Origin of the sequence: Limosilactobacillus gastricus PS3, from assembly GCF_000247775.1 — a bacterium.
In the GTDB taxonomy this organism is placed as follows: domain Bacteria; phylum Bacillota; class Bacilli; order Lactobacillales; family Lactobacillaceae; genus Limosilactobacillus; species Limosilactobacillus gastricus_A.
Genome location: NZ_AICN01000021.1, coordinates 1 through 57671 on the forward strand (window position 1 = coordinate 1; position 57671 = coordinate 57671).

The window sequence follows — 57671 nt, forward strand, 5'->3', positions numbered from 1 at the left end:
GGAGCAATCCCCGTAATTAAATTCCCTAGCCCCATCATCATCCCAATCTTACTTTGTGGAACTTGTTCTAAAATAATGTTAAACATTAACGGCAAGGAAATCCCGGTCCCAATCCCTTGAATTGCCCGGCCGATTAATAACCAGACAAAATTACCAGCTAAGGCATCAATGATAATTCCTCCGATAAAAAGGCTAATCGCCGTCAAAAAGAGGGTCTTCGTCTTAATGGTGGCCTTAAAGTAAGCTGAAAGGGGCACAATAATCGCCACTAAAAGCAAGTAAATTGAAGTCATCCACTGGACCGTTCCGGTATCAACCTTAAAATCATTCATCAAGGTCGGGAAGGTGATGTTCATTGCTGTTTCGACGATCACCCCACAAAAGGATAAGAGTCCCGTTGCGACGACTGCTGCAATAACATGTCGATCAATTTTTTGTTGCATAACACACTCCTAAATTTCAGAATATACGAGTATAAAATGAAAAAAGAAGCCCTGTCAAGGACCTCTTCATTGAGAATTAAGACTGTTCTAAATAATGATATACTTGTTGCCCAGCAATCGCTCCGTCCCCAACGGCGGTGGCAATTTGGCGTAGGACTGTTTCACGAACATCCCCAATAGCAAAAATCCCCTCAACCGGAGTTGCCATCTTTTCATCAGTCTTGACCCAACCTTGTTCATCTAAGATTCCTAGATCTGCAAATGGTTGTGTCATCGGCGTATTACCAACATAGATAAAGACCCCATCCACGGCAAGTTCGCGATCAATATTGGTCAGGTTATCGTGGAGCTTAATGCCAGTCACTTTATTATCATCCCCGATAATTTCTGTGGGACTAGTATTAAAAACAAACTCCATCTTGTCATTTGCCTTCGCCCGGTCTTGCAACATTGGTTGTGCCCGTAATTGATCTCGCCGAACAATTACCGTTACTTGATCTGCGAATTGAGTCAGGTACATTCCCTCCTCTACCGCTGAATCACCACCACCAATCACGGCTAAATGCTTTCCCTTAAAGAAAGCTCCGTCACAAACCGCGCAATAAGAAACCCCTCGGCCCCCATATTCTTCTTCGCCAGGAATTCCTAAATGCTTTTGTTGCGTCCCTGTCGCAATTACTAAGGCACGGGCCGTAAAGGTTTCATCCATATCAGTCGTCACGTGTTTTAAGCCATCCTTATCCACCGTGACTTTGGTTACTGAACCATAGGCATAATTAGCCCCAAATTGGGTGGCCCCTTGATACATTTGTTCAGCTAATTCCGGTCCTTGAACAGTTTTGAAACCAGTATAATTCTCAATCGTCCCCGTATTGTTAAGGTTTCCCCCGTAAATCCCCCGATCCAACATTAAGACATCTAAATCTGCTCGGGAGGCATACATTGCCGTCGTCATTCCACCAGGACCGGCCCCGATCACGATGACATCATAATTGGTTTTTGTTGCTTCTACCATCTTTTTGCTCCTCGTTTTTTAATAATGATATCTTAATGGTTTTTGCTGAACTTGTCGAGCAAACCGACTTATCAATCCTAAAACAAATCCCGAAGGCTGGTTTTAACCTTCGGGATAGTTTTTAGGTTTATTTTTTGCTGGCTTTGCTGTCTTCTTTAACAAACTTAGCCCCTAATTCTTTAATGTATTCGCGTAATTCAGTTTTCGTTTCTGGATGATTCAAACCGTATTCAATGTTTGTTTCAATCCAGCCAAACTTATTACCCACGTCATAACGCTTTCCCTTGTATTCATGGGCAAAGACACGTTGGGTCTTATTTAAAGTATTAATGGCATCCGTTAATTGAATTTCGTCCCCTTTGCCCGGCTTTGTGTTTGCTAACACGTCAAAAATTTCGGGGGTAAAGACATAGCGTCCAATGATTGCTAGATCACTAGGAGCATCTTTAGGAGCCGGTTTTTCAACAAAGCTCGTAACATTGAACAAGCCTGGTTTAACTTCAGCACTTGGATTGATAACCCCATATTTGGCTGTGTCTTCATGAGGAACCCGCATTACAGCTAAGGTAGAAGCACCCGTTTCTTCGTAGGAATCAATTAATTCTTGCGTCAATGGCTTGCCATCATTATTAATGTTGTTTAAATCATCTCCCAACATTACAACAAATGGTTCGTCGCCAATAAATGCCCGCGCCGTCAAAACTGCATCGCCTAAGCCCCGCGGATGCGATTGACGAATAAAGTAGATGTTGATATCGGTAGTTTCTTCTACCAACTTAAGCATTTCATCCTTATGCTTTTCGCGTAGATTATCTTCCAATTCAGGGTTGGAATCAAAGTGATCTTCAATGGAGCGCTTGTTCTTTCCATCAACTACGACAATGTCTTCAATTCCTGACTTCCGCGCTTCTTCAACAATAAATTGAATGGTTGGCTTGTCGACAATTGGTAACATTTCCTTGGCTAAGGCTTTCGTCGCAGGTAAGAATCGCGTTCCCAACCCTGCAGCTGGAATAATCGCTTTGCGTACTTTTTTCATATTAGTCCTCCGTACAGTACGTACTTTGTTATTGCATTTTGAATGCGTTATCATTTTAACACATTTTATTCAACTTCTGAAGTTCCTTCTCGCGTCATTAAATCAGCTAAGACTTTTTGAATATCTTGACCATTATAAACGACCTCATAAATCGCTTCGGTAATTGGCATCTTCACCTGCCGTTTTTGGGCCAGCTCATGGGCCACCTTAACTGTCGAGAGTCCTTCAATCACCATTCCCATCTCGGCAACAACTCGGTCTAAGGGTTTGCCTTGACCTAATTGATACCCAGCTCGCCAATTTCGCGAATTTTTACTGGTAGCCGTAACTACTAAATCACCAACTCCGGATAAACCAATAAAGGTCATTGGATTAGCACCAAATGATACCCCTAACCGACGAATTTCCGCTAGTCCGCGAGTAATCAAAGCCGCCCGGGCATTATCATGATAACCAAGCCCGGTCAAGGCGCCCGAACCAATCGCGATCACATTTTTAAGCGCCGCACCAAATTCGGCACCGATCACGTCATCATTAGTATAAACTCGGAAATAATGATTCATAAACAGGCCTTGCACAAATTTTGCCGCTTGTTCATCGCTTGAAGCTGCCGTCACAGCGGTCATATCGTGGATGGAAACATCTTCGGCATGACTCGGCCCTGAAAGAACCACGATCCCTTGACGATTTGTGGCAGCAATTTCTTCTTGAATCATTTCCGATGGCCGCTTATATGAGCCCTGTTCCAATCCCTTGGTCGCATGAGCAATCACTGGACTAGCACCACTGGCGCTTAGCACCTGGGCTAAATGATGGGTCACTTCCCGTAACCCTTTCGTTGGGATCACAATCAAAACTAAACTAGCATCTTTAACTGCTGCGGTCATATCAGTAGTTGCTTCCAGCCCTACTTGGTAAGTCAAATTGGGTAAATAGCGATGATTTGTATGATCTTGATTCATCTCTTGAACCTGATCAGCATTCCGCGACCATAGTTTAACCTGGTGGCCATTCTCGACTAAGACATTAGCTAAAACGCTCCCCCACGAACCAGCACCTAAAACTGCTACTTTTTCTGTCATAATTTTTTCTCCTTGATTAGTAAATCTGAATACCATGGCAGGTCAAAATGACGTCGCCGATAGATAACAATTATCACTACCGCAATCAATATCACGACTGACAGCCACTGAGAAACCCTTAACTGCCCCAACATCAAGCTGTCCGTCCGCATCCCTTCAACTATCATCCGTACCAGTGCATACCAACCTAAATAACCACAAAGAACCTCTCCTTGTTTAAGCCAATGATGGCGATGCCGAATAATAAGAAGAATAACAAAGCCAAGTAGATCACCAACCGATTCGTATAGATAAGTCGGCACCCGGTAGGCCCCGCCGATGTACATTTGATTGATGATCCAGGTTGGCAAATGTAGAGCCATCAGATGGGCTTTCGTCGTCACCAGACCATAAGCTTCCTGATTCATAAAATTCCCCCAGCGACCAATGGCCTGGGCCAAAATAACACTCGGAGCTAACACATCTAAAAAGAGCCAGGCATTCAAATGACGATAGTGGCAAAAACAAAGAATGGTGATTAAGCCACCAATCAAGGCCCCATAAATTGCAATTCCGCCATCCCAAATAGCGATAATCTCGCTAAGATTATGCGAATAATATGACCATTGAAAAACCACATAATAAGTGCGAGCACAAATTACCGCAATCGGTAATGACCACAATAAGGCATCATAGAAATCATCTTCGGGGATTCCTAAACGGCGCCCCTCCCGAATCGATAACCACAAGGCTAGGATAACCGCACTCGCAATAATAATCCCATACCAATGGACCCTAAAAGGCCCCCATTGCAGAGCTATCGGATTAATAGCTCCATTAATTAATTCAATTTTCATGCGATCTAGTTACCTTTTGAGTTTTGCTTAATTAATTGGTGAAGGTTATTATCAAAGGTCGTCGTCGCATCATAGCCCATATTTTGAGCTCGGAAATTCATCGCTGCCGATTCAATAATGATCGCCAGGTTTCGTCCGCTTTTTACGGGGAGGGAAATTTGTGGCACCGCGATGTCTTGAATCGTCCGGGTATCTCCACGATGCCCTAAGCGATCAAACTTTTTATCAGGCGACCACGATTCTAGATGAATGATTAAATCAACTTCATCTTCATCCAATACTGCACCAGTCCCGAAAAGGGTCATCACATCAATGATCCCAATTCCTCGAATTTCCATCATGTGTTTTAGGATGGCTGGGGCTGATCCAACTAAATCCCGTTCATCACGTGCGTACACTTCTACTCGATCATCGGCTACCAACCGGTGACCCCGGCGGATTAATTCCAAGGCAGTTTCGCTCTTCCCAACTCCCGAATCACCCGTCAACATGACCCCAGTGCCGTTAATGTCAACCAATACCCCATGCACTGATTCCCGTGGCGTTAATTGACTCCAAAGATAAGCTGACATATTCCCAATGGCCCGCGATGAGGTCAAATGCGTCCCTAAAATTGGAATATTAGCCTTGGCCGCGGCGGCCTTCAGTTCTGGTAAGATCGGCAAATCGGAAGTAATCACAAAACAAGGAGTCTCCTCACAGCACATCCGCTCGCAATACTCAGCCAATTTTTCATGGTCGACCTCATCAGCAAAGGCATTTTCGGTAATCCCTAATAATTGAATCCGTTCGGCCGGATAATGGGTGAAATAACCAGCAAATGGTAATGCCGGCCGACAAATATTTCCAGTTACAATAGGACGATCAATATATTCAGCCCCTTGTAAAATTTTCAACCGAGCATTATTGATGAGCTCTTCGACGGTCACAGAAGTCTTACTATCAGTCATGATTTACTCCTTTTTATCTTCATCATCGGCATCTTTGACGTCTTGTTCTTCCACGTCATGCAATTCTTTCCGCTTAAAATTTAAGCTATTGAAATCAAATTCACGGATTTTTGGGATTTGATCGCGTAAATAGGACCACATATCTTGTTGCTGGGGATCAGCTGGCATGGTGACATACAAGACAATATAGATCACAATTCCCGGTAGGAAAGAAGTCAGCGCCGTCACGATTAAATATAAAACCCGTAAAACGTTGGCGTTCCAACCTAGATAATTAGCAAAACCTCCTAGGACGCCACCCAAGACTCGATTATCAGCCGAACGTGTTAATTGTTTTTGATTTCGTCGCTTTTTCATAGTGTCCTCCTTTAACCAAGTTTACTGGGGATTCTTCTGACTTAATTGCCATTTCAAAAAAGCATTAATAAAGGGATCCAAATCACCATCTAAAACCCCTTGGGTATCATGTGTTTCATAACCGGTCCGGGTATCTTTAACTAAAGAATATGGGTGCAAAACGTAAGAGCGAATCTGGGACCCCCAACCATTCTCCAGTTGTTCTCCCGCAATTTTAGCCCGCTCTGCAGCCTGCTTTTCTTGCTCTAATTCATATAACTTAGACTTTAACATCCGCATTGCCGTTTCCCGGTTCTGGAGTTGCGACCGCTCCGCTTGTGATGAAGTCACAATCCCTGTTGGTAAGTGGGTGATCCGGATTGCAGAATCCGTCTTGTTGATATGCTGTCCCCCTGCCCCGCTGGACCGGAAAGTATCCACCCGTAAATCAGCCGAGTTAATATCAATCTCGATGCTATCATCCATCTCGGGCATGACATCAATCGAAGCAAAAGAGGTATGCCGTCGATTGGCTGAATCAAACGGAGAAATCCGCACTAGCCGATGAACCCCTTTTTCTGGATGTAAGAATCCATATGCATTATGGCCCTTAATAATTAAAGTGACACTCTTGATACCCGCTTCTTCACCGGCTTCATAATTCGCGATTTCAACTTGATATTGATGTTGTTCCGCCCACCGAGTGTACATTCGCAACAGCATTTCACCCCAGTCTTGGGCTTCCGTCCCCCCAGCGCCTGGATGAATTTCTAAGATCGCATTATTCGCATCATAAGGACCATCTAAAAGTTGATTTAATTGGTACTTTTCCACCTCAGACGTGGTTCGCCTCAAATTGTTTTCCAACTCTTTTTCTAAGTCCGCATCCGCTTCTAGACTTAATAAATCTCTCAAATCAATCAGGTCATTCACCGCTGTTTGCAAGGATAAAAAGGTATCCCGACGACCTTTCAATTGATTTGTCTCATCAATCAATTTCTGGGCCTGCTGATTGTCATCCCAAAAACCTGGTACCGTCATCTGATTTTCATGTTCTGCAATCGTTTCGTTTAAGGCATCTAAGTCAAAGAGACCTCCCGAAGCTAGCTACCTCGTTTTGGAGCGCTTCTATTTGTTTATTAATATCACTGATTTCCATAAAAACCTCATTTAAAGAATAAAAGGGGAGCTGAAACCCTCCAGCCCCCACAAATTGTGTTTATCTTGTTACATTTTGCCGAATTTCCGACTTCATGAATAAGCGTGTTGCTTCATATTCAATATCCGTGATCATTTGTTCAAACATTTGGTAACCCGCCATTTGATATTCAACCAGAGGATTACGTTGACCATATCCCCGTAATCCAACGGATTGACGGAATTGATCCATCATATCAATATGATCAGTCCAATGGGAGTCGACTACCCGTAAGATGACGACTTTCTCGAATTCAAGCATTTGAGCAGCATCATAAAGTTGTTCCTTCTTTTCGTCGTATACTTCATTAGCTAAGGTCATAAGTTTTTCCACAATCTCCGTCGTGGATAGTCCTTCGAGATCAGCTACCTGAAGTTTCTCTGGCTTGGTGATCACTTCGCTAGCAAAATCAACAATCCGATTCAGATCCCAATCCTTTTGATCACCCAAGGTATGTTGGTCCACTGCTCGTTGGACCGTCCGTTCAACCATTGGCATTAAGACATTATCAAGGGATTCGCTTTCGGTAATCACTTGTTGACGTTCTTTGTAGATAATTTCCCGTTGTTCCCGCATGACGTCATCGTATTGTAAGACGTTCTTCCGAGAATCATAGTTATTACCTTCAACCCGTTTTTGGGCCGATTCAACCTGCCGCGTCAAGAACCGACTCTTAATTACAACATCTTCATCATCATCATCAACTTGAAGCCGTTGTAAAAAGGCTTTGATCCGGTCGCCACCGAACCGCTTCATAAGGTCATCTTCCAATGATAAGTAAAATTGTGATAAGCCCGGATCTCCTTGCCGACCCGACCGGCCTCGTAATTGATTATCAATTCGCCGTGATTCATGTCGTTCGGTCCCAATCACCGCTAAACCACCAAGTTCACGGACGCCGGGTCCTAATTTAATATCAGTCCCCCGACCAGCCATATTGGTAGCGATGGTCACGGCCCCAACTTGACCTGCGTTCTTAACGATTTCCGCTTCCTTAGCGTGGTTTTTGGCGTTCAAGACCACGTGCGGAATCTTCTTTTCATCCAACAGATGTGAAAGATATTCAGATGTTTCCACCGCAACCGTCCCAACCAGAATTGGTTGACCCTTGGTATGTAACTCATCAATTTTACGGACGACCGCATGGAATTTACTGGTTAAGGTTGGATAAAGTAAGTCCGGTTCATCAACCCGAGCAACGGGCATGTTCGTCGGAATCGAGATCGTATCCATATTATAAATTTCACGGAACTCTTCCATTTCTGTCCGTGCCGTCCCCGTCATTCCGGAAAGTTTACTGTACATCCGGAATAGGTTCTGGTAAGTGATGTTAGCCATCGTCTTGTTTTCTTCTTGAATTTCGACATGTTCCTTGGCTTCGATCGCTTGGTGCAACCCATCGGAGAACCGGCGACCTTCCATCACCCGTCCGGTAAAGGAATCAACGATCAAGACTTCACCGTCACGGACCACATAATCCTTATCTAACATCATGATGTAATTGGCCCGTAAAGCTTGGTCCAAGTGATGCGTTAAGGCTGTATTATCGGTGTCGTATAGGTTGTCCAGATTAAAATATTGTTCTGCCTTTTTAATTCCATCATCAGTTAAAGAAACGGTTTTGGACTCCAGATCAATTTTGTAGTCATCTTCTTCCGTCAACTTTTTCACAAATCGATCGGCTTGTTGATACAGCTTGGAAGTCCCCGTTCCTGGTCCAGAAATAATTAATGGGGTCCGTGCCTCATCAATAAGGATCGAATCCACCTCATCGACAATCGCAAAATTCAGCCCGCGTTGCACTTGATCTTCTTGGTAAACAGCCATGTTGTCCCGCAAATAATCAAATCCAATTTCGCTATTAGTTGAATAGAGAATATCAGCCGCATAGGCAGCCCGCTTTTCATCTGCCGTTCCTTCAGCCCCATTGACCCCAACAGATAGGCCTAGCCAATGATAGAGTTGCCCCATTTCTTCAGCATCCCGTTCCGAAAGATACTCATTAACGGTGATAACGTGCACACCCTTGCCGGCAAGAGCATTTAAATAAACTGGCATGGTGGCGGTTAGAGTCTTCCCTTCCCCCGTCTTCATTTCGGCGATATTCCCACCATGCAAGACAATTCCTCCCATGATTTGAACGTGGAATGGATATAAACCTAAAACCCGTTTTGCTCCTTCCCGAGCAACCGCAAAAGCTTCCGGTAAAATATCATCTAAAGTTTCCCCATTGGCCAAGCGTTCTTTAAATTCTGGAGTTTTGGCTTGTAATTCTTCGTCTTTTAGTGATGCCATTTGATCAGCATACTCTTCAACCTTCCGAGCTTGCCGAGCAATTCGCCGGAGTTCCCGTCGATCACTTTCGACCCATTTTCTTAAAATGTTAGCCATCTAAATCTTTTCCTCCAATTTAAATTGACCACCTATTGGGATTTTTACTAATAGCTGGTCTAATTGTTAAACATAATCTTTGTTATTCTACCATGATAGCGCCGTTAATGCGAATTATGACAACCTTTCACCCAAAATTTATTGACTTGCCGATAATTAGAAAAACCCCGGAGCAGATCACTACTCACGAGGTTCAATTCTGAATTTACTTTTGCGTACTTTCAATAAAGTAAATCAAAGTTTGCAATTCATTAGTTAAATCAATATTTTGGACTTGTACTTCCTTAGGGACTGACAGCCGAACTGGCGTAAAGTTCAAAATCCCTCTTACTCCGGTTTCTACTAGTTCATCCGTCACCTTTTGAGCTTGATCACCTGGCACCGTCAAAATCACGGCGTCAATTTGTTGCTCGCGCAATTGCTTTTGCATCTCAGTGACTGGGTACACCGGAATCCCGCTTTGAATGGTATTAGCTAATTCTGGTTTGGGATCAAAAGCACACGAGATCCGCAGATTAGTATTTTGATGGAAATTATAGTTCATCAAAGCCCGTCCAATATTACCAACCCCCACTAAGGCGATACTGGTCAATTGGTCTTGATTTAGGACTCGCTTAAAAAAATTAAGTAATTTTTCTACATCATATCCGTAACCACGTTTCCCAAGTTCCCCAAAATAAGAAAAATCACGCCGGATCGTAGCTGAATCGACTTGCACCGCTTCAGATAATTCGGTCGATGATACCCGTTTTTTGTTGGCATTTAATAAGATGTTTAAGTAGCGGTAGTATACTGGCAAGCGCTTGGCCGTAGCCCGAGGTATCTTACGATTTGGCATCTTTCTGTATTACTCCTAATTAATCATTTTTCTTTACCTGCTAATCATAACAAGTTTTCCAATGTTTGTGAAATGTTTTTCATTATTTTGCCAATATTTTACTAAATTTTGCGAGATATGCTACAATCAAATAGCTTATAAACCTTTCTATATCACAAAGGAACAATTATGTTATTATTACAAACCAATAATGTTGAGCGGCGCTTTGGAGCCGATACATTATTTCACAAGATCAACCTACAAATCAATGACCATGCCCGAATTGCCTTGGTTGGGCGAAATGGTGCCGGCAAAACTACCCTGCTCCGAATCATCGCCGGAATCACGACGCCCGATGAAGGTGAAGTTACCACTATACGGGATTTGACCATTGGTTATCTAGCCCAAGATCAAGGCTTAGATAGCCAAAATAGCATCTGGGCTGAAATGGATAGTGTTTTTGCCCCTCTTCATCAAATGGAAGCAGCCATTCATGATTTGGAAAGCCAATTAGCCACGATTGATCCTACCAGTGACGATTTTGCTAACATTACGGGCCAATATGATCAATTACAAACTAAATTTCAGAGTCAAGGTGGTTATGAAATTAATTCTAAAATCCGGGGCGTCTTGACCGGTTTTGGTTTTACTGAACAAATGTATGATCAACCGGTGACTGATCTTTCAGGTGGGCAAAAAACCAAATTGGCTTTAGCAAAAATCCTGTTAGAACGCCCTCAATTATTAATCTTGGATGAACCGACCAATCATCTTGATATGAATGTGCTAACCTGGTTAGAGAGTTATTTAAAGACTTATCGTGGGGCCCTCCTCATTGTGTCTCATGACCGCTATTTCTTAGACCGGGTAGTTAATGAGGTTTACGATCTCGATCAAAAAACGCTTCGCCACTACACCGGAAACTATAGTCAATTTGTTGATCATAAAGCCGACTGGTTGCAAAGTGAAATGAAACATTATGACCAGCAACAAAAAGAAATTGCCAAATTAGAGGACTTTGTTAATCGTAATCTGGTACGGGCATCAACCACCAAGCGAGCACAATCACGACGGAAACAATTGGAAAAAATGGAGCGCATGGAGCGGCCCACGACCGATGATCGATCCATTCATTTTCAATTTCATAGCGAACATGAGAGCGGAAATGAGGTCCTTGAAGTTGACCAACTATCTATCGGTTACCATGATCAAAAAATCGCCGGCCCCCTCTCTTTTACCGAACGAAAAGGACAACGGTTGGGGATTATTGGACCCAACGGAATCGGTAAATCGACCCTCTTAAAAACGATTTTAAATCTGCTCCCCCCCATTAGCGGGACGGTCAAACTTGGTGCCAACCTTGAAATTGGTTATTACGACCAAGAGCAACAACAGCTCCATCCCGAAAAAACTGTTTTAGATGAAGTTTGGGACGAGCATCCCGAAGTCGATGAAACCGAAATCCGAACCCTGCTGGGAAGCTTTTTATTTATCGGTGATGATGTCTATAAGCAGGTAAAGGACCTCAGCGGGGGACAAAAAGCCCGGTTAGAATTAACCAAACTTTCTTTCCAACCAATGAACTTCCTAGTGCTAGACGAACCGACGAACCACTTAGACATCGACAGTCGCGAAGTCTTAGAAACCGCCATTAACGAATTTACCGGCACGGTGTTATTTGTTTCACATGATCGATACTTTATTAATCAAGTTGCGACCCAGCTAGTAGCCATCCACCCTGATCATGCCACTAGTTATGAAGGAGACTATGATGATTATTTAGCTGCCCTTGACCAAAGTCATGATCAAGTAAGCGAAGAGACAACTAATGAGGTGGCCAAACCAAAGCAAGAATCTTATCAAGCTACTAAAGAAATTCAACGGGAGCGGCGGAAACTTCAACGAAAAGTGGATGAATATGAAGAGACGATGGAAAAACTTGATCAGCAAATTGCCAAGATTCAAGAAACCATGAATCAACCGGAAGTCGCTTCAGATATCGCAAAATTAACCGATCTCCAAAAGGAATTGGACCACTATCAAGCCCAAGCTGATGAAGCTGAATTAGCCTGGACTGAAACCGCGGAAGCTTTAGAATCTTTTGATCAGGATAACTAAAAATAAGCTGAGGAATCATTCCTTCAGCTTATTTTTAGTTACCATTTAACTTTAGTTACTTCTCCACTATCAAAACTTCGTAATTTTTGATCAGCAACCTTCAATACTAGGGCTCCTTGATCATCAATCCCGTCAACCAACCCGGTCACTTGTTCACTTCCACACACTAAAGTAACTTGGCGACCAATCAATAATTGACGCTGCCGATAAGCAGGTAAATAACATCCACTGCTATAAGTTGCATTTAAGTTACTAAAGCGATTCAAGAAATTCGCTAAAAACTGATTTCGATCAAAATCGACTACCTGCAAAGATGCCACTTGGTCGTGGAGTTCTGCGGGAAATTTGGTAGTTGATAAATTAATTCCAATCCCCACAATAATAGATCCCCACTGGGGATTATCAACATCCAAAACTGCTTCCGTTAAAATTCCCGCAATCTTTTGTTGCCCCAAGTAAAGATCATTAACCCACTTCACTTGAAGCCTTAATCCAGGAATTAACCTTTCTAATTCCTCACTTATTACCACCGCAACACTCGTTGTCAGTAAACCAGCTTTGGTAATCTGTTCAATTGGCTGATGGGGAATAACCACACTAAAATATAGGCCCGTTTGAGCTGGCGAATAGAATTTCCGTCCTAACCGTCCATGACCCGCTGTTTGATGATTTGCGACTACCGCGATGAATCGATCGTCAGATTCATTTGCAATGATTTCCTTTGCCCGATCTTGGGTCGAAGTAACTTCATCCCACACTTCCAACTTCCACATGTCTGACGATCCCATTTGGCGTTGAATCAATTGTTGGCTTAAATGCCTGGTCCCCACAAACCGGTATCCCTTGGCATGATCAACCGCGATCTGATAACCACTGGCTTTTAATTGTTGAATGGCCTTAGATACGCCTGCTCGGGTTACTCCCAACTGACTTGCTAACTCGTTACCATTTAGCCAACTTTGATGATCAATTAAAGCTGCTAAAATTTCATCCTTTAACATCGCAATCTCCTAATCAATTACCTTGGATTTTCGCAAACGCCGAGCAATTATGACCGACAGACAAACCTTAATCGTATCACCTGGTAAATAAATCATCATCGCCCCTAAAGTAAAGGATAAGGAAAAGTGCATCCACCATGACAATAAAAGGCCACCAACCAAATCAACTAGTACAGCTCCCGTTAACCAAACAATGATTAATTCAGACCACCAATACTGACGCAAAAAATTAATTCTCAGTAGCCATCCCATGATAAATGGGGCGATCATCCACATAATCAAATAACATCCTGAGGGTGATAATAAGACCTGCAAGCCACCATGACCACCCGAAAGGATAGGTAACCCAAGAGCTACCATCCCCAGAAAAGTGATCATAGTCCCAGTTCCCCACCAAGGTCCTAAAATTTCCCCTGCCAACATCATCCCTAAGTTCTGAAGGACAATTGTGACGGGAATAATCGCTAAAGGAATCCCCGGAAAAAAACCAAAAATGATCGTTAAAGCTAAAATAACTGATGCCTGGGTCAAATGACGTAAATTCTGATGATTTAAATTCATAAACACTCCTCGTCAACTAGTTTTATATTTTAGTTGACCATACTTGAAAATAAAGTCTTCCCTCAGTAACTTTCAGGAAGATTAGTAGTTATTAAATTAAATGGACACCCTTATCAACGTATATCACGTCACCAACTACCCCAGTTGATAAATCACTCATTAAGAAAGCACAGGTTCCCCCTACTTCTTCTTGAGTGGCATCCTTCCCATCAACTGTTCGTTCTTGCGACATCCGCAATAAGTCTTTGTGTCCTTGAACCCCGGTAACCGCTAAAGTCTTGATTGCTCCTGCCGAGATCGCATTCACGCGTACGCCATACTTACCCATATCGCGAGCTAAGTACCGTACATTCGCTTCTAGAGCGGCCTTAGCAACTCCCATTACATTATAATTAGGAATTGCTCGTTCTGCGCCAAAGTAACTCATTGCTACAATACTGGCCGGATCATTTAAAATCTTACGACCATTTCGCGCAACCGCAATTAAAGAATATGCGGATACATCTTGAGCTAAATTATATCCTTCTTCCGTTACATCCATGATTTCGCCACCCAAATCTTCTTGGTTAGCAAAAGCAATCGAATGGACGATCCCATCAACCTTACCAAACCGGTCTAAAATTGTATTAAAAGCCGTTTGAATGCTAGCTTCATCGGATGCATCACATTGAATCAAACGGTTATCATCATCAACTAACTTTTTAATACTCTTTAAGGTCCGATCACGATTATAGGTATAGATAAGCTCCGCACCTTGTTCTGCCATCACTTTGGCACACCCCCAAGCGATTGAACGCTTGTTGGCGACTCCCATAATGACAATCTTTTTATTTTCTAAAATGCCTGACATAGCTTCTTCCTTTTAAAATTTTCGATAACGTTGGTGACGTTGACTAAGTAATTCTTCGGGGGTTAACTCTTGTAACTTCGGTAATTCCCGTTTGAGAACAGCTTCAATCTGTGCCGTCGTGACTTGATGATCAGTTGATTCTGGAATGACACCTTCAATAACCTGTTTTTTCAAAAGGGCTTCTGGAGTCATTTGCATCACTTCAGCTGCTTCATCCGCGCGACTGCTATCTTTCCATAAGATTGAAGCAAAACCTTCAGGAGATAAAATTGAGTAAGTACTATTGGCAAGCATCCAAACCTGGTCACCACAGGCCAATGCGAGCGCCCCACCACTCCCCCCTTCACCATAAATGATGGTGATGATGGGCGTTGGGATTTGGCTAATTGCTAAGAGATTTTCTGCAATGGCTTGGCCTTGACCATTTTCCTCAGCGGAACGTCCCGGATAGGCCCCGGCAGTGTTAACCAGCATCACTACGGGACGATGAAACTTACCCGCTTGTTCGGTTAATCGTAAGGCTTTGCGATATCCACCAGGTTCAGGACTACCAAAATGTTTAGCCACTCGCTCAGCAATACTCCTCCCACGATCCGTCGTAATGACCGTAATTGGTTGACCATTAAAGGTCGCTAAACCACCAACAATCGCCGGATCATCACTTCCTCGCCGATCACCATGAAGTTCCATGAAATCCGGAAATAGTTGTTGAATAATTTCCACACCAGTGATTTTTGATTCACTGCGGGAGGCTTTGACAATTTCAGCTGCTGTTAACTGACTCATGCTAATGACCTCCATTCTGCAACAACCATTCTATGGTCGCTTTTTCATCCTGACGTTTGACAATTTGGTCAATAAAACCGTGATCCAAAACATTTTCAGCCTCTTGTAAATTGGCTGGAATCTTTTCATGCATGGTCTGCTCAATCACCCGGCGGCCGGCAAAGCCAACCATCGCGTGTGGTTCAGCTAAAATAATATCCCCTAGCATGGCAAAACTAGCGGTAACCCCACCAGTCGTCGGATCAGTCAAAACCACAATATATAATAAACCAGCTTCGCTGTGTCGAGCAATCGCACTGGAAACTTTCGCCATTTGCATTAAGGAGGTGATCCCTTCTTGCATTCGTGCTCCTCCCGATGCCGTGAACAGTACCACTGGCAATCGGTCTTGCGTTGCATCTTCAAACAAGCGGGTAATCTTTTCACCAGTTACCGAACCCAAAGATCCCATAATGAAGGTTGGATCCATAATACCAAGATTAAAACTGGTTTGATTGATTACCGCTCGTCCAGTCGCAACCGAGTCATTCAACCCGGTTTGCTGCTGGGCTCGTTGGATTTTGTCTAAATATCCCGGAAAATCCAAGGGGTCAGCCGTTTGCAAATCCGTATCCATGGGTTGAAAATCGTCCACCAGCCACTTTAAACGATCCTGAGCCGAGATCCGAAAGCCATAATCACATTTCGGGCAGGTCACGTATTGGTCTAATTGTTTCATAAAAAGGGCAGTCTGACATTTCGGACATTTCTGCCACAAACCATCAGGAACTTTTTGATTAGCAGCTGGGTCAGCTTTGATGTGGTGTTCGCTTAAAGTGTTACTTTTACGATACAGTTTCACTACGAACCTCTCCCTTCCAACGTGGTAAAAATTCTTGTTCAAGATAATTAGTTGTAAAGGTGCCGGCAATAAATTCCGGATCGTTTAGAATTGCAAGGTGAAATTTTTGATTAGTGGTAATTCCCATTATTACCATTTCATTAATTAACCGCTTTAACTTTTCAATGGCTTCCGTTCGATCGTTGCCTAAAGCAATGACCTTGGCAATCATTGAATCATAAAAAGGGGTTACAACGGAACCTGGATACAAGGCCGTATCAATCCGCATTCCCAGATTACCAACTGGTAAGTAAAGATAGGAAACCTCACCTGTCGATGGCATAAAATTCTTTTGCGGATCTTCAGCATTGATCCGACATTCGATCGCATGCCCATTCAATTGAATATCGGCTTGGCTAAATGGCAATGGTTCCCCTGCGGCAACCGTAACCTGAGCCTTCACAATATCAATTCCCGTTACCATTTCGGTAACTGTATGTTCCACCTGAATCCGAGTATTCATTTCCATAAAGTAAAAATGATGATCTTGGTCCATCAAGAACTCTAAGGTTCCCGTATTCCGATAGTCAATCGTTTCAATCGCGCGCAGGGCAATTTCACCTAATTCTTGACGCTGTTCTTCAGTAATCAGCGGGCAAGGACTTTCTTCAATTACCTTCTGCTTATTCCGTTGTAGTGAACAATCTCGTTCTGGAAAGTAAACGGCATTATTGAAATCATCACGAAAAACTTGAACCTCAATATGCTTCACGTTTTCCATAATTTTTTCTAGATACATCCGGTCATCATTAAAGGACACCCGTGCTTCACTTTGGGCTTCATTAAAGGAGCGCGCTAATTCTTGGGCCGATTCAATCCGTCGAATCCCTTTTCCACCACCACCGGAAGCGGCTTTCAATAAAACGGGATAACCGATTTGATCCGCAACTTGTTTAGCCTCTTCCGCGGTCTGGACATAACCATCACTCCCGGGAATTACTGGGACATGACCCTTGATCATTTGTTCCCGTGCATGTTCCTTATTACCCATTTGATCAATGGTTTCTGGACGTGGCCCAATGAACTTGATTCCGAGGTCTTCACACATTTCCGCAAATTCAGCGTTTTCTGAAAGAAAGCCGAATCCGGGATGAATTGCTTCGGCACCTGTACCAATCGCAGCTGCCAAAATATTATTCATATTTAAGTATGAATCCTGTGGACGTTGGGTGCCGACACAAACAGCTTGATCGGCTAATTGAACGTGTAAACTATCCCGATCAGCAGTTGAGTAAATCGCTACCGACTTAATCCCCAATTCCCGTAAAGACCGAATAATTCGAACCGCAATCTCCCCACGATTAGCTACTAGTACCTTTGAAAACATCTTTGTCTCCTATCCAATGAAAAAGGTTAGTTCAGCTGTACATGCTTTTTTGCCATCAACCCAGGCAATTCCTTTCCCTGAACCAATGTTGCGTTTAACTTTATCTAAAGTTACTTCTAACTTCATCACATCACCAGGTCGGACAACCTTGCGGAATTGGGCAGACTTGATCCCACCAAAGTAAGCTGTTTTCCCCTTAAATTCCGGTTGTGAGAGTAAAGCAACCGCCCCAGTTTGAGCTAGTGATTCGACAATTAGAGCTCCTGGTAAGACTGGATTTTGCGGAAAATGTCCATTAAAGACATTTTCATTAATCGTGACATTCCGCGTTGCTACCGCGCGTTGACCAGGTTCTAATTCTTCCACCCGATCAATTAATAGCATTGGGTAACGGTGTGGCAAAATCTTTTGAATAGCTGTTGAATCTAATAATGGTTCTGACATTTTAGCCCTCCGTAACTGTGAAGAGTGGTTGCTCAACTTCCACTAAGTCACCATTTTGAACATTAATTTCGCTAATGGTTCCCGCAACTTCACTCTTAATTTCAGTCATCATTTTCATGGCTTCCACAATACATACAACATCGCCAACTTTAACTTGACTACCAACTTCAACATAAGCTGGAGTATCCGGCTTTGGTTGTAGATAAACTGTTCCAACTAAAGGCGATTTAATTAATTGACCAGCTGATTTCACAGGTTCAGCTGGGGTTTCTTCAGCACCTTTTGTTGACGGAGCTGAAACAGCTGGACTAGTTGTTGACGGTTCTACAGACCGAATTGACTGTTCATTTTTGCTTAAATAAAGATGAAAATCACCATCTGCTAAATCCATTTCGCGCGTGGTCGATTTTTCAAAAGCCGTCATTAATTTTTGAATATCTTTAAATTCCATCTTAATCACTCCACTTCCGGAAGGCTAAAACGGCATTGTGACCACCAAACCCTAAAGAATTGCTCAAGGCATATTCCGCCTTTGGTTGGTCTTGATTATCTTTTGTTACCAAATTAACTTGGCATTCCGGATCTTGTTCAAAGCAGCCAACATTGGCTGGTAACTTCCCTTGTAATAAGCCAGCTACCGTTGCGACGGCTTCAACTGCTCCGGCCCCACCAAGTAAATGACCGGTCATTCCCTTGGTACTACTTACCAGCACGTGATTATCTTCACCAAATACCCGGTTGATGGACTTGGATTCACCACTATCATTGGCATGGGTCGCCGTACCGTGTGCATTAATATAATCAACTTGATCCGGCGTAATCCCCGCTTCTTTAATGGCTTGTTGCATGGCCCGAGCGGCACCTTTTCCAGACGGATCTGGTGAAGTGATATGGTAAGCATCACCGGTTGATCCATAACCAACCACTTCGCCAAGAATCTTGGCTCCTCGTGCTTGGGCATGTTCAAGACTTTCTAATACCAGAGCGGCCCCACCTTCACCTAAAACGAAACCATTCCGGTCTTTATCAAATGGTAATGAAGCGTGTTTTGGATCTTCATTTGTTGAAAGGGCGGTTAAAGCAGCAAATCCAGCAATTCCAATTTCATTAACTGCTGCTTCAGAACCACCAGCAATCATTACTTCCGCCCGGCCTTCTTTAACTTGCCGATAAGCATCACCAATGGCATTCGTGGCCGTCGCACAAGCTGTCACAACCGAACTAACCATATTTTGTGCATTAAAGCGAATCGAAATGTTACCAGCAGCCATATTAGAAATCGCCATTGGTACGAAAAATGGTGAAACCCGCCGTGGGCCCTTTTCATGCATCTTAATAATTTGTTCTTCGATGGTTGTTAAACCACCGATCCCCGAGCCAAAGATGACTCCCATGTCTTCTGGATTAGTGTTTTCTTCATTAATCCCGGCCATATCAATCGCTTCTTGAGAAACTTGGACTGCATATTGAGAATATAAATCCATTCGCCGGGCTTCTTTTTTGCCAACCACTTGTGCTGGATCAAAATCATCGATCTGACCAGCAACCGTAATGCCAGTTTCACTTGCATCAAACTTGGTAATCTTCTTAATTCCAACTTTACCAGCTAAAGTATTATCGACAAAAGCTTGGTAGCCATTCCCGTTTGCGGCAATCGCTCCCATCCCTGTAATCACTACTCGAGTCATTTGGACCTCCTAAATAGTCATTCCACCATCAACCACGATCACTTGTCCTGTGACATAGTCATTTTGTGCCAAGAACAGTGCTGCTTGGGCCACTTCTTCAGGGTTACCCAACCGTTTTAATGGAATCTGGTTTAATAGTTGTTCTTTAACCTTATCTGACAAAACTGCCGTCATATCACTTTCAATCATTCCCGGTGCAATCGCGTTACAACGGATCCCACGCATTGCCCCTTCTTGAGCCACGGTCTTCGTCAGGCCAATAATGCCACCTTTACTAGCAGCATAGTTAGCTTGACCGGCATTCCCATGTAGGCCAACAACACTAGCTAAATTAACGATACTCCCTGAACGTTGTTTGTTCATTTTCTTCAAAATAGCTTGCGTTAACATAAATGGCCCTCGCAAGTTGACGTTAATAACTTGATCAAAGTCATCTAACTTCATCCCAATCATTAACTTATCGCGAGTGATCCCGGCGTTGTTAACTAATACGTCCACATGACCATAGGCATCCCAAGCAGTTTGGGCAAAATCCTTAATGGTATCTGGATCAGCAACATCCGCTTGTAAGAAAGTATATTCAGTATTTAAAGCCGTTAGTTCATCCGTCAATTCACTCGGTAGCTCATGACGGGCGTTCAGGATTACTTTACTGCCAGCTTTAGCAAAAGCTAAGGCCGTAGCAGCACCAATTCCTCGCGAACTTCCGGTGATTAAGACTACTTTATCCTTGAGTTCCATTTTGGATCTCCTTTACAAATTCTTGATAATCAGCCAAAGTTTCAATATGATAACGAGTTAATCCTCGATCAACTTGCTTGGCAAATTGTGACAAGGTCTTACCTGGTCCGATTTCCAAAGTGGCATCGACCCCTTGGTGATCAATCATATATTGCAGATCTTCACCAAAATGAGTTGGAACTGCCAATTGGCACTCCATGACTGCTTTAATTTCATCAGCATGGAGAGGTTGAACCGTCGTATTACTAATCATCGGGACAACCGGTTCCTTAAAATCAACACTTTGTAACCGGTCATGCATTTTAGCTCGCGCCCCATTAAAGAGCGGCGTATGAAAGGCCCCGTTGACCTTCAAAATTACTGCTTTTTTGGCGTAACCATTGGCCGTAATTTGATCCACCGCCACTTGTAAATTTGGTAGAGTCCCACCTAAAACCACTTGAGATGGTGAATTATAGTTAGCGACGTATACCGGTTGACCGTTCTTTTGGCTTGCTTCACAAATCGCTAACACCTCTGGTAAATTAGGCTTTACAATCGCTGCCATTGTACTGGTGACTGCATCAGCATCAGCTTGCATGTATTTCGCCCGATCAGCTAATAAACTAATGCCAGACGACAGGTCAATTGCCTGACTCGCGATCAAGGCGGCATATTCACCTAAAGATAGACCGGCCATGGCTGCAATTGGCAATTCGGGTACATCCCGCTGCAACATTCGATAAATTCCGTAGCTAAAGGTAACAAGCGCTGGTTGAACATTGATTGTTTGGTCCAGCTCACCATTTTCACCACGAAGAATCGTTTCAATATCAAGGCCACTAGCTTCACTAGCCGTTTTTACAGTTTTTAGAAAAGGAGGATCGGCCAAAAGGTCAATCCCCATTCCCGGCTTCTGTGAGCCCTGGCCACTAAACAGAATCCCTAAACGCATTTAATTAAGCCTGTTCGTCCATTTGCTTCTTAACGAAGTCAACTACATCACCAATCGTTTGTACGTTTTCATCAACATCAAGTTGAATATCAAACTTGTCTTCCAATTCGTTCATGATTTCAAAAACATCTAGACTATCTGCATCTAAGTCTTCTTTGATCTTTGCGTCTAAAGTAACTTGATCTTCATCAAGATCTAATTCTTCAACAACAACTTCCTTAACACTGGCAAAAATTTCTTCTTTAGTCATTATAATATCCTCACTTTTTATATCTTTAATACTTAATAATCATGGTTCCAACGGTTAAGCCACCCCCGAAACCACTCAGGGCAATAATATCCCCGCGTTTTACAATCCCCTGATCAACACATTCAGATAAAAGGATTGGTTCACTGGCCGCTGAGGTATTTCCATATTCATTAATATTGATAGGAAATTTCTCTTGTGACACGTGGAGACGTTTAGCAACCGACCTTATAATTCTAGCATTAGCTTGATGTAAGATAAAGTGGTCAATTGCATCAACATCAATTGACGCTTGATCAGCGGCCGCAATTATTGATTTGGGTACTTGATGTGTCGCAAAGCGATAGACGCCGTGCCCATCCATATAAAAGGGCTTTAGATCAGTGACTGGTCCTGGAAATTGATTGGCAACCTTGGTATAACCAGCCGATAAAGCATCATGCTGATCACCAAAGGTTTGCCAATTCTGGCCTAATACTATAGAAGTAGCGGTCGCGTCTTTTTCTAAAAGCACGCCACCTGCGCCATCACCAAACAAAACAGCCGTCGTCCGATCTTGCCAATCAATAATCTTAGACAAGACTTCAGCACCAATGACCATCGCCCGATTAACGGTCGGCATTTGTAAAAGTTGCTTAGCTACCATCATGGCATACATAAAACCAGAGCAAGCCGCTGATATATCAAAGGCAACGGCATGGCTGGCACCCAATTCACCTTGTACGATGGCCGCCGTAGCAGGCGTATAAGCATCTGGAGACATGGTGGCAACAATAATCAAATCAACTTGATCAGGCTGGTATCCACTCTTGGCGAGCAGCCTTTCTCCAACTTTTATCGCTAGATCTGAAGTGTTTTCACCCTCACTAATGTGGCGCTGGCGAATTCCTGTCCGCTCCGTAATCCATTCATCAGAAGTGTCCATAATCTGTGATAAGTCGTCATTGGTAACTATTTTGGACGGAGCATATCGTGCCGTCTCAATAATTTTGATTGCTTCCACGAAGATGGGTTCCTCTTACTATCTTAGGTTTACATTTAAAAAATCTTCTAAGTTCGCCAAACTCTTCTTGATCACCCCTAATTGATCGTCGTCAACATCCTTTAAGAAACTATTGGCTAAACGATCATGAAAGGCCCGTTGCGTTCGATATATTAACCGACCCTTCTTCGTCAAAGTGATCCGAATTACCCGTCGATCATGCTGATCAGACAACCGCTGTGCATAACCCTTTCGACATAAACGGTCGATTGTTGCCGTAGCCGTTCCCGGTGCAACATGCAAACGTTCCGCGAGAACCGAGGCCGTCGGCTGGTCATACATCGTAATTGCATCGATTGCATGTAACTCTTTTAAGGTCAAATCATTGAATCGACTTTTCCTTAATTCTTGCTCCTCGATCCAAGTAATTGCGGTATTAACACGCGTCAAAGCTTGGGCGATTTCTCGATAATCATCATTCTTCATGTGCGTCCCTTTCCTTTGGAGCTAAATAACACTCTAGAATGATGGCCTCGTTAGATTTTTTCTTCACGATCAGCCACGATAAAGGTTAATTCTGCACTGCAAACTTTCTTATCGTTGACTGTCGCCACTGCATCCACAATTCCCATCCGAGAACGGGTTTTTAGCATCTTAATGTGTAGCTTCATCACATCACCTGGCTTAACCATACCTCGGAACTTGGCGTTCTTGACGGCTCCTAAATAGGCCGTCTTTTTGTAAAATGATGGTGATTTTAATATTAAAATCGAGGCCGCTTGGGCTAAGGTTTCAATAATTAAAACTCCAGGCATTACTGGATTTCCGGGAAAGTGTCCGCGAAAGAATGATTCATTAATGGTTACATTTTTCGTGGCCACAATATTTTGATCCGGCTCCATCTCATCAACATAATCGATATAACAGATTGGAAATCGGTTAGGAATTAAATCCATGATTTCCTGAGCTGTCATGATTGCCAATTGTGTCACCTACCTTGCATTTATTTCGAATATCAAAAGATTCGACTATCAAATTATATTTAATAACAACGTAAAAGTCAAACTAATTCTCACCACAGCAGAAATCAAAATTGGTTTGCGATAAATTTTACTTCCCGTTTCATTAATTCATAGAGTTCATCAAAGCTTTCTTGGCAACCGTGTTCTACCCATTCTTTTAAAGTCGCATAGGCAATATAAGTGAGCAAGGTTGTTAAATATGACAAATCTTTATTCGAAAGTTGAATCTGAAGTAAATCCATGATCAACTTTTCGTTCGATCGAGTGGCCGTAACTAACAGTTCACGCCGATCACTCTTGATAATCGCTGTAGTTAAGGCTGGATTTTCAGTTGCAATTTGTAGTAATAGTCTTGCAAAACTCACCGGTTCATATGAATTGTCAGCATAATTTCGAATTGATTGCTGGAATAATTGATCATATTGATACATTAAAACATCGTCTAAAGTATCGAAATGACGATAAAAAGTCGTGCGAGCAATACCTTTAATCTTGCATACTTCTGAAATACTAATATCTGAATAATCTTTCTTTTTGAGAACCATCGCTAGCCCTTCTGAAATCAGCTGAGCCGATTGGATACTTCGTTGATCTTCTTTGATATGATACATCTTTAACCTCATTTGTATCTTTAGTTCCCTAGCCATTGTATCACGAGCTGATATACATTAAGATCAAAATACAAAATTCAGATATCATTTTAGGAGGTTATGATGTCACAAATTAAAAATTGGTTGACGCTTGAAGATGATTATTTACCATCAATGCGTACAGTATCCTGGATTGCATTTAGTTTACTCATTGTCTCGACCCCATTTTTTGCTTTCACAAGTGGAATTGGTCAATACTTACGAGAATATCTTGGTTTAATCTGGCATTTATCGATGTTCTTCTTCATTAATAAATTACCAGTACCGGATTGGGGTAAAAAGGCTGGGACCTATTGGATTATCTTAGATGTTTTAAGTGGTCTCTTATATTTAAATAATTTTTATGGAATCAGCGGCAATCTTAGTCTAGGGATTGCCACAGTCAGTCTCACCCTGCCTAATACCGTACGATACGCCGCTCATATTTTTGAAGGAATCTGGATGATTTCTTCATCCCTCACTACTAAAAACCGCGTTATTCAAGTTTGCGGAATTTTGACAGGTATCTTAATTGCTGGCTATAGCTTAGTATGTCCTTTCGCCCCCAGCTGGCTACTAGCACTTAATTCACCCTTTATGTATGTTTGGTTTATTTGGATCGTCCGAGGAAAATACTAAATTAATTTTATAATCCTAAAATATCATTGGTGCTGATTGTCCTTTAATCCTTTTAACATAAGAGATTGTCAACTTTGATTTACTAACGCTAATAAAATTTAATTGTCGGCTTCACTGCACCAAACTAATTAACCTCACACCCAAAAAACGGATCCCAAAATTAGGATCCGTTTTTTATCATTATCAATAATTAGCACTTTTATAGCGATAAGCCAGGTTGAGCATTTAAAGACCAATCCGCCCGATCACCATATTGGTAACCAATATGCGCAGCCGCCCCAATCATCGCCGCATTGTCGCCACATAGTTTCAAAGGGGCCTTGAGTAAGTCAACTTCAGGATGAAATTTTACTAGGTCCTTTTCCAAACGAGACCTCAATCCTCGATTAGCAGCAACTCCGCCGGCTAAAATCAGTTGTTTAACCGGATATTGATCTAGCGCCTTGATAGTCTTTTCAACTAAAACATCCACCACGCTCGCCTGAAATGATGCAGCTAAATCATTATCATCTAGTTGTTTTCCTCGTTGTTGAGCATTGTGTACCGTATTTATAAACGCACTTTTTAGTCCTGAAAAAGAAAAGTCTAAATTATCTTCTTTTTCCATGGCTCGAGGAAAATGAAAGGTATCAGTCCCTTGTAAGGCCATTTCATCAACCCGTTTCCCGGCTGGGTACGCAATCCCCATCACTCGTCCAATCTTATCATAGGCTTCGCCGGCGGCATCATCTCGGGTCTCACCAATAATTTGGTATTCGTGTGGTGCTGCCATGTAAACTAGCTCCGTATGGCCGCCAGAAACCAATAGTCCCATTTGTGGATAGGAAAATTCGTGTTCAAACCGTGCCGCATATAAATGACCAGCCATATGATTTACTGGCACTAATGGCAAATGATGAGCCCAAGCCACCGCTTTAGCAGCGGTTACTCCAATCAATAATGATCCAACTAAGCCCGGCCCATAGGTAACTGCCACCGCCGTTAAATCGTCATAGGTTACTTGGGCCTCCAACAAAGCATCATTAATACATGCCGTAATTTGTTCGATATGATGACGGCTGGCCACTTCAGGTACCACGCCCCCAAAACGCTGATGACTAGCAATTTGCGTTGCGACGATGTTGCTTAAAATTTTATGCCCATTTTCCACTACGGCCACGCTGGTTTCATCGCAACTGGATTCGAAGGCTAAAATTAATTCTTGTTTTGCCATCCTTTTCCTCCCTTCACCGGCAAGCTAATTACCATTTCTAAGGCATCATCCCCATCATCTCGATAGTAGTGATGTCGCACGCGCAACAATTCAAAATTTAATCGTTCATACAAGCGTTGAGCTCCAGGATTATGCTGTTTCACTTCTAAAGAAACTGTTAACATTCCCTGTGTTTGAGCAACTTCCAGTAAGTGTTGAATGACTTTGGTGCCAATTCCTTGCCCTTGAAAGTTTGGCATAATCCCCAGGTTAGTAATATGCGCATCTAATTGACGGCGATTAAATGACATTCCCGCGTACCCAACCGTTTGTTGATTAACCATGATGGCTAAATATAAGCGCTCTCGATGATATAACTCATTTAAAAAGCCCACACGTCCCCACGGTGAAGCCTGATAAATTTGCCGCTCAATAATTTCGAAAGCATCAGCATCCTTAGCATTAGCTTGGCGAAATGCTACTTGATTCTGGGCAACCTGCTCTTCAACCGTTCCAAAACTAATTGGTTCAGAAGCGTCAAATCGCTTGTGCAGCCAATCTTTAAACCCGTTGAACATAATCGTGATCCATTCCCTCTGGGTGGGTTTGCAACCAATTCATTTCCGCTTCGGTCCGCCGTGAATATCTTGGAACCACCGTATTGACATCCGCTACTGACGCCTTACCATCACCTAACAATGCCAGTTGATAAGCTGACGGTAAAGCACTAACGTCAGTCATTAACCGGATTCCTTGCGGTAAATCAGTTAACAGTGGCGCCAATTTAGCTGTTACTTCACCGACTAAGACAACTGAATCAGCGCACTTTGATAATTGGCTGATTAAGTCGGCCATTTCAAGATGCTGATCAGATTGTATATTTAGTAAGGAGCCATTTTGCCATTGGTATTGACCAGCGAAAACCGTCCCCCGACGCGCATCAAAAAAGGGAACAATGATTTCGTTCGTCAACGGTGGAATATTCGCTGCCAACACTTGCAAACTCGAGACAGTAACCAAGTTAATTCCTAGCGTGTCCGCTAAAACCTTGGCGGTAGTAACCGCGATTCGAATCCCAGTATAAGATCCTGGACCACTGGCAACGACAATCTGATCCAAATCCTCAGGAGTCCACTTAACTATTTCCATCAATCGATCAATCGTCGGTAAAACATAAACACTATGATTTTTAACCATTTTTAATGTCGTCGTCGCCATTAAATTACGATTTTCAACTAAAGCGATTGCCATCGGCTGGTTAGATGTATCAATGGCCAGTATTTTCATTGTTTCTATCCTTTCAATTAATAATCTGTACAATCTTAACATATTAGCCGGTAGTCTGTTAACTTCAAGGCAAGGATAAAAAAATCACACTATGGAATCCCATAATGCGATTTAAAAAATTAAATTTAATTCCGATCGTCGTAACCCTTAGGATGAGTTGAGTGCCATTGCCATGCCGTCGCAATAATATCGTGCACATCATCATATTTTGGTTGCCAGTTTAATACTTCCCGAGCCTTATCACTAGCGGCTACTAATGAATCTGGATCGCCGGGACGACGAGGCGCAATCTTTGCCGGAATCTCTTGCCCAGTAACTTCACGGGCAGCTTCAAGCATTTCCTTATTGGAGAAACCAGTTGATGACCCTAGGTTAAAGGCATTGCTTGGATTACCAGCTTCCAGATACTTCAAGGCTAGGATATGAGCATCCGCCAAATCCATCACATGAACATAATCGCGGACGTTGGTACCATCTGGGGTGTTGTAGTCATCACCAAAGATACTCAACTCAGCTCGTTTCCCTTGTGCCACTTGCATAATAATCGGTACTAAGTGAGTTTCTGGACCGTGATCTTCACCAATCGTACCATCCGCAGCTGCTCCCGCCACGTTAAAGTAGCGAAGGGCGACAAACTTAATGCCATAGGCTTCATCAGCCCAAGCCATCATTTTTTCCATCATTAATTTTGATAAACCATATGGATTGATTGGTTGTTGTGGATCGGTTTCCTTAATCGGCATCGTTTCTGGAATCCCATAAGTTGCTGCCGTTGATGAAAAGACAATGTATTTAACTTTAAAGTCTCGCATGGCTTCCAGTAAAGTAATCATCCCACCAGTATTGTTATCAAAATACTTTAAGGGCTCTTGCATTGATTCAGGAACAATCGAAAAAGCTGCGAAATGAACCACGGCCGTAATGTCTTCGTTCACAAAAATCCGATCTAAAAAGGCCCGGTCACGAATGTCACCATAATAAAACTTAGCCTTAGGATTAATAGCCTTTTTATGACCAGTCGAAAGATTATCGGCCACCACGACCTCTTCGCCTGATTCAACTAATTGTTTCACCATGTGGGATCCGATATAGCCGGCTCCCCCAGCAACTAAAATGGACATCTGTTCATCCTCCAATACATAATTGATTCATCTACGAGTTTATCACAAAACCGCTTTCATGCTCTTAAAATTTCATTTTTCAAGCGGAATCCAATAATTTTCGCCCTTCGCACTAATTTCCCCATCTACTTCAATTAAATGTTGCGTCATTAAGCGCCCATCTTCCAATGGGGTAGGGATACTAACGGAACTGGTGATAATCTCATCCATCCGGACCTCTTTAGCAAAAGTAATTCGCATGGCAACTAAATGGTGATGACTTAAAAATTCTCCGCCCAAGGGATCTAACATCCAATCAAAATAATGGGCGTTATTAACATGACCATTCATATCAATATCAAAATATCGGACCCGGTAGGTCTGTTGATTCCACTCCGGTGACCGTTCAAAATCACCTGGTTGAGGAAGGCGTGGTAAGCGACGGACTGGATCCATATCAAAAAGATCAATTACGGCTTGGGGAATCGTCATTATCTTACGCTTAACCAAGTCCATGAAGACAAAGGTACCCTTAAATTCAGCATAAATTTGATCATCAGGCCCCTTAACATAGAAATCTCGAATAATAAAAAATTTATTATAAGACTCAACCCGTGTGCCGATCCTTAATTCTTCTTCTTTGTGAGCGGTATGCACGCTTAAATTACCGGCATAATTGATAATAACCCAACCACCACCAAATTGATTAACGGTGGCTAACCCCACCCCATTTACTTGATTGTCGGCTTCAGCGGCTAATACAGCCAAATTAATCAGGGTGCTTAAGGTGGGATGGCCAGCGGGATCACATTCATAATAATTTAATTGATGTTTAATTTCATAAAATTCCACAATATCAGCTCCTAAAGGTTATGAAATTCTCGATAAAGCGCTTGTCGATTGAGGCCGCGTTTTTTAGCTACTAATTTAATAGCGGTGTTCACTTTCTCGCCTTGATCAATTAAGTGCTTAATCTGATCAATTGGATTCTCAGTTATCTCTGAACTCTTATCATCATCCCCAGGATGTCCTGCTAATAAAATTACAAATTCACCACGTACCTGGTCGGTTTGGGCCCAGGCTAAGACTTCTGCTAAACTACCCCGAATAAATTCTTCGTATCGCTTGGTAAGTTCTCGTGCTAATACCACTGGACGCTCAGGACCAATAACCGTCACCATATTTTGTAAAGTTTTAGCTAGACGATGTGGCGCCTCATAAAAAATGATCGTTTCCTGACGCTCTTTCAGCGCTGCCAAACTCTCTTGTTGAAGTGATGTCTTCCGTTCTAAAAAACCATAAAAATAAAATGGTTGCGGAACTAATCCTGAAGCAATTAATGCTGTTAAACCTGCATTGGCTCCCGGTAATGGGATTACCGGAATATTCGCTTGAACGCACGCCGCCACCAGTTCTTTCCCTGGATCAGAAATTGATGGCATCCCTGCATCACTACATTGAGCAATTGATTCACCCTGGGTTAGTCGTTCTAACAACTGCGGGATCCGTTGTTCGGTATTATGTTCATGAAAACTAATCATCGGCGTATCAATTTCAAAGTGATTTAATAATTGTCGGGTATGACGAGTGTCTTCGGCAGCAATTAAATCCACCTCACGAAGGACTTTAATCGCGCGAAAAGTCATATCATCCAAATTACCAATCGGGGTTGGGACTAAAAATAATCGTCCATTTATTGATTCTTGAAAGCTTGAAACTGCTTGCATGATTATCACTTGCCTCGCTGTTCATTGAAGATGACATCTAAACAAAAGGTACATGACTCATCATCTTCTAGTCGCTTTCCATAATATTCGTTACAAACATGGAAGCCTTCTTGATATAGCTTTTGCAAATTTTTTCGCGAATCCGATAGCCCTTCATCAGCTTTTACATTTTGTTGGGCCAACATTTCACGTAAATGATTATTTTCAATTGTGAGTTCCGCATTTTCTTTTAAAACGGAATTCATTTGCTCTTGGAGAATTTCCATATTTTCTACCAGAGCTTTTGTTTGTTGGGTGATCATATTTAATCGATCATATAAATTCCCTTTATCCACCCGTTCTGTCATTCTAAGCTCCTCTATGGTATCCGCCTAATCGTGTAAAGCATTGTAACACAAACTGTTCTAAGATATTTTGAAAATTGATATTTTGATCTAGTTGGTGCCGCAGTCCTAGGGTTCGTTCACTAATGAATAAAATTTGCTCTGAACTCAAGCGACTAACCACCTCACTTAATGGTTGATACCATTGTTGAAAGTGAATTAAGTTAGTTGCCACCCCTTGTTTAATAAAAAGCAGATCACGAACCACCAGCATGATCAGATCAAAAATTACTTGTTGATGTGCTCGATCAATTGCCAGAGGCATCCACTTGGTTTGCACTTCAACAAAAGCTAGCCAATCTTCACCGGCCAACTTCTGCACCCAAGGGACCAATAATTTAACCACTTGACCTAACCAGTCATTCTCCAGTAGCGACTGAGCTTGATCAACTGACTTGGTTAAGCCCCAAATAACCGGTTGCAAATAATCTGGAATCTGAGCTTGAGTCATTAACTCCCGACCGACTTCATCGCTGACCGGTTGCAATTCGATTATCTGGGTCCGTGATTGAATGGTGGGTAAAATCGCATTTTTATTCGTCGTTAATAAAAAGATATAGATATCAGTACCCGGTTCTTCAATAAATTTCAACAGACTATTCGCTGCGTTAACGGTCATTTTCTCAGCATCCTCAATGATGAACACTTTCTGGCGACCTTCGACTGAACTTTTTGAAAATTCATCTTTTAAGTGTCGAATCTGGTCAACCTTAATTTGTCTACCATCTGGGCCTGCTACCACCACATCAGGATGATTATTAGACAAAATCCGCTGGCATTCATCACAGGTCAAATCCGGTTGCGAATTGACTGGCGATAAACAAAAAAGCCGCAAAGCGACCCATTGTGCCAACAATTTCTTTCCGGATCCACTTGGCCCCACAAGTAGGTAGGCATGCACTAACTCGTTGTGATCTATTAAGCCTTGCAGACGCTTTACTAGCTGGGGTTGCCGATCATTAGCTGTCAACAAACTTTCCGTCATTTTGACTCCTACTTAAAATTGTTCAAATTGTTCGACTGGGAGTACAAATACCGTCGCTCCACCAACCTGGACATTCACTGGCATGGTCGAACGCCCCAAATCGGTGGCAGCTGGTGAAGAAACAAATTGGTCACGGGATTGTGCGTGCTCCCGAATTATTTCCATCACCATCGGAATTTGGGGATCAACTACCCCAATTAAAAAGGTCACATTTCCTTCACTCAAAAAACCGCCGACACTGGCAAGTCGGGTTGAACGAAATCCCGCTTCAATCAGGGCTGATTGTAAATGATTACTGTCCTTTTTTTGCACAATTGCAATTACCATTTTCATGATTAAGCATCCTCATTTTTTAGTTCTGGCCATCGTTCTGCCATTTGGTGCCAAACATCCTTAACGACTGCTGTTAGCTCTTGGCTTGCATCAACAACGACGATCCGTTGGGGATCACGCTGGGCTTGCTTTAAAAAGCCTTGGCGAACTCGCTGATGAAAAGTTAAGGTTTCTTCATCTAGCCGGTTAATTTGGTCCGTACGGTGTTGCGTAATCCGTTGGAGTCCTTCTTCAATTGGTAAGTCAAGGACAATTGTCAAATCGGGCAGGCAATCACCGATCGCTGCTTGATTTAGCTCCCAAATCTGATCGAAACCAAGTTGACGGCCTTGTCCTTGATAGGAAACCGAACTATCCACAAAACGATCGCACAAGACGATTTGGTCGGCCTTAAGCGCTGGCTTAATCTTTTCCACAACATGCTGACGTCGTGATGCAGCGAATAAAAAGGCTTCCGTCCAGCCGTCCATGTCCACCGATTTGGCGGATAATAAAAGATCACGAATTGCTTCCCCAATGGGAGTTCCCCCAGGCTCTCGGGTCAAAACCACTTGATTAGCCAAATTTAAGTCAGCTAACCGGTCAACTATCGCTTTAATGACACTCGTTTTTCCGGCCCCATCAGGTCCCTCAAAAGAGATAAACTTCCCTGTCATGGACTACTCCTCTTACATTTCAATCCGTCCTTGGACGGCCCTAAATAGCGTTAATTCATCAGTATAATCAATATCAGCCCCGGCTGATAAACCATGAGCCAGCCGCGTGACTTTGATTCCTGCCGGTTTTAATAACTTAGCTAAATATTGGGCCGTCGTTTCCCCATCCATGGAAGCATTCGTTGCAATAATCACCTCTTGTACTTCAGGATGTTGTTTTAAACGGTCAATCAAGCTAGGAATATTAATATCCATTGGACCCGTGCCTTCACTAGGCGAAATGGTCCCGTTTAAAACATGGTACAGTCCATGATATTCATTCATCCGTTCCATTGCCATAATGTCTCGGGCGCGTTCCACCACCAAAATTTGGCTTTGATCTCGAGTTGGATCTTTGCAAATGGGACAGGGATCATCTTCCGTGATATTGCCACAAATGGTGCAAAAATGTAGATCTTGTTTTACTGCTTGTAAAGCGAGCGCAAAATCTTTCACATCGTCATCGGCCATCCCCAAAGTATAAAAAGCTAAGCGAGTTGCGGATTTTTCACCAATTCCTGGTAATTTCATATAACTGTCGATTAACTTAGCAATTGGTTCTGGATACTGCATCCGACTTAACTCCTACATTCCTAACCCACGCGTGTACTTACCCATCTTACTTTGGGTCGCTTGATCTACCTTCTCTAACCCATCATTAATGGCCGTTAAAACCATGTCCTGAAGCATATCGACATCATCGGGATCCACCACGGCTGGTTTAATTTGTAAATCAGTTAACTTCTTATCACCCGTAAAGGTAGCCACGACCATTTCATCAGGGGCCTTGCCCACAAAGGTTTGTTCGGCTAATTCTTGTTGTTCAGCCATCATTTGTTTTTGCATCTTTTGTGCTTGCTTCATCATCTGTTGCATATTCATTCCACGCATCATTATTGTTTACCTTCTTTTCTTGTTAATCATCTTGCACATTAATATTCTCTTGACCAAATAATTGTGCTGCTTGTTCAACTACTGGATCGGTCGCCGGTTTGTCTGCTGAATCAGCTGACTTTTGATAAAAGCCATGGTTAGCCAGATAATCATGACGAATTTCAGGCCACTTGGCTTTAGGAACAAAAGCCACTTTTCGTTCATTTCCCGTTAACCGCTGTAAACTGGCTTCCATATTAGCTCCCAAAGTACTCTCGGAGGCTTGTTGGAACAAAAATTGGTTATCAAAAGCTACAACCACTCCAGAAGGACTGGCCGCTACTGGTTCTGAAATATGGATTAAGGACCGTTGAGCCGGTTCTAACATATTCAACATATCTCCCCAAAGTTCTTGGAGACTATCTAAATCCTTCCGAGTGGCTTGACCCAGGATCTCATGAATGGGCGCTAAATTAAAGTGTTTCGCTGATTTCTTTGGTTTTGGCCGATGCGGTTCTTTGGCTGGTGCAGGATTAGTAGATACTCGTTGCAACTGCATTTGCAGTTGCTCAACTTGCTTTTGTAACTGTGCAAGCCGCGGATCTTCTTTAGCTGGCTGCGGATTAGCTTCCACTAGTTTAGTCTGACTTAAACGAACCGTTAAAACCTCTAAGTAGACATCGGGATGTGTCGTAAATCGCATTTCATCTTGAATTTGATTAATGACATCAATCATTTGGTAAAGCTGATCAGCCGAAGCATTTTGACTCATCTGGTCAAAGTCATCAGCCGTCAGTCCCGTCGTTGCCGGATCGATCAAATCTGGTGATTCTTGATAGAGTAGCACATCTCGTAATAAAGAAATTAAATCCTCTGTAAACCGTTGTCCATCCTTACCAGCAGCTAAAATCTCGGTCATAGTGGTAAGAGATTGAGCACTTTCGTGATTCGTTACTTGCAAGTAATATTGCATCAGTAACTTACGTGTAATGCTGCCCGTCACTAACAAGGCATTATCCACATCAACATGGTTATTCCCATAAGAGATCACTTGATCTAAAATACTCAGGGCATCCCGCATTCCACCTTCAGCAGCATTAGCAATCACCCAGAGCGCTTGTTCATCATAAGTGATCCCTTTTTGTTCCAGAATATATTGCATTCGTTTAAAAGCATCTTGCGAAGAAATCCGTCGAAAATCAAACCGTTGCACCCGCGAAATAATCGTCAGCGGTATTTTATGCGGTTCCGTTGTAGCTAAGATAAAAATGACGTTAGCTGGTGGTTCTTCCAATGTTTTTAATAAGGCATTAAAGGCCCCAGTTGAAAGCATATGCACTTCATCAATGATGTAAACTTTATAATCCGCTTCCGTTGGTGCATATTTAGCCTTATCCCGAATATCACGAATTTCCTCAACCCCATTATTAGAAGCCGCATCAATTTCAATGACATCGTTTAATTGATTCTTCGTGATTGCTTGGCAGGTCTCACATTCGTTACATGGTTCCCCATCAACTTTATGATGGCAGTTAACTGCTTTGGCGAAAATTTTAGCGGCCGAAGTCTTTCCCGTCCCCCGCGGCCCAGCGAACAAGTAGGCATGGCTAATCTGATTCGTAATAATTGAATTTTTTAAGGTTTTCGTGACCACTTCTTGACCCACAACGTCCATGAATCGTTGCGGCCGCCAAACCCGATACAAAGCCTGATAGCTCACAGTTTGTTCTCCCTCATTTTCAATTTACTAATCTCCATTATACCGACCTTTAATTAAATAAGAAAGGAGATCGAAAAATTCCGATCTCCTATTATTAACTATCTAACATAAAGCACAAGAAACATCAAACTTAGTGCTGCTTCCTTCCAGACCTGACACGATTCGTAAGCGTCTCCTTGCTTTATGACCTTTCGGCATTAACTATCTTACACTATCCTCACTAAAAAAACTAGTTATCTATTCGGCTTTTGTTTCAATATTTTTTTACGACGACGAATTGCTCGAAAAAAATCTTTCAGTAATTGTTGACAGGGCGCTTCCATAATTCCTGCATGAACTTCAACCTGGTGATTTAAACGTTGATCATTCATCAGTTGGTATAAGCTATGAACTGCTCCCGCTTTCGGATCAGCCGCTCCGTAATAGACGCGGGGAATTCGGGCATTAATAATGGCTCCACTGCACATGATACATGGCTCTAGGGTCACGTATAATTCGCAATTTTCTAACCGCCAACTTCGTAAAGCTTGATTAGCTTCATTAATGGCCAAAATCTCTGCATGATAGGTTACATCTTGGTAACGTTCTCGCATATTATGACCTCGTCCAATAATTTGACCGTCATGAACAATCACGGCCCCGATTGGCACTTCATTCATTAACGCTGCATCTCGAGCCTCTTTAAGGGCTTCTTTCATATAAAAAGTAATCTCACGTTCCGTTGCCAAAATAACACTCCGTTAATTTTTACCTCATTCATTTTTGAAGCTAACTTCACTTAGTTTTATCATTTTAACATAACCCCAAAGTCATTTCTTGTTGGTCAGATCTCGTAGCCGGCAAAGAATGAAAGCCTTCTCTCTAACCCTATATCTAGTAACCAGAAATACAAAAACACAAGATATTGTGTTTTTCTACTTGATTTATACTTAAAAACGACTATACTAATATCATCAACTAAACGGAGAACGACTCGAGGGGGTATTACCAATGGTAACTGTATTTTCAAAGAACAATTGTATTCAATGCAAGATGACAAAGAAGTTTTTAGAACAACATAACGTGGCTTTTGTTGAACACAACATTGACGAACAACCGGAATTCGTTGACGAACTAAAGGCTAACGGATTCATGGCAACACCAGTTGTTCAATTACCTGACGGAAATGCCTTTTCTGGTTTCCGTCCTGACATGTTACGTGGTTTAGCATAATCACTTCAATTAAATCGGTTATTGCTTAACCGAATATCGCATACACCGTTGAACGAATGATTATTTATATTTCATTTAAACTTCAACGGTCCTTGCGGGGGCGAGAGGACGAACTAAATTCCATAAAATTTAGTTCTATCTCGCTCCTTTATTTTGCCCAATTTACGAAGAAAGAGGTATTTCACATGGCATTATCTGACCTAGATATGACACAAGTTAAGTATTTTGATCTTAACAATGAGATCAATATTCCTAAAAATGGTCAAATTCAATTAGAAAAGGATCACGAAGCATTAATTGATTTTATTGAAACTAACGTAAAACCAAATACCAAACAATTTGCTTCAGTCGCTGAACGCTTGGATTGGCTAATTGATAATGACTATATTGAAGCGGGCTTTATTCGGGAGTATCCAATCGAATTTATTGAAAAGCTATATGATTACTTGAAAGCACAAGATTTCCATTTCAAGTCTTTTATGGCCGCTTATAAGTTCTATGCCCAATATGCTTTACGGACCAACGATAAAGAATACTACCTAGAAAACTATATCGATCGGGTCGCCATGAATGCCCTCTTTCTAGCAAATGGTAATCAAGCGTTAGCTCAAGACCTCGCCGATGAATTAATTCATCAACGCTACCAACCTGCTACCCCAACCTTCCTAAATGCTGGTCGGAAGCGACGGGGAGAATTTGTATCTTGTTTTGAAATTCAAGCAACAGATGATATGAATTCAATTGGGCGGACAGTTAACTCCGCTCTGCAATTATCCAAAATCGGTGGAGGGGTTGGAATTAGTTTGAACAATCTTCGTGAAGCAGGGGCACCGATCAAGAAGATTAAAGGCGCTGCTAGTGGAGTAGTTCCAGTGATGAAATTATTAGAAGATAGTTTCACCTACTCCAACCAACTTGGCCAACGCCAAGGTGCTGGGGTTGTTTACTTAAGCGTCTTCCATCCTGATATCATCGCCTTCTTAGCGGCTAAAAAAGAAAACGCCGATGAAAAAATTCGAATCAAGACTCTCTCGCTCGGTATTACAGTTCCTGACAAATTTTACGAACTAGTCGAAAATGATGAGGAAATGTTCTTATTCAGCCCTTATGATGTTGAACGCGTCTATAGCGTCCCATTCTCTTATGTCGACATTACCGCTGAATACGATAACATGGTCGCTAATGACGAAATCACTAAATATAAGATCAACGCGCGGGATCTGGAGGACGAAATTAGTAAACTCCAACAAGAATCTGGTTATCCTTATATCGTTAATATTGATATGGAAAACCGGGAGAACCCCATTGATGGCAAGATCATTATGAGTAATCTTTGTTCCGAAATTGCCCAAGTTCAGTCTCCTTCAATCATCAATAACGATCAATCCTTTGCTAAACTCGGAACTGATGTGAGCTGTAACCTAGGTTCCACCAATGTGGCCAACTTAATGGAAACTCCAGATTTTGGTCGTTCTGTCCGGGCAATGACTTATGGACTTACCCGGATTAGTGATTCTGAATCCCTTGATATTGTCCCATCAATCCAAAAAGGGAATGATGAATTACACGCCATCGGCCTTGGTGCCATGGGGTTACACGGTTACCTTGCTAAAAACCATATTCAATACGGCAGTCCCGTGGCCATTGAATTCACCAGCGTTTACTTTATGCTCTTGAATTACTGGACCTTAGTGGCCTCTCACGAGATCGCTAAAGAACGGCAAACGGCCTTTTATAATTTTGAAAAGAGCACCTATGCAGACGGCTCATACTTCGACAAATATGTTACCAAGGACTGGGGTCCTCAATCCGAAGCGGTTAAGAACCTCTTCAACGGGATTTTTATTCCTGGAATTGAAGATTGGCAAGCTTTAAAAGCTGACATTATGAAAGACGGCATCTACAATGCCTACCGGTTGGCAGTCGCCCCTAACGGCTCGACTTCTTACATTGGTGATTCAACCTCAAGTTTACATCCGATTATTAACCGGATTGAAGAACGTCAAGAAAAAATGATTGGGAAGATCTATTACCCAGCCCCATACTTAAACAATGACACCATCAAATACTACAAGTCAGCTTATGACACTGATATGCGTTCGGTCATTGATACTTACGCGGCGGCGCAACAACATGTTGATCAAGCCTTATCAATGACCCTCTTCATGCGCTCCTCCATTCCTGAAGGTCTCTATGAATGGAAGAATGGTCGAACTGATAAAATGACGACACGGGATCTAAACATCCTACGTCACTATGCTTACCAAAGTGGCATTAAGTCCATTTACTACATTCGGACCTTCACCGATGATGAGGATGAAATTGGGGCAAACCAATGCGAAAGCTGTGTCATTTAGTGTATACTATTCCTAATCTAATCAATAATTGAAGGAGAATTATCATGAGTTTAACTCACTACGATGCAATCAATTGGAACCAGGTTTCCGACATGATTGATAAAGCAACTTGGGAAAAACTAACCGAACAATTCTGGTTAGATACCCGGATCCCGGTTTCAAATGACTTGGACGATTGGCGCCAATTAGACGATGATCACAAATGGGTGGTCGGTCACGTCTTTGGTGGGTTGACCCTGTTGGATACCTTACAATCCGAAGAAGGTTTGAAGGCTTTAAAAGAAAACGTTCAAACTCAGCATGAAACTGCCGTTTTAAATAACATACAATTCATGGAATCAGTTCATGCAAAAAGTTATTCCACGATCTTTTCTACGTTAAACACTCCGGATGAGATTGATGAAATCTTTGAATGGTCCGATAGTCAAGAATTCTTGCAAAATAAGGCCATTAAGATCGGGAATCTATATCTAGATGCTAATACGGATCCTCTGAAGAAAAAGGTCGCCAACGTCTTCTTAGAAACTTTCTTATTCTACTCTGGATTCTACACCCCACTTTACTATTTGGGACACAACCAATTAAATAACGTTGCCGAAATCATCAAGTTAATCTTACGAGATGAATCTGTTCACGGAACATACATTGGTTATAAATTCCAAGTTGGGATGCGCCAATTGAGCGAAAAGCAACAACAAGACATGAAAGACTGGCTCTACAACTTCTTATATGACCTGTATGATAACGAAGAAAAATACACCCATATGTTGTACGACCAAGTTGGCTGGACTGAAGAAGTTTTAACCTTCATCCGCTACAATGCTAATAAAGCCTTGATGAATTTGGGTCAAGATCCGCTCTTCCCAGATACTTCATCTGATGTTAACCCAATCGTAATGAACGGGATCTCAACAACCACTTCTAACCATGACTTCTTTAGTCAAGTCGGGAATGGTTATCGTTTAGGTGAAGTCGAAGCCATGAATGATGATGATTATCATGTGGCACGACCAAACAGCGACAAAGATCTAAATGATAAAGAATAAAGTAAAGCACCTGCCAAAATTTGGCGGGTGCTTTTTACTTTACTTGTAATTGATAAGAATTAGACCCTAAATCAAAATCACCAATGACCTGTTGGTGGTCATTAAAACGCACCACCTGAATTCGATCAGGATCAACGACAACAAATTTGATTTTACCAGCGGTTAATAAGGCTCCATAGCGATGCCGAAATGCAATCAATTTCTTAATCTGTTGCGCTAAATGCCTTCCCTTCGCGTCTGGTTGCCAATTCATTGGCTTTCGACAATCGGGATCATTATTACCAGCTATCCCAATTTCGGTTCCATAATAAAGTGATGGCATCCCTGGCTGCAGGATCAAAAAGCTATCGCTAATTCAACCAGGCGATAATTACCAGTAGCCATGGTCATTAAACGCGCGGTGTCATGTGAATCTAACGTATTGAACATCAACATATTGGTTTGGTCGCGATACAGCATTAATTGGCGACTCAAGCCAGCGCTTAACTGGTTTAAGCTTAGCTGGCGTTTAATAATCCCATCAATAATCAAACCAGTATATGGATAGTTCATCACCCCAGAGAATTGATCACCATTTAACCAGGCTTGAGCTCGATGCCAAATCTCCCCTAAGATATAAAAATCAGGTTTGAGAGCCAACATACGCTGGTGAAAAGCGCGCCAAAAATGGTGATCAATCTCATTTGCTACGTCAAGACGCCAAGCATCAATATCGTATTCTTTGACCCAATAGGTGGCGATGGATAACAAATAAGCTTGCACCTCAGGATTAGTCGTATTTAGTTTCGGCATCTGTGGATTGTTGGCAAAGGTCTCATAAGAAATCGCCGGTGAATACTCAGGGTTGCTAGTAGCCTGATAGGTAACCGGAAACTCATGAATATGAAACCAATCTGCATAGGTGGATTGCTGTCCATACCGGATGACGTCTTGCCACTGAGGAGAATTGATTCCCAGATGGTTAAAAACGGCATCTAGCATCACCCGCATCCCACGTTGATGGGCAGCCTGCACTAGTTCCCCGAATAATTGATTCGTCCCAAAATGAGGATCAATTTGGAAATAATCGATCGTGTCATATTTATGATTAGACGGCGCTAAAAAGAGCGGGTTAAAATACAAACCAGTTACCCCTAAATTCGCTAGATCATCCAGATGGTCGATAATTCCTTGCAGATCACCACCATAATAAGCCGTGCGGGACGGATGATCCTGAGGATTCCAAGATTTTGTTCCCGCTGGATCATTGGTTGGATCACCATTAGCAAACCGTTCTGGGAAAATCTGATACCAAACGGTCCCAGCTACCCAGCTTGGTACATGAATCGCATCAATTTCATGTCCGTAAGGCAAACGGAAATAACTATTCGCATTATCCAACGAAGCATCGTGATCAACAGGCCAGAAGCCTTGGTCATTGTAATAATATGCCTCGTCGTCATTATCAACCAAAACAAAGGCATAGGCCAAGCGTTTGGTCGGCAACTGAACTTCTAGCTCCCAGTAATCATAATATTGATCTTGTAAGATCTTATCCATCGGCTGCGGATGCTGATAAAAAGGATCTAAATTTTCAGAAATCAACGAATATGGATCACCATAAATTAAGGCTACTTTTTTTAGATCATCTCGCTTGGCCTTAAGCCGAATTTGAAAAACATCATTTTTTAAATAGGCCATTTCACTATCTGGACGATGGATAACGGCGGCGAATTCCATTTAGTTTTACCTACCTTATGCTTGTGCTAGTGGCGTTAAATGCCAGATGTCTTGAGCATACAATTGGACCGTGTGATCAGCATCAAAGCGCTCGGCATGGGCAATATTGATTAGGCTCCGTTTAGCCCAGGCCTCTTGATCCTGCCAAGCCGTTTCCACGCGGGATTGGGCCTGTAAATAGCTTTCTAGGTCAGCTAACACAAAGAAGGGTTCATTAGCTTGAACAAAAGAATCGTAGAGGGCTTTCCCTTCGACCTGACAAGCTGGGATGGTTCCATCAATTAACATATCAACCACTGACTTAACCACTGGTGATTGATTATATACCTGTTGTGGATCATAAGAATGATCCGCATAGGCTTGATTAACCTGATCCTTATTCAGGCCAAAAATGAAGATATTATCATCACCCACTGCTTCGGCAATTTCAACATTGGCCCCATCCATCGTTGCGATGGTCAAAGCTCCGTTAGCCATTAATTTCATGTTGCTGGTCCCACTAGCTTCCTTGGTAGTGGTCGAGATTTGTTCTGACAGATCAGCTGCCGGAATGATTTGTTCAGCTAAGGTTACCCCATAGTTTTCTAGAAAAACTACTTTCAACCGATCATTAATATCTGGATCATGATTGATTAACTTAGCCACTTCATTAATAACCTTAATGACTTGTTTAGCGTACACATAACTAGGGGCCGCCTTGGCACCAAAGATTACCACCCGTTTAGGATGATCAATCCCATTCTTTAAATCTCGATATAATGCCAGCACATGTAAAAGCTTCAAGGTTTGGCGTTTATAAGCATGGAGCCGCTTCACCTGAACATCAAAAATGGCCTGAGGATCAACTTCCAAACCAGTTTGCTGCTTGATGAGTTGAGCTAATTTTTGCTTATTAGCTAACTTAATCTTGGCCAACTGATTTAAGACCTTCGGATCATCCGCCTCCTTAGTCAGTTTTAGTAATTGTGCCGAATCATTACGCCACTGGCTCCCTAATTGTTCATCAAGTAAATGACTTAATTGCGGGTTTGCTAGTTGCAACCAGCGCCGTAAAGTAATCCCGTTAGTCTTATTATTAAAGCGATCTGGATACAAGTTATAAAAGTCATTCAAGACCGTAGTTTTCAACAATTGCGTATGTAATTCGGCCACCCCATTAATCGAATGCGAACCAATAATCGCTAGGTGGGCCATATGAACTTGGTTTCCACTAATAATTCGTGTCCGATCAATTATCTGGCCATCTACTCGCCCTTGCAAACTTTCGACATACCGCCGATCAATTTCCGTGATAATGTCCATCAACCGTGGTAGTAATTGCCGAAACATATTGACGTCCCATTTTTCCAAGGCTTCAGCCATGATGGTGTGATTGGTATAACTCATTACTTGTTGGGTAATCTGCCAAGCCCGTTCCCAATCAACCCGATAGTCGTCCACCAAAAGACGCATTAATTCCGCCACACACATTGCTGGATGCGTATCGTTGATATGAATCGCCACTTCATCTGGTAGCTGGTCCCAAGCATCGGTACCGTTGTTCTTGACAAAATAACGAAGGATGCTTTGAATTCCCGCCGAAACGAAGAAATATTCTTGCTTTAAACGCAACAAACGCCCGTCATAAGTCGAATCATTGGGATACAGGACTGAGGTCAAATCTTCAATCGTCCGCCGGTCTTGAATCGTTCGATAGTCAATCTCATCTTCTGAAGGAATCTCAGCATTCCATAAACGCATTGTATTCGTTACATGATTATGATATCCCACCACGGCAATGTCATATGGTACCGCCAGAACCACTTGATCGCCTTCATATTCGGGGGTTAACCAACCATCCTGTTCAATCATGGTATAGTGGCCACCAAAATGAACCAATGCTGCTTTCCCCTTTCGGCGCACTAACCAGGGACTATCGGACTTAGTCCAGTCATTTGGCATCTCCACTTGGTAGCCATCCACAGACTTTTGTTTAAATAGACCGTATTTGTAGTAAATACCGTTCCCGTTAGCAGCGTAACCTTCCGAAGCCAAGGAATCCATGAAACAAGAGGCTAATCGACCTAAGCCCCCATTACCAAGTGCTAAATCTGGTTCTGCTAAGGCTACTTGATCTAAATCAAGCTTTAAATCGTGTAAAGCTTCCCGAGCTTGATCAAGCCAGCCCAGATTTAATAAGTTACTTCTTAAAAGGGTCCCTGGAAGGAACTCAATGGAAAAATAATAAACCTGCTTTGTCTGTTGGCGATTATCTTCGGTTCGAGTCCGTCGCCAATTTTCGGAATAACCGTGACGGACTACTGCCGACAGGGCTTCGAACAGTTCGTAATCGGTCGCTTCATCAATCGCCACGGAAAAATGTGTATCTAGCTCATCTAAAAATGCCTGTTTAAACTCATCTTTTGTCATCATCAGACCCCTAACCTATTAACTCACCATACATCCATTGATACTTACTTGCGGAATCTTTCCACGAGAAGTCACTCTTCATGGCTGTATGCATCATCTTTTGCCAAACTTGCGGTTTAGCATAAACATCTAACATTTGTTTGATCTTATCTACCATTACATATCCCTGATAATCACGGAAACCAAAGCCAGTTCCTTCATTAGTTTCTGGATTATAGGCCCAGACGGTATCAGCCAGCCCGCCAATTTGATGCACAATTGGTAACGTGCCATAGCGTAAAGCAATTAGTTGTGATAAGCCACACGGTTCAAAGGCTGATGGCATTAAGAAAGCATCACACCCGGCGTAAATTCGTTGGGCTAACTGCGGATCAAATGCTAACATTAAACGAAACTTATCTGGGTGCCGGCTCGCAATTTCTTTAAACCGATCTTCGAAGAACTGATCCCCATTACCCAATAAAACCACCTGAACGTTAAATTGGAGAATATTATCTAATTCTTCGACTAATAATTGACAGCCCTTTTGCGCCGTAAGCCGGCTAACTAACCCAATCATTGGCACGCGAGCTTTAATTGGTAAATTGAGTTCTTTCTGTAGGGCCGACTTATCTTTTTTCTTGCCCGCCAGTTTTTTGACGGAATAATGAACTGGAATATCTGGATCGGTTTGGGGATTGAACTTTTGATTATCAATTCCATTTAAGATCCCCGTTACCTTCCAAGCTACTGAACGCAGGACGCTATCTAACCCATAACCAAATTCTGAAGTCTTGATTTCTTCTGCATATGTTGGACTGACGGTCGTCACCCGATCTGCATATAAGATCCCTGTCTTCATCCAATTAACATCATTATCTTGCCGCACAGTCCCATTATCGTACCAGTCATAGCCTAACCCGAATAATTCAGGTAAAACGTTTGCATCATATTGACCCTGAAATTGAATATTATGAATCGTAAAGACCGTTTTAATTTGAGCATAAGCGCCTACAAAGCCCCATTTCTCACGTAGTAAGAAGGGGATAAAGGCCGTATGGTAATCATTACAGTGTAAGATATTAGGAATAAAATCAAAGCGCTCCATAAACATAATGACGGCTTGTTGGAAGAAGGCAAACCGTTCACCATCATCATAATATCCATAAACGACGGGACGATCAAAGTAGTATTGATTATCAACAAAAAAGTAGCGAACGCCCCGATCCTGATATTCAAAAATCCCACAATATTGATTCCGCCAACCAACTTCGACGTAGAAGTTACCAAGATAGGTAAATTTTTCTTGGTATGTTTGAGGAATGTCCCGATACATTGGCAAGATCACCCCTACTTCATCACCATCTTTAGCTAATTGATTCGGGAGGGCTCCTAAAACATCTCCTAAGCCCCCAGTTTTAATAAATGGAGCACATTCAGCTCCGCTAAATAAAACTCTCACGTTTTTAGCTCCCTTCAATTACATCTTGGGTCACCACTTGATCCTTACGAATAACCACTGGCCGTTCAGGGGTCCCCTTAATCACCACGCTAGGTTCCACCACAACGTTTTTGTCAATAATGGCATAAGAAATTTGGGCACCCCGTTTGATCACCGCATTCGAGATGACAATCGAATGATCAATTTGGGTATCTTCTTCAATTTTAACCCGTCGCGAGACCACGACATGATCTAAATGCCCTGCCACCTTACAACCAGTGGAAACTAGTGATTGACTGACTTGCGAAGTCTTAGTATAGAAATTTCCAACCTCGTTTTTGATCCGGGTAATGACCTTTTGACTCCCATTCAATAAAGAATCATAATGGGTCTTTTCCAGCATATCCATATTGGCTTTAAAGTATGACTTAACATCATGGATGTTTTGCATATAACCGGTATATTCATAAGCACTACTATGTTCATGAGTCATTAACCGGGCCAACCCTTCCGTCGCGTCAGGTACTATCCCACTCATCTGGGCGCGATCTAAAACATCCACAAACCAATCCGCATCCGCAATATAAACATTCATAGATAAGTTATACTGTTCTTGTTCACTCATTTCGCGAATTCGATGATTTCCGACGACCTTATTTTCTTCATCAAATAAGAAGAGTTGATCATCCGGAGCGATCTGCCAACGATCAACCTGTTTGAACACACCCGTAACCTTATTTCCAGAAACCTGGTGAAACTTTAAGATCGCTTTGAGGTCAACATTAGCTAACATTTTATTCCCGATATAAACTACATAGGCTGAACCAGAATTTCGAATAAAGTTAATAATCCGATCAAAATACCGCACCCCTTCATACTTCTTCCGGAGCATTTCTTGGGCAAAATTGATTTCCAAATAGCTCCCAATCGTATCTAATCCCCACTCCTTTCCACCACCAAGGTGGTCAAGATATGATTGAATCTTATCTTGGTTCACCATCATAAAAATCTCGCGGATATTTGCGTTTACAATACTACTTAATGGGAAATCCATCAATCGATATTTACCAGCGAAATAAAGGGTAGATAAGGAACGGAAACTAGTGATTGGTTGTAGTTCGTTATATTCATACACATTATCAAAAACGGCGCACATACTATTCGTTTTCATTTGGAATGACCCCCACTCGTTCATTATTTCCAATTACCGCAACCTCTTCTTGCCCATCAATCACCTTATTGCGACCAATTTCAGCATTTTCCCCAATAATGGCATGATTAATAACGGCCCCTTCACCAATGATTGCCCCTGGCATAATAACTGAATCCGTAATTTTGGCGCCCTTTTTCACGTTGGCGTTCACTGACAAAATACTATGCTCAACTTCTCCATCTACATAACAGCCATCAACGACCATCGAATCCTTCACTGTCGCATTTCCTGTAATTAATTGGGGAGCCGCGATGGTGTCCTTGGAATAAATCCGCCATGAACGATCGTATAAGTTCAATTCGTTATTGGGATCAAGTAGCTCCATATTGGCACTCCAAAGGGAGTCGATTGTCCCTACATCACGCCAGTAACCGCTGAATTAGTATGCAAAAACGCGTTCATCACTTTGTAGATAGAAGGGAATCACGTTTTTCCCGAAATCCAGCATTTGATTGTCGGTTGAAAATGCAGTCGTTAAGACATCACGAAGTCGCTGCCAATCAAAAATATAAATCCCCATGGAAGCATGATTACTTTTTGGTTGCGCAGGCTTTTCTTCAAAATCAATGATCCGGTTACTTACGTCGGTATTCATGATTCCATAACGTGAGGCATCTTCCTTAGGTACATCCATCACGGCAACCGTTAAGGTGGCGTTATTATCAATATGTTGCTGAATCATTTCATCATAATCCATCTTGTAAATATGATCGCCCGACAAAATCAAAAGGTATTTCGCCCCTTGTCGATCAATAAAATCGATATTTTGATAGATGGAATGGGCCGTTCCTTCGAACCACCGACTGCCACGATTGTCGGTATATGGTTGAAGAATATTAATACTTGAATCCAGGCCATCAAGTCCCCAACTGGACCCGTTTCCAATGTGACTATTTAGTTTCAGCGGAATATATTGAGTAATCACGCCAATATTGTCAATGCCAGAGTTCACACAATTACTAATGGTAAAGTCAATAATGCGATACCGTCCTCCAAACGGCACCCCAGGTTTGGCTTGGTTTTGGGTTAAGCTCCCCAGCCGCGTACCTTTCCCGCCGGCTAGAATCATTGCTAAAACATCTGATGCCATCGTTCTAATCCTCCTTCATTTCTTCTTATGCCGATGTGGCTTAATCGTCACCTTAGTTGGTTTTAAGATTAACGCTCCAAAAGCCGGTACATTCGTTTCCAGTTGATAATCAAATTGTTTAAATGGTCGTGCAACAGTCTGACTTTCCGGATTATCAGTTTTCCAAGTCCCACCATATGCTTTTAAAGCCGAATTAAAGACTTCTTGATAAGTCCCGGCATATGGGACCCCGATTGTGAAATGATCACGTTCCACCGGAGTAAAATTCAAAATCACTACCACAAAATCATGGCGGGTCTTTCCCTGTCGAATAAACGATAAGACCGACTCATCACGGTTATCAGCGTCGATCACTACTAAACTAGCTTCTTCTTGTTCTAACTCCCACAGAGCCCTTTCTTGAAGATAAAAATGATTTAGGGAGCGATCAAAAGCTAACATTTGATCATTCAGCGGATCTGTTTGATTACTCCACTCTAAACCTTCATTGAAACGCCATTCCAAATACTGACCATACTCGCCACCCATGAATAGTAATTTTTTCCCTGGATAAGTCATTTGCATGGTTAATAATAATCGTAGTTGGTCGAACTGTTGATGCCGATCGCCCCACATCTTATTCATCAGGCTCCGTTTCCCGTGCACCACCTCATCATGTGATAATGGCAGAATAAAATTCTCACTCATTCGATACATGAAGGAGAAGGTTGCTTGATTAAAATTATCTTTTCGGAAATAGGGATCCATACCATAAAAATCCAGTTGATCATTCATCCATCCCATATTCCATTTATAATCAAAGCCCAGGCCACCGTCTTCAATGCGCCCCGTAATTTTCACTTGAGACGAGCTTTCTTCAGCAATCATTAATACTTCAGGATGCATCCATTTAATCGTTCGATTTAAAGTATGTAAAAAGGCAATCCCTTCAAGATTCCGATTGCCACCATATTGATCTGGCTCCCATTCACCTGGTCCCCGATCGTAATCGCGATATAGCATGTTGGAAACCGCATCGACCCGTAATCCATCCACGTGATAGTTTTCAATCCAGAACAGTGCACTTGATAATAAGAAGGACACTACTTCGGGCTTCCCTAAGTCAAAATTCAAGGCACCCCAACCACGGTTATCCGCGCGCCATTTTTCTTGATATTCATAAGTCGGGGTCCCGTCATAATAGGCTAAGGCATCGGCATTGATGCAAAAGTGTCCTGGTACCCAATCGATTAAGACCCCAATATTAGCCTGGTGACAAGCATCTACAAACTCTTGGAAGTCTGCCATCTCACCATAAGCATGCGCCAAGGCAAAATATCCCGTCACTTGATACCCCCACGAAGCATCCAGTGGGTGCTCTGTTAAGGGCATAAATTCAATGTAATTAAAGCCTTGTTCTTTAACATAGGGAATCAATTCGGCCGTCAAATCTTTAAATTGATATAGCGAACCGTCGGCATGTTGTTTCCAAGAAGCCGGATGGACTTCGTAAATATTCATGGGACGTGAGAAGTTATTCGATCGTTTGTTCCGTCCCTTCCAAAGTCCATCATGCCACTTCCTGGTTGGCATTTCTGTTACCATTGCCGCCGTCCCTGGTCGCGCTTCATAGCGCAGGGCCATAGGATCAATTTTCATAACTTCCTTGCCATTGGGCTCTTGTACTAAAAACTTATATAATTGACCCGTTTGTACCCGGCCAATTGTAATTGACCAAATTCCGTAATCATCCTTGACCATGGGATGCGTCTTTTGCCAATCGTTAAAGTCACCAACTGCCCAGACTTGCTTAGCATGCGGTGCCCAGACACGAAATACAAAACCATCATCGGTCCGATGACACCCCATAAAATCTTGTAGATGGTACTCCTCGCCCTTGGTAAAATATGCTAATCGTTCTTTCAATTTCTCCATCAGTTCCCCACCACCTATTCTTAGCTAAAATATTATATAAAATTAATTAAATAACTTATTGTAACCGTTTCAAGCGTTATTCAAGAATATCTGTTATCCTTAATATAACGGATTTGGAACCGTTTCCTGAGAAGTTTGTTATTTTCTACTTATATTATATAATAATTCTTTAATAATTAAGTCGAAAAGCCCAAACTATTTTAGAATTTAAGACAAAACTGGTAAAAAATCCGATTACTAGTAACATTATCTTTCAAATTAAAAGAGAGACGAGAATTACACATGAAAGCTTATTATAATTCTTGGGATGAAAATTTTAAGCAACCCTTTGGGGCCGTTAAAATAAATCAAACGATTACCTGGCGAATTATTGTTGATGATCCTAAAGTCCAAGTTTATCTGCAACTAGCTCGCGTTGGTGACCAAGAGGTAGCTAATCCCATGCAACAACATGACGGATCAACCTGGGAATACCAGTTATCATTAATCAAACCCGGTCTGTATTATTATTATTTTGAGATCCATCATCAGGGAAAAACGATTTGGGCCGGGCGTAATGACTTGGGGCAAATTGCGCTCACGGATGACTATGACCAACTACAAAAATTCCAATTAACTTGCTACCAGTTTGAAAATCCAACTCCTGATTGGTATCGCCACGGCATAGCCTATCAGATTTTCCCCGACCGTTTCTTTAATGGACATCCGCATAAAGAAATTACTGGGCGCAAACCAAACAGCTTCTTATACGCCACTGAACAGGACCAGCCCTACTATATTAAAAATAGTGATGGTGAAATTGTTCGTTGGGACTTTTACGGTGGCAACATAGCTGGTATCCAGGCAAAGATCCCCTATCTAAAATCACTGGGCGTAACCATTCTTTATCTAAACCCGATTTTTGCCGCAACCAGTAATCATCGTTATGACACCAACGACTTTTTTACTATCGACCCAATGTTAGGTAGTGAAGCAGAGTTTAAGGAATTGGTAACCAGCCTTCATCAAAATGGAATTCACTTAATTCTTGATGGCGTCTTTAACCACGTGGGGGAAGATAGCATCTATTTCAACGCTCACCAACTCTATGGACCGAATACTGGTGCTAGTCAAAACCAACACAGCCCCTATTATTCTTGGTTTAAATTCACGCATTATCCAGATAAATATGCATCCTGGTGGGGGGTCAGCAATCTTCCTGAAGTTAACAAGGCGGACCCGAGCTATCAAGATTTCATTTATGGTAATCAAGGGGTTTTACACAAATGGGATCAACTGGGAGTTGATGGTTGGCGACTAGACGTCGCGGATGAATTACCAATGGACTTTTTACGGCAATTACGACACCGAGAAAGGATTGAAGGTAATCAAGTTCTAATCGGTGAGGTTTGGGAAGACGCCTCTAATAAATATGTGGGCAATGAGCTCCGGACTTATCCAAACGGCGACAACCTATCTGGAACCATGAATTATCCGGTCCGGAGTTTTATTACTAATTACCTTTGTCAGCCTGATGCGACCAAAACCATGACTGATTACCTGGCTTTGATCGAAAATTACCCGCGCGAATTCATGGAAAATTGTCTGAATAACATTGGGACTCACGATACCATTCGCATTAAAACCGCGCTGAATAATGACGAACAATTAGTCCAAATCGCATTTGCCATGCTCTTCATGTTACCAGGCGTACCTTGCCTTTATTACGGTGATGAAGCAGGTCTAGTGGGAGCAAAAGATCCTGATAATCGGCGATTTTTCCCCTGGGATCAGATTAATCAGACGATACAAGCAACTGTTAAGTGCTGGATCAAACGCCGCCAGCTAGATGTGCTTTTGGTTACCGGTGACATTGGCCTAGCTTATGACAAGCAAGGCCATCTAATAATCATCCGTTATCAAGATCACCAGGCCGACCTACTATTAATTAACCCATTGGAGTGTTCGTGGACGGTTGATCCCCATCAATTAACCTACCTCCATCTCCCAGCAACCATTTGCGACCAATTGGGCCATTTTTTTAATGGAAAAACAAGTCGCCGAAAAACAAAGTCAATTTATAAAACTATAAAAAATTAGGCGAGTGAAGACTGCATTGCTTCACCCGCCTAATTTTGTGCAAAATAAAAAAGCCATCAAATGATGACTTTTGGTAATTTGATCGTGACTACTTAAGGGTAACAGTAGCACCAACTTCTTCAAGCTTAGCCTTGATGTCGTTAGCTTCGTCTTCCTTAACGTCTTCCTTAACAGCTGCAGGGGCACCATCAACGATTGCCTTTGCATCCTTAAGGCCAAGACCAGTAATGTCTTTAACGACCTTGATAACCTTAACCTTAGCAGCACCTGCTTCAGTTAATTCAACCGTGAAGCTGTCCTTAGCAGCAGCTTCACCACCAGCAGCACCAGCAACTGCAACTGGAGCAGCAGCTGAAACGTCAAATTCTTCTTCAATTGCCTTAACAAGATCGTTAAGATCTGAGATTGATGCTTCCTTTAATGAAGCGATGATAGCATCCTTATCAAAAGCCATGTTAGATTCCTCCATTGTTTGTTATATAGCTATTTGTAAAATTGAATTGGTAAACGATTCGCTTATGCAGCTTCTTCTTCGGCTTTGTCGGCCACAGCCTTGACGGCCCGAGCGATCTTGCGCATTGGGTCTGACAAGGCAGAAGCAAGCATTGAAAGCAAGTCTTCACGACCTGGCATCGTAGCGTATTCGTTGATTTCATCAAGTGTCTTGATGGACTTTTCAATGAACCCACCCTTAACTTCAAGGGCTTCATGTTCATCGGCAAACTTCTTCAAGATCTTAGCAGGTGCAATCGCATCTTCATCTGAAGAAACGATAGCCGTAGGTCCAACAAAGACATCGTTTAAGCCTTCGTAATCAGTGCCTTCAACGGCCCGTTGCAAGATCTTGTTCTTGATAACTTGCATCTTAACACCTGATTCACGCAATGTCTTCCGTAAAGTAGTCACTTCTTCAACTGTTAACCCACGGTAATCAACAACTAATGCAGTTTCCGCATTAGTTAACATTTCCTTAGCCGCTTCAACTGCAGCGGCTTTCTTAGCGATAGTTGCTTCACTCATTTGATTTCACCTCCCTATTATTTATTTGATCGGATTATTGAAAAATCCCTATGACTGAAAGACATAGAGAAGAACGGTTCGTTTCTTCCTCGGCAGGTAAAATTAAGGCAAAGCCACCTGAGTCTTAGGTCGAGTCATATTTAATCAACTTTCATATTCTACCAAATTTTATCAGGGATGCCAAGGTTTTTATTGCAAAAGCCTTGGCTAAGCAATTTTTAATTTGTTAAAATGGATCCAATTACTGTTAAGGAGCAAATCTATGAGTGGACTTGGAACCCTAATTAATGCTGGAGCCATTATTGCTGGTGGCCTACTAGGCTATCTTTTCCAACGCTTATTAATTCCACGAATCCAACAAACCGTTTTACAAGCGATTGGTTTAGCCGTCATCTTTATTGGCATTTCGGGGAGCCTCGCCTATATGTTAAAAATCAATCAACATCAACTAGTTACCCAGGGTAGTATTATGGTAACCATTTCCTTAGCCCTTGGCGCAGCTATCGGCGAAGCTCTAAAGATCGAAACTGGGTTTGAAAAATTGGGTCACTGGCTACAAAAGATCAGCCATAATGAAGGTGATTCTAAGTTTATCGAAGGATTCATTACGGCTACTTTAACGACTTGCGTTGGGGCCATGGGAATTCTTGGCGCCTTCCAAGATGGTATCAACCACGATTATACTACTCTAATTGCCAAAGCAGTGATTGATGGCGTATTTATAGCGATTATGGCCGCTGGTTTTGGGGTTGGACCCATCTTTTGTGCTGTCCCCCTCTTCATCTATCAAGAAGCTATTACCTATCTTGCTGTTCTCATTCGTCCCTTGCTAACTAGCACCATGATTAACGGGATTTCTTTAGTTGGTTCGATGCTTATTGCCTGCATTGGGCTCAACATTATGTTTAATTTAAAGATTAAAGTTGGTAACTTCTTACCATCGCTTCTGATCGTTGTCATTTATATTGCAATTTGGGGCTTTTAGCTAGTATTAGCATCCCGATAATGCTAAGATATATTCAATACTAATCCGTTAGCCAGCTTTGTTTGGTTAACGGATTTTAATTTGGAGGATTTTAAATGCAAACATCAGATCAATCTACTCTTAAAAGGTCATTAGGTTTAACCTCCGCCCTGTCGATCGTAGTGGGGACCATTATTGGATCCGGAATCTTTTTCAAGCAAGGTTCCGTCTTAGATAGCGCTGGTTCCTCAACCATGGCTATCATAGCGTGGATCTTTGGCGGAATTATCACCCTAACTGCCGGCTTAACAATTGCTGAAATCGGGGCGCAAATGCCAGATACTGGAGGACTTTACGTTTACATTGAAAACATTTATGGTCGAATTCTTGGCTTCTTATCCGGTTGGATGCAAATTATCGTTTATGGACCCGCAATTATCGCTTCGGTCGCTGGTTTTATGAGCATCCTAATGGTTAATTTCTTTGGCCTCAGTAATTTCTGGCGAATCCCCTTGGCGGTAATCACGATCGTTGCCATTGGCTTAATGAACCTATTGGAAAATAAAGTTGGAGCCGCCTTTTCCGTTATTACAACGATTGGCAAAATGCTCCCTATAGCCGTCATTATCATTGTCGGTCTATTTTGGGGCAATCATAATGCCCTGGGGCAGACCATTTCAGGAATCCACCAATCAACCGGCAATTTTGGGGTTGCGGTTTTGGCTACCCTTTTTGGCTATGATGGTTGGATTCTCATTGCCAGCCTAGGGGGTGAAATTAAACGTCCCCAAAAATTACTTCCCTTAGCCATTATTTGGGGAATCATTATCGTCTTAATCATTTATACCTTGATTACAATTGCGGTTTTTCGTTTTCTACCTGCTAGTCAAATTCACCAACTTGGCGAAAACACGGTTGCTTATATCGCTAATACTGTTTTTGGTGAGATTGGTGGAAAGTTACTTTCGGCTGGAATTATTATCTCAATGATGGGGACCATTAATGGTAAAATTCTTACTTTCCCCCGGATTGTCTATGCAATGGCACGACGCCAGGATATCCCCTTTTCTAGGCCACTCTCGTATTTGACCCCTAAAGGAAAATCCCCAGTAGTGGCAACTACTTTCATCATTATTCTCGCAACCATCATGATGATCTTCTTTGATCCCGATCATTTATCAGATTTATGTGTCTTTACTGTTTATTGCTTCTATACCTTAGCTTTCTTTGGGATTTTTATTTTACGGCGCCGCAACCATTTTCGACCCTTCTCTACCCCGCTTTATCCATGGATTCCGTTAATCTCTATCTTCGGCGGACTCTTCGTGATCGTCAGCGAAATTTTAAATGACCCTCAAGGGGTGGTTTTATTTCTAGGAATTGTTATCGTCGGTCTACCAATCTTTTATTTGGTTAAGCGTTATTATCGCCAGCAATGATAAGAAAACATTATGGCGCAATCTATAACTTCAATTACAAGTATGTTTAAAGAATAAGGATGGTAAGAAACGCCAATAGGTTTTCTTACCATCCTTTATTTTTGTCCATTAGTATATTTTTGACTAAACGCTTTTTGCACTTTAGCAGGCGCATGGTTATATGTATAAGATTTAACATAGGAACCGCGAATCATCAACCGCCGAGATCCATCATCATTACAAGTAATTAAGGTGATGATCCTTTCGGCCGTATTGTTAACAACTTCCACTTGGGTCGCGTCGATAAATTTACGTTCATAGATTCGATATTCATAAACCCGATCTAAATCCGTAATGTAAATCTTTTGTCCCACCTTAGCATGATAGTATAGCGGGGAAAAAAGGATCTTACTTCCATTAGCCATATTATGACCGGCTAGCGCATAATTACCTTTGCCCATTTGTTGATCCGCCCGCATGGTTCCCGCTGCCAGCGCTAAAGTAGTATTATCCACCCCTTTGGCAATTGGAATCGTCATTTTGATGTCAGGAATGGTAATGACCCCAATCACCTTTACCGATTCTTTATTTGCTCGGGCCTTCGCAACCGTTTGTAAATTTAGATCCTGCACATTACTAAAATCATAACTAGCCTTTTTCTTGGTGTTTGCCTTTATTGATTGCCGCGTAACCGTCGGATGATAAGAATCAACCAAATAATCTTTAACCTGTTGATTAAAAATTAATAATAAACTTACGATTGCTAACATCAAGACTAATAGCCAATAAAGCCATTTCTTAATTTTCATCTTGATCCTCCCTCAACACAAAAGGCCATTCCAACGGAATGGCCTTTTTGATATCGAAGTATGATTACTTGAGACCGTACTTCTTGTTGAACTTGTCGACTGCCCCATCGACTTGAGTAAACTTTTGCTTACCAGTGTAGAATGGGTGTGAGTCAGAAGTGATTTCAACCCGGATCAATGGGTATTCGTTACCGTCTTCCCACTTAACTGTTTCCTTAGAAGTAGCGGTTGATCCTGAAATAAATTGCTTACCAGTTGCTGAATCTTCAAAAACAACATAGTGGTAATCTGGATGAATTCCTTGTTTCATAATTAATATCTCCTTTGGCCATGAATCATTGCCTGAAACATAGTGATTTAACCTTAGTAATATATCATATTTAGTGGGCTTGTTGCAAGTCTAATCTTCGTCCTCGATTGCAACATCCGCGTTTAAACGGTTCAACTTCCACACAATCCGATCATAGCCTCGCAAAATATGATCCGCATTATGAATCGTCGTCGTCCCTTCAGCCATTAAACCAGCAATCATCAGAGATGCTCCTGCTCGGATTTCCGCAGCTTTCACATCTGCTCCCCGTAATTGTTGGGACTGACGAACCAAAATACTGCCATCTTGGGCACTGATATCCATCCCCATCTTTTGCAATTCTGGGATATGCTTTACCCGCTTTGGATAGATCGTATCAACGACCCGACTTTCCCCGGCCGCCCTTGACATCAAAGGGGTTAAGGGTTGTTGTAAATCTGTGGCAAAACCTGGATAAGGCATGGTTTTAACAATGGTCGGCTTCAAATCATGGACTGTTGGTACGTAAATCCGATCAATCCCAATTTGTAAATCGACTCCCATATCAATCATCTTACTGGTGTAGGCCTCAATGTGTTCTGGAATCACATTATTGATCATAACCCCATCACCCATCGCCGCTGCTAAAGAAAGATACGTCCCCGTTTCAATCCGATCAGCAATGATGGTATGGGTATTCATTGACTGCATGGTCTGTACTCCGGTAATCCGGATGACATCGGTCCCAGCACCCCGAATTTGCGCCCCCATGTTATTTAAAAAGGTAGCCAAATCAATGATTTCTGGTTCCCGAGCAGCGTTTTCAATCACCGTCGTGCCCTCAGCACGGACGGCGGCTAAGATGGCGTTAATTGTTGCGCCCACGGAAACCATATCCATGAAAATCCGCGCTCCATGCAAGCCTTGTGGAGCTGCCAAATGGACCGTGCCATTATCTTCGCTGACCGTGGCCCCCAAAGCCATAAAAGCTTTTAAATGTTGGTCGATCGGGCGTGGCCCAATATTATCACCACCAGGGAAAGTTACCGTTGCCCGGTGGAAACGTCCTAATAAGGCCCCCATAAAATAATACGAGGCCCGCAAACTCTTAATCGCCTTACTTGGCAATTCGGCTTCAATGATTTGCGTCGGATCGACATCTAAGACCCCATGTGTAAAGGATGACTTCACATTCATCGATTCCAAAATGATCATGAGGTTATGAACGTCCAGAATATCTGGAACCGTATCAAATTGAACCGGCGTATCGGCTAAGATCGCTGCTGGGATCAAAGCAACCGTACTGTTTTTAGCCCCACCAATGGTGACTTCACCAGCTAGCCGGTTTCCTCCTTTGATAATCATTTTTTTCATGATTGAAAGTCCTCATTTCTACGTAAGTCAGGGGGAACACCCCAAACTAATTAATCAGCTAATAACAATAATAAATAAAAAGCAAGG

59 protein-coding genes, 1 other RNA gene, 1 pseudogene and 1 other annotated feature are annotated in these 57671 nt (G+C 42.3%); of the genes and pseudogenes, 8 read left to right on the forward strand and 53 right to left on the reverse strand.

Going from position 1 to position 57671, the window contains the following annotated elements:
* The 10 genes from PS3_RS02100 to PS3_RS02145 form a co-directional block, all read right to left on the reverse strand.
* Positions 1-443, reverse strand: a 443-nt coding sequence (locus tag PS3_RS02100) for an MFS transporter (protein ID WP_040467925.1), incomplete at its 3' end; no start/stop codon positions are given.
* 76 nt (positions 444-519) lie between these two features.
* Positions 520-1458 (reverse strand): thioredoxin-disulfide reductase, encoded by a 939-nt coding sequence (trxB, locus tag PS3_RS02105; RefSeq protein WP_007121881.1) that lies wholly within the window; start codon positions 1456-1458, stop codon positions 520-522.
* Positions 1459-1585: 127 nt separating this feature from the next.
* Positions 1586-2497 (reverse strand): UTP--glucose-1-phosphate uridylyltransferase GalU, encoded by a 912-nt coding sequence (gene galU / locus PS3_RS02110; RefSeq protein WP_007121882.1) that lies wholly within the window; start codon positions 2495-2497, stop codon positions 1586-1588.
* Between the two features lie 65 nt (positions 2498-2562).
* Positions 2563-3579 carry an NAD(P)H-dependent glycerol-3-phosphate dehydrogenase gene (locus tag PS3_RS02115; RefSeq protein ID WP_007121883.1) on the reverse strand — a complete coding sequence of 339 codons (1017 nt, stop codon included), beginning with the start codon at positions 3577-3579 and terminating at the stop codon, positions 2563-2565.
* On the reverse strand, positions 3576-4415 hold the full coding sequence (gene lgt, locus PS3_RS02120; RefSeq protein WP_007121884.1) for a prolipoprotein diacylglyceryl transferase: 840 nt from the start codon (positions 4413-4415) through the stop codon (positions 3576-3578). Before lgt ends, PS3_RS02115 begins: the two co-directional genes overlap by 4 nt.
* A 5-nt stretch (positions 4416-4420) precedes the next feature.
* On the reverse strand, positions 4421-5365 hold the full coding sequence (gene hprK / locus PS3_RS02125; RefSeq protein ID WP_007121885.1) for an HPr(Ser) kinase/phosphatase: 945 nt from the start codon (positions 5363-5365) through the stop codon (positions 4421-4423).
* A gap of 3 nt (positions 5366-5368) precedes the next feature.
* A complete protein-coding gene (locus PS3_RS10060) occupies positions 5369-5722 on the reverse strand; it encodes a PspC domain-containing protein (protein WP_040467926.1) in 354 nt (117 codons plus the stop codon).
* Positions 5723-5743: 21 nt separating this feature from the next.
* Positions 5744-6860, reverse strand: a protein-coding gene (gene prfB / locus PS3_RS02135; RefSeq protein ID WP_191976272.1) for a peptide chain release factor 2 whose coding sequence is annotated in 2 segments (ribosomal slippage) — positions 5744-6787 and positions 6789-6860 — 1116 coding nt in all. Because the reading frame shifts where the segments join, the coding sequence is not laid out codon by codon here.
* A gap of 60 nt (positions 6861-6920) precedes the next feature.
* The gene (gene secA, locus PS3_RS02140; protein WP_007121887.1) at positions 6921-9290 is read right to left on the reverse strand and encodes a preprotein translocase subunit SecA; all 2370 of its coding nucleotides are present in this window, start codon (positions 9288-9290) and stop codon (positions 6921-6923) included.
* A gap of 205 nt (positions 9291-9495) precedes the next feature.
* Complete coding sequence (locus PS3_RS02145) at positions 9496-10128, reverse strand: redox-sensing transcriptional repressor Rex (protein ID WP_007121888.1); 633 nt, start codon at positions 10126-10128, stop codon at positions 9496-9498.
* A 168-nt stretch (positions 10129-10296) separates the two neighbouring features.
* On the opposite strand from PS3_RS02145, the gene PS3_RS02150 reads away from it, so the two are divergent.
* Entirely contained in the window at positions 10297-12225 is a 1929-nt protein-coding gene (locus PS3_RS02150) for an ABC-F family ATP-binding cassette domain-containing protein (RefSeq protein ID WP_007121889.1), read from the forward strand.
* Positions 12226-12263: 38 nt separating this feature from the next.
* On the opposite strand, the gene PS3_RS02155 is transcribed toward PS3_RS02150, so the two are convergent.
* The 16 genes from PS3_RS02155 to PS3_RS02230 all read right to left on the reverse strand — a co-directional run bounded on the left by PS3_RS02155 (position 12264) and on the right by PS3_RS02230 (position 24299).
* On the reverse strand, positions 12264-13226 hold the full coding sequence (locus tag PS3_RS02155) for a biotin--[acetyl-CoA-carboxylase] ligase (RefSeq protein WP_007121890.1): 963 nt from the start codon (positions 13224-13226) through the stop codon (positions 12264-12266).
* Between the two features lie 9 nt (positions 13227-13235).
* On the reverse strand, positions 13236-13787 hold the full coding sequence (locus PS3_RS02160; protein ID WP_040467927.1) for a biotin transporter BioY: 552 nt from the start codon (positions 13785-13787) through the stop codon (positions 13236-13238).
* Between the two features lie 91 nt (positions 13788-13878).
* Positions 13879-14637: an enoyl-ACP reductase FabI gene (gene fabI / locus PS3_RS02165; RefSeq protein ID WP_007121891.1), complete on the reverse strand. Its 759-nt coding sequence runs from the start codon at positions 14635-14637 to the stop codon at positions 13879-13881.
* Between the two features lie 12 nt (positions 14638-14649).
* Complete coding sequence (accA, locus tag PS3_RS02170; protein WP_007121892.1) at positions 14650-15423, reverse strand: acetyl-CoA carboxylase carboxyltransferase subunit alpha; 774 nt, start codon at positions 15421-15423, stop codon at positions 14650-14652.
* Between the two features lies 1 nt (position 15424).
* Positions 15425-16264 carry an acetyl-CoA carboxylase, carboxyltransferase subunit beta gene (accD, locus tag PS3_RS02175; RefSeq protein WP_007121893.1) on the reverse strand — a complete coding sequence of 280 codons (840 nt, stop codon included), beginning with the start codon at positions 16262-16264 and terminating at the stop codon, positions 15425-15427.
* Entirely contained in the window at positions 16248-17630 is a 1383-nt protein-coding gene (gene accC / locus PS3_RS02180) for an acetyl-CoA carboxylase biotin carboxylase subunit (RefSeq protein WP_007121894.1), read from the reverse strand. The genes accD and accC overlap by 17 nt, the downstream gene beginning before the upstream one ends.
* Before the next feature lie 9 nt (positions 17631-17639).
* Positions 17640-18074, reverse strand: a complete 435-nt coding sequence (gene fabZ / locus PS3_RS02185) for a 3-hydroxyacyl-ACP dehydratase FabZ (RefSeq protein WP_007121895.1) — start codon at positions 18072-18074, stop codon at positions 17640-17642.
* Position 18075: 1 nt separating this feature from the next.
* On the reverse strand, positions 18076-18525 hold the full coding sequence (gene accB / locus PS3_RS02190) for an acetyl-CoA carboxylase biotin carboxyl carrier protein (RefSeq protein WP_007121896.1): 450 nt from the start codon (positions 18523-18525) through the stop codon (positions 18076-18078).
* 1 nt (position 18526) lies between these two features.
* Positions 18527-19762, reverse strand: coding sequence for a beta-ketoacyl-ACP synthase II (gene fabF / locus PS3_RS02195; protein ID WP_007121897.1), 1236 nt, complete (start codon positions 19760-19762; stop codon positions 18527-18529).
* A gap of 9 nt (positions 19763-19771) precedes the next feature.
* Positions 19772-20503, reverse strand: a complete 732-nt coding sequence (fabG, locus tag PS3_RS02200) for a 3-oxoacyl-[acyl-carrier-protein] reductase (protein ID WP_007121898.1) — start codon at positions 20501-20503, stop codon at positions 19772-19774.
* Positions 20487-21437 carry an ACP S-malonyltransferase gene (locus PS3_RS02205; protein WP_007121899.1) on the reverse strand — a complete coding sequence of 317 codons (951 nt, stop codon included), beginning with the start codon at positions 21435-21437 and terminating at the stop codon, positions 20487-20489. The genes fabG and PS3_RS02205 overlap by 17 nt, the downstream gene beginning before the upstream one ends.
* Before the next feature lie 4 nt (positions 21438-21441).
* Complete coding sequence (locus tag PS3_RS02210) at positions 21442-21687, reverse strand: acyl carrier protein (protein ID WP_007121900.1); 246 nt, start codon at positions 21685-21687, stop codon at positions 21442-21444.
* A gap of 25 nt (positions 21688-21712) precedes the next feature.
* Entirely contained in the window at positions 21713-22687 is a 975-nt protein-coding gene (locus PS3_RS02215; RefSeq protein WP_007121901.1) for a beta-ketoacyl-ACP synthase III, read from the reverse strand.
* Positions 22688-22705: 18 nt separating this feature from the next.
* Complete coding sequence (locus PS3_RS02220) at positions 22706-23152, reverse strand: MarR family winged helix-turn-helix transcriptional regulator (protein WP_007121902.1); 447 nt, start codon at positions 23150-23152, stop codon at positions 22706-22708.
* Positions 23153-23202: 50 nt separating this feature from the next.
* Entirely contained in the window at positions 23203-23649 is a 447-nt protein-coding gene (fabZ, locus tag PS3_RS02225; RefSeq protein WP_040467929.1) for a 3-hydroxyacyl-ACP dehydratase FabZ, read from the reverse strand.
* Positions 23650-23753: 104 nt separating this feature from the next.
* Positions 23754-24299 (reverse strand): TetR/AcrR family transcriptional regulator, encoded by a 546-nt coding sequence (locus PS3_RS02230; RefSeq protein ID WP_040467930.1) that lies wholly within the window; start codon positions 24297-24299, stop codon positions 23754-23756.
* 102 nt (positions 24300-24401) lie between these two features.
* On the opposite strand from PS3_RS02230, the gene PS3_RS02235 reads away from it, so the two are divergent.
* Positions 24402-24956: a hypothetical protein gene (locus PS3_RS02235; RefSeq protein ID WP_040467931.1), complete on the forward strand. Its 555-nt coding sequence runs from the start codon at positions 24402-24404 to the stop codon at positions 24954-24956.
* Between the two features lie 199 nt (positions 24957-25155).
* Here the strand turns inward: PS3_RS02235 and tsaD are convergent, their stop codons facing one another.
* The 15 genes from tsaD to tadA form a co-directional block, all read right to left on the reverse strand.
* Entirely contained in the window at positions 25156-26169 is a 1014-nt protein-coding gene (gene tsaD / locus PS3_RS02240) for a tRNA (adenosine(37)-N6)-threonylcarbamoyltransferase complex transferase subunit TsaD (protein WP_007121904.1), read from the reverse strand.
* Positions 26151-26726 carry a ribosomal protein S18-alanine N-acetyltransferase gene (gene rimI, locus PS3_RS02245; RefSeq protein WP_050950796.1) on the reverse strand — a complete coding sequence of 192 codons (576 nt, stop codon included), beginning with the start codon at positions 26724-26726 and terminating at the stop codon, positions 26151-26153. Before rimI ends, tsaD begins: the two co-directional genes overlap by 19 nt.
* On the reverse strand, positions 26710-27435 hold the full coding sequence (tsaB, locus tag PS3_RS02250; RefSeq protein WP_007121905.1) for a tRNA (adenosine(37)-N6)-threonylcarbamoyltransferase complex dimerization subunit type 1 TsaB: 726 nt from the start codon (positions 27433-27435) through the stop codon (positions 26710-26712). Before tsaB ends, rimI begins: the two co-directional genes overlap by 17 nt.
* A 125-nt stretch (positions 27436-27560) precedes the next feature.
* Positions 27561-28556 (reverse strand): UDP-glucose 4-epimerase GalE, encoded by a 996-nt coding sequence (gene galE, locus PS3_RS02255; RefSeq protein WP_007121906.1) that lies wholly within the window; start codon positions 28554-28556, stop codon positions 27561-27563.
* A gap of 72 nt (positions 28557-28628) precedes the next feature.
* Positions 28629-29387, reverse strand: coding sequence for an acyl-[acyl-carrier-protein] thioesterase (locus tag PS3_RS02260; RefSeq protein ID WP_007121907.1), 759 nt, complete (start codon positions 29385-29387; stop codon positions 28629-28631).
* Between the two features lie 11 nt (positions 29388-29398).
* A complete protein-coding gene (gene rsmI / locus PS3_RS02265) occupies positions 29399-30262 on the reverse strand; it encodes a 16S rRNA (cytidine(1402)-2'-O)-methyltransferase (RefSeq protein ID WP_007121908.1) in 864 nt (287 codons plus the stop codon).
* 5 nt (positions 30263-30267) lie between these two features.
* Positions 30268-30609, reverse strand: a complete 342-nt coding sequence (locus PS3_RS02270; protein WP_007121909.1) for a DNA replication initiation control protein YabA — start codon at positions 30607-30609, stop codon at positions 30268-30270.
* Position 30610: 1 nt separating this feature from the next.
* Positions 30611-31630 (reverse strand): DNA polymerase III subunit delta', encoded by a 1020-nt coding sequence (gene holB, locus PS3_RS02275; RefSeq protein WP_007121910.1) that lies wholly within the window; start codon positions 31628-31630, stop codon positions 30611-30613.
* A gap of 12 nt (positions 31631-31642) precedes the next feature.
* Entirely contained in the window at positions 31643-31963 is a 321-nt protein-coding gene (locus tag PS3_RS02280; protein WP_007121911.1) for a cyclic-di-AMP receptor, read from the reverse strand.
* Between the two features lie 2 nt (positions 31964-31965).
* Positions 31966-32619 (reverse strand): dTMP kinase, encoded by a 654-nt coding sequence (gene tmk, locus PS3_RS02285; protein ID WP_007121912.1) that lies wholly within the window; start codon positions 32617-32619, stop codon positions 31966-31968.
* A gap of 12 nt (positions 32620-32631) precedes the next feature.
* Positions 32632-33231 carry a recombination mediator RecR gene (gene recR / locus PS3_RS02290; RefSeq protein WP_007121913.1) on the reverse strand — a complete coding sequence of 200 codons (600 nt, stop codon included), beginning with the start codon at positions 33229-33231 and terminating at the stop codon, positions 32632-32634.
* A gap of 12 nt (positions 33232-33243) precedes the next feature.
* Positions 33244-33552: a YbaB/EbfC family nucleoid-associated protein gene (locus PS3_RS02295; RefSeq protein WP_007121914.1), complete on the reverse strand. Its 309-nt coding sequence runs from the start codon at positions 33550-33552 to the stop codon at positions 33244-33246.
* Positions 33553-33574: 22 nt separating this feature from the next.
* The gene (gene dnaX, locus PS3_RS02300; RefSeq protein ID WP_007121915.1) at positions 33575-35251 is read right to left on the reverse strand and encodes a DNA polymerase III subunit gamma/tau; all 1677 of its coding nucleotides are present in this window, start codon (positions 35249-35251) and stop codon (positions 33575-33577) included.
* A 101-nt stretch (positions 35252-35352) separates the two neighbouring features.
* Positions 35353-35439: signal recognition particle sRNA small type (gene ffs / locus PS3_RS10065), an RNA gene on the reverse strand.
* Positions 35440-35484: 45 nt separating this feature from the next.
* The gene (gene tadA / locus PS3_RS02305) at positions 35485-35949 is read right to left on the reverse strand and encodes a tRNA adenosine(34) deaminase TadA (RefSeq protein ID WP_050950798.1); all 465 of its coding nucleotides are present in this window, start codon (positions 35947-35949) and stop codon (positions 35485-35487) included.
* A gap of 292 nt (positions 35950-36241) precedes the next feature.
* On the opposite strand from tadA, the gene nrdH reads away from it, so the two are divergent.
* The 3 genes from nrdH to nrdF all read left to right on the forward strand — a co-directional run bounded on the left by nrdH (position 36242) and on the right by nrdF (position 39866).
* A complete protein-coding gene (gene nrdH, locus PS3_RS02310; RefSeq protein WP_007121917.1) occupies positions 36242-36463 on the forward strand; it encodes a glutaredoxin-like protein NrdH in 222 nt (73 codons plus the stop codon).
* Between the two features lie 185 nt (positions 36464-36648).
* Positions 36649-38820, forward strand: a complete 2172-nt coding sequence (gene nrdE, locus PS3_RS02315) for a class 1b ribonucleoside-diphosphate reductase subunit alpha (protein ID WP_040467934.1) — start codon at positions 36649-36651, stop codon at positions 38818-38820.
* A gap of 44 nt (positions 38821-38864) precedes the next feature.
* Complete coding sequence (gene nrdF, locus PS3_RS02320; protein ID WP_007121919.1) at positions 38865-39866, forward strand: class 1b ribonucleoside-diphosphate reductase subunit beta; 1002 nt, start codon at positions 38865-38867, stop codon at positions 39864-39866.
* A gap of 34 nt (positions 39867-39900) precedes the next feature.
* Here the strand turns inward: nrdF and PS3_RS10580 are convergent, their stop codons facing one another.
* The 7 genes and pseudogenes from PS3_RS10580 to glgB form a co-directional block, all read right to left on the reverse strand.
* A complete protein-coding gene (locus tag PS3_RS10580; RefSeq protein WP_235719978.1) occupies positions 39901-40188 on the reverse strand; it encodes a hypothetical protein in 288 nt (95 codons plus the stop codon).
* 14 nt (positions 40189-40202) lie between these two features.
* On the reverse strand, positions 40203-41585 hold the full coding sequence (locus tag PS3_RS02325) for a glycoside hydrolase family 13 protein (RefSeq protein WP_081478373.1): 1383 nt from the start codon (positions 41583-41585) through the stop codon (positions 40203-40205).
* A 15-nt stretch (positions 41586-41600) separates the two neighbouring features.
* Positions 41601-43994 (reverse strand): glycogen/starch/alpha-glucan phosphorylase, encoded by a 2394-nt coding sequence (locus PS3_RS02330; protein WP_235719979.1) that lies wholly within the window; start codon positions 43992-43994, stop codon positions 41601-41603.
* A gap of 10 nt (positions 43995-44004) precedes the next feature.
* Positions 44005-45435, reverse strand: coding sequence for a glycogen synthase GlgA (gene glgA, locus PS3_RS02335; RefSeq protein ID WP_007121921.1), 1431 nt, complete (start codon positions 45433-45435; stop codon positions 44005-44007).
* Between the two features lie 4 nt (positions 45436-45439).
* Complete coding sequence (glgD, locus tag PS3_RS02340; protein ID WP_007121922.1) at positions 45440-46585, reverse strand: glucose-1-phosphate adenylyltransferase subunit GlgD; 1146 nt, start codon at positions 46583-46585, stop codon at positions 45440-45442.
* A pseudogene (locus PS3_RS02345) lies at positions 46572-47717 on the reverse strand (glucose-1-phosphate adenylyltransferase). Before PS3_RS02345 ends, glgD begins: the two are co-directional and overlap by 14 nt.
* 15 nt (positions 47718-47732) lie before the next feature.
* Positions 47733-49631: a 1,4-alpha-glucan branching protein GlgB gene (gene glgB / locus PS3_RS02350; protein ID WP_040467935.1), complete on the reverse strand. Its 1899-nt coding sequence runs from the start codon at positions 49629-49631 to the stop codon at positions 47733-47735.
* A 282-nt stretch (positions 49632-49913) separates the two neighbouring features.
* On the opposite strand from glgB, the gene PS3_RS02355 reads away from it, so the two are divergent.
* The gene (locus PS3_RS02355) at positions 49914-51710 is read left to right on the forward strand and encodes a glycoside hydrolase family 13 protein (RefSeq protein ID WP_100207277.1); all 1797 of its coding nucleotides are present in this window, start codon (positions 49914-49916) and stop codon (positions 51708-51710) included.
* Between the two features lie 88 nt (positions 51711-51798).
* Here PS3_RS02355 and rplL read toward each other — a convergent pair whose 3' ends face one another.
* Together rplL and rplJ are read right to left on the reverse strand one after the other, a co-directional pair.
* Positions 51799-52164: a 50S ribosomal protein L7/L12 gene (rplL, locus tag PS3_RS02360; RefSeq protein ID WP_007121925.1), complete on the reverse strand. Its 366-nt coding sequence runs from the start codon at positions 52162-52164 to the stop codon at positions 51799-51801.
* Between the two features lie 62 nt (positions 52165-52226).
* Positions 52227-52730, reverse strand: a complete 504-nt coding sequence (gene rplJ, locus PS3_RS02365) for a 50S ribosomal protein L10 (protein WP_007121926.1) — start codon at positions 52728-52730, stop codon at positions 52227-52229.
* Between the two features lie 30 nt (positions 52731-52760).
* Positions 52761-52877 (reverse strand) — a sequence feature (ribosomal protein L10 leader region).
* 115 nt (positions 52878-52992) lie between these two features.
* Here rplJ and PS3_RS02370 point away from each other — a divergent pair.
* Together PS3_RS02370 and PS3_RS02375 are read left to right on the forward strand one after the other, a co-directional pair.
* Entirely contained in the window at positions 52993-53715 is a 723-nt protein-coding gene (locus PS3_RS02370) for a DUF554 domain-containing protein (protein WP_040467936.1), read from the forward strand.
* A gap of 95 nt (positions 53716-53810) precedes the next feature.
* The gene (locus tag PS3_RS02375) at positions 53811-55133 is read left to right on the forward strand and encodes an APC family permease (protein ID WP_007121927.1); all 1323 of its coding nucleotides are present in this window, start codon (positions 53811-53813) and stop codon (positions 55131-55133) included.
* Positions 55134-55228: 95 nt separating this feature from the next.
* Here the strand turns inward: PS3_RS02375 and PS3_RS02380 are convergent, their stop codons facing one another.
* The 3 genes from PS3_RS02380 to PS3_RS02390 all read right to left on the reverse strand — a co-directional run bounded on the left by PS3_RS02380 (position 55229) and on the right by PS3_RS02390 (position 57584).
* Positions 55229-55921, reverse strand: coding sequence for a class A sortase (locus PS3_RS02380; protein ID WP_007121928.1), 693 nt, complete (start codon positions 55919-55921; stop codon positions 55229-55231).
* A gap of 64 nt (positions 55922-55985) precedes the next feature.
* On the reverse strand, positions 55986-56231 hold the full coding sequence (locus PS3_RS02385; protein WP_007121929.1) for a type B 50S ribosomal protein L31: 246 nt from the start codon (positions 56229-56231) through the stop codon (positions 55986-55988).
* A gap of 90 nt (positions 56232-56321) precedes the next feature.
* On the reverse strand, positions 56322-57584 hold the full coding sequence (locus PS3_RS02390; protein WP_007121930.1) for a UDP-N-acetylglucosamine 1-carboxyvinyltransferase: 1263 nt from the start codon (positions 57582-57584) through the stop codon (positions 56322-56324).
* Between the last annotated feature and the right edge of the window lie 87 nt (positions 57585-57671).

Excerpts from the sequence above, each read along its gene's own strand:
- trxB (WP_007121881.1), bottom strand. The coding sequence starts at position 1,458 with ATGGTAGAAGCAACAAAAACCAATTATGATGTCATCGTGATCGGGGCC.
- galU (WP_007121882.1), bottom strand. The coding sequence starts at position 2,497 with ATGAAAAAAGTACGCAAAGCGATTATTCCAGCTGCAGGGTTGGGAACG.
- PS3_RS02115 (WP_007121883.1), bottom strand. The coding sequence starts at position 3,579 with ATGACAGAAAAAGTAGCAGTTTTAGGTGCTGGTTCGTGGGGGAGCGTT.
- lgt (WP_007121884.1), bottom strand. The coding sequence starts at position 4,415 with ATGAAAATTGAATTAATTAATGGAGCTATTAATCCGATAGCTCTGCAA.
- hprK (WP_007121885.1), bottom strand. The coding sequence starts at position 5,365 with ATGACTGATAGTAAGACTTCTGTGACCGTCGAAGAGCTCATCAATAAT.
- PS3_RS10060 (WP_040467926.1), bottom strand. The coding sequence starts at position 5,722 with ATGAAAAAGCGACGAAATCAAAAACAATTAACACGTTCGGCTGATAAT.
- secA (WP_007121887.1), bottom strand. The coding sequence starts at position 9,290 with ATGGCTAACATTTTAAGAAAATGGGTCGAAAGTGATCGACGGGAACTC.
- PS3_RS02145 (WP_007121888.1), bottom strand. The coding sequence starts at position 10,128 with ATGCCAAATCGTAAGATACCTCGGGCTACGGCCAAGCGCTTGCCAGTA.
- PS3_RS02150 (WP_007121889.1), top strand. The coding sequence starts at position 10,297 with ATGTTATTATTACAAACCAATAATGTTGAGCGGCGCTTTGGAGCCGAT.
- PS3_RS02155 (WP_007121890.1), bottom strand. The coding sequence starts at position 13,226 with ATGTTAAAGGATGAAATTTTAGCAGCTTTAATTGATCATCAAAGTTGG.
- PS3_RS02160 (WP_040467927.1), bottom strand. The coding sequence starts at position 13,787 with ATGAATTTAAATCATCAGAATTTACGTCATTTGACCCAGGCATCAGTT.
- fabI (WP_007121891.1), bottom strand. The coding sequence starts at position 14,637 with ATGTCAGGCATTTTAGAAAATAAAAAGATTGTCATTATGGGAGTCGCC.
- accA (WP_007121892.1), bottom strand. The coding sequence starts at position 15,423 with ATGAGTCAGTTAACAGCAGCTGAAATTGTCAAAGCCTCCCGCAGTGAA.
- accC (WP_007121894.1), bottom strand. The coding sequence starts at position 17,630 with ATGTTTTCAAAGGTACTAGTAGCTAATCGTGGGGAGATTGCGGTTCGA.
- fabZ (WP_007121895.1), bottom strand. The coding sequence starts at position 18,074 with ATGTCAGAACCATTATTAGATTCAACAGCTATTCAAAAGATTTTGCCA.
- accB (WP_007121896.1), bottom strand. The coding sequence starts at position 18,525 with ATGGAATTTAAAGATATTCAAAAATTAATGACGGCTTTTGAAAAATCG.
- fabF (WP_007121897.1), bottom strand. The coding sequence starts at position 19,762 with ATGACTCGAGTAGTGATTACAGGGATGGGAGCGATTGCCGCAAACGGG.
- fabG (WP_007121898.1), bottom strand. The coding sequence starts at position 20,503 with ATGGAACTCAAGGATAAAGTAGTCTTAATCACCGGAAGTTCGCGAGGA.
- PS3_RS02205 (WP_007121899.1), bottom strand. The coding sequence starts at position 21,437 with ATGCGTTTAGGGATTCTGTTTAGTGGCCAGGGCTCACAGAAGCCGGGA.
- PS3_RS02210 (WP_007121900.1), bottom strand. The coding sequence starts at position 21,687 with ATGACTAAAGAAGAAATTTTTGCCAGTGTTAAGGAAGTTGTTGTTGAA.
- PS3_RS02220 (WP_007121902.1), bottom strand. The coding sequence starts at position 23,152 with ATGAAGAATGATGATTATCGAGAAATCGCCCAAGCTTTGACGCGTGTT.
- PS3_RS02230 (WP_040467930.1), bottom strand. The coding sequence starts at position 24,299 with ATGTATCATATCAAAGAAGATCAACGAAGTATCCAATCGGCTCAGCTG.
- PS3_RS02235 (WP_040467931.1), top strand. The coding sequence starts at position 24,402 with ATGTCACAAATTAAAAATTGGTTGACGCTTGAAGATGATTATTTACCA.
- tsaD (WP_007121904.1), bottom strand. The coding sequence starts at position 26,169 with ATGGCAAAACAAGAATTAATTTTAGCCTTCGAATCCAGTTGCGATGAA.
- rimI (WP_050950796.1), bottom strand. The coding sequence starts at position 26,726 with ATGTTCAACGGGTTTAAAGATTGGCTGCACAAGCGATTTGACGCTTCT.
- tsaB (WP_007121905.1), bottom strand. The coding sequence starts at position 27,435 with ATGAAAATACTGGCCATTGATACATCTAACCAGCCGATGGCAATCGCT.
- galE (WP_007121906.1), bottom strand. The coding sequence starts at position 28,556 with ATGTCCATTTTAGTTGCTGGGGGAGCCGGCTATATCGGATCCCACATG.
- rsmI (WP_007121908.1), bottom strand. The coding sequence starts at position 30,262 with ATGCAAGCAGTTTCAAGCTTTCAAGAATCAATAAATGGACGATTATTT.
- PS3_RS02270 (WP_007121909.1), bottom strand. The coding sequence starts at position 30,609 with ATGACAGAACGGGTGGATAAAGGGAATTTATATGATCGATTAAATATG.
- holB (WP_007121910.1), bottom strand. The coding sequence starts at position 31,630 with ATGACGGAAAGTTTGTTGACAGCTAATGATCGGCAACCCCAGCTAGTA.
- PS3_RS02280 (WP_007121911.1), bottom strand. The coding sequence starts at position 31,963 with ATGAAAATGGTAATTGCAATTGTGCAAAAAAAGGACAGTAATCATTTA.
- tmk (WP_007121912.1), bottom strand. The coding sequence starts at position 32,619 with ATGACAGGGAAGTTTATCTCTTTTGAGGGACCTGATGGGGCCGGAAAA.
- recR (WP_007121913.1), bottom strand. The coding sequence starts at position 33,231 with ATGCAGTATCCAGAACCAATTGCTAAGTTAATCGACAGTTATATGAAA.
- PS3_RS02295 (WP_007121914.1), bottom strand. The coding sequence starts at position 33,552 with ATGATGCGTGGAATGAATATGCAACAGATGATGAAGCAAGCACAAAAG.
- tadA (WP_050950798.1), bottom strand. The coding sequence starts at position 35,949 with ATGAAAGAAGCCCTTAAAGAGGCTCGAGATGCAGCGTTAATGAATGAA.
- nrdH (WP_007121917.1), top strand. The coding sequence starts at position 36,242 with ATGGTAACTGTATTTTCAAAGAACAATTGTATTCAATGCAAGATGACA.
- nrdE (WP_040467934.1), top strand. The coding sequence starts at position 36,649 with ATGGCATTATCTGACCTAGATATGACACAAGTTAAGTATTTTGATCTT.
- nrdF (WP_007121919.1), top strand. The coding sequence starts at position 38,865 with ATGAGTTTAACTCACTACGATGCAATCAATTGGAACCAGGTTTCCGAC.
- PS3_RS10580 (WP_235719978.1), bottom strand. The coding sequence starts at position 40,188 with ATGCCATCACTTTATTATGGAACCGAAATTGGGATAGCTGGTAATAAT.
- PS3_RS02325 (WP_081478373.1), bottom strand. The coding sequence starts at position 41,585 with ATGGAATTCGCCGCCGTTATCCATCGTCCAGATAGTGAAATGGCCTAT.
- PS3_RS02330 (WP_235719979.1), bottom strand. The coding sequence starts at position 43,994 with ATGACAAAAGATGAGTTTAAACAGGCATTTTTAGATGAGCTAGATACA.
- glgD (WP_007121922.1), bottom strand. The coding sequence starts at position 46,585 with ATGAAAACGAATAGTATGTGCGCCGTTTTTGATAATGTGTATGAATAT.
- glgB (WP_040467935.1), bottom strand. The coding sequence starts at position 49,631 with ATGGAGAAATTGAAAGAACGATTAGCATATTTTACCAAGGGCGAGGAG.
- PS3_RS02355 (WP_100207277.1), top strand. The coding sequence starts at position 49,914 with ATGAAAGCTTATTATAATTCTTGGGATGAAAATTTTAAGCAACCCTTT.
- rplL (WP_007121925.1), bottom strand. The coding sequence starts at position 52,164 with ATGGCTTTTGATAAGGATGCTATCATCGCTTCATTAAAGGAAGCATCA.
- rplJ (WP_007121926.1), bottom strand. The coding sequence starts at position 52,730 with ATGAGTGAAGCAACTATCGCTAAGAAAGCCGCTGCAGTTGAAGCGGCT.
- PS3_RS02370 (WP_040467936.1), top strand. The coding sequence starts at position 52,993 with ATGAGTGGACTTGGAACCCTAATTAATGCTGGAGCCATTATTGCTGGT.
- PS3_RS02375 (WP_007121927.1), top strand. The coding sequence starts at position 53,811 with ATGCAAACATCAGATCAATCTACTCTTAAAAGGTCATTAGGTTTAACC.
- PS3_RS02380 (WP_007121928.1), bottom strand. The coding sequence starts at position 55,921 with ATGAAAATTAAGAAATGGCTTTATTGGCTATTAGTCTTGATGTTAGCA.
- PS3_RS02385 (WP_007121929.1), bottom strand. The coding sequence starts at position 56,231 with ATGAAACAAGGAATTCATCCAGATTACCACTATGTTGTTTTTGAAGAT.
- PS3_RS02390 (WP_007121930.1), bottom strand. The coding sequence starts at position 57,584 with ATGAAAAAAATGATTATCAAAGGAGGAAACCGGCTAGCTGGTGAAGTC.